The sequence below is a fragment of the Arcicella aquatica genome (genome assembly GCF_034928825.1).
Classification (GTDB): Bacteria; Bacteroidota; Bacteroidia; order Cytophagales; family Spirosomataceae; genus Arcicella; species Arcicella aquatica.
In genome coordinates this window covers 1-57,671 of the sequence record NZ_JAYFUL010000030.1, presented here as the reverse complement: position 1 = coordinate 57,671, position 57,671 = coordinate 1, and the positions used below count along the sequence as shown (strand labels likewise).

Sequence of the window (57,671 nt, the reverse complement as noted above, 5' to 3'; positions counted from 1 at the left end):
GTTTTTAAATTTGCCGTCACTAGAATGGCCGATGTTTCAGCTGAAATTATGGAACGTAATCACCTTACTGGTGAAGATGTAGCTTTCTTAGTACCCCATCAAGCTAACAAAAGAATTATTGATGCTACGGCGAACCGTATGGGAATAGGCCCTGACAAAGTGATGTTGACTATCCAAAAATATGGTAATACCACAGCCGCTACGATTCCTTTATGTTTGTGGGATTATGAATCTCAATTAAAAAAAGGAGATAATTTAATTCTAGCAGCATTTGGCGGAGGATTTACTTGGGGAAGTATCTATCTAAAATGGGCATATTAAGCCTAAATTGACAACAATATTCCTTGCAAAATTTCTAGTATTTATTTATTTCACTATTTATCAATAAAAGATTAATTTTGCGGATACTTTATTCATAGTAACAAAATTTATTTAAAATAATAATAGCGATATTGCTGAGATGATTACCTGTACTGATAATCATTATTTTAATATCAATTATAAAAAATGGCAAATACTGCAGACATCAAAAACGGTTTAGTAATTAAATTCAATAATGATTTATTTTCAATTATTGAATTCTTGCACGTGAAACCAGGTAAAGGACCTGCTTTTGTAAGAACAAAATTGAAATCATTGACTTCTGGAAAAGTTATTGATAATACCTTCAACTCAGGTGTAAATATCTACCCTGTTCGTGTTGAACGTAGAGTATTCCAATATCTTTATGCTGAAGAGTTTGGTTTTACTTTCATGGATAACATCACTTTCGAACAAATCACCCTTAATAAAGAAATGGTTGAAGCTGCCGACTTGATGAAAGAAGGCCAAGAAGTTGAGATTTTAATTAACGCCGAAACTGAATTGCCTATTTCTTGCGAAATGCCTCCATTTGTTGAGTTGACAGTAACTTATACTGAACCAGGCATCAAAGGAGATACAGCCAATGCTCCCAAAAAACCTGCTACAGTAGAAACTGGAGCAACCATTATAGTACCATTATTCATCCAAACAGACGAAAAAATTAAAGTCGATACTCGTACATACGAGTACGCTGAAAGAGTAAAGTAATCCCTATAACAGTCCTAACATGGAAAATAAAGAAATTCAGAAACTCCTTGATTTTATTGCACAATCAACCCTTGATGAAGTAAACATTGAAACTTCGGAGTTAAAATTATCTGTTAAACGTTATGGTGCAGCACCAGTGATTCAGCAAGTAGCAGCTCCACAAGTGGCCGTTGCTGCTCCAGCGGTGGCTCCTGCAACATCAGCGGCAGCTCCTTCGGCACCAGCTACTCCAGCGGCAGCTCCAGTAGTTCATGCTAATAGAGTTACTATCAAATCACCAATGATTGGAACGTTCTATCGTTCTGCTAGCCCAGATTCACCAGTTTTTGTTGAAATTGGTAAAGAAATTACAAAGGGTAAAACTGTTTGTATCATTGAAGCAATGAAATTATTCAACGAAATTGAATCTGAAATTTCAGGTAAAGTAGTTGAAATCTTGGTTGAAAATGCAACGCCTGTTGAATTTGACCAACCATTATTTGTTGTAGAACTGGCTTAATTTGAAGATAGAATAATTTGCTAAACCTTTAGTTATCAAATTATAAATTCTCAAGTTTTCAAATGCTCAAATTGAATCATGTTTAAAAAAATATTAATTGCCAACCGAGGTGAGATTGCTCTTCGCATCATCAGGACTTGTAAAGAAATGGGCATTAAAACGGTGGCTGTTTATTCAACTGCCGATCGTGAGAGCCTTCATGTAAAATTTGCTGATGAAGCCGTTTGTATAGGCCCACCACCAAGTCGTCAATCTTATTTAAATATTCCTGCTATTATTTCTGCTGCCGAAGTTACTGGTGCAGATGCGATACATCCAGGGTATGGATTTTTATCTGAAAATGCTGAGTTTTCAAGAATTTGTGCTGAATATGGTATCAAATTTATTGGGGCTACCGCCGATCAAATCAATTCGATGGGTGATAAAGCAACAGCTAAAGACACCATGAAAAAATCAGGGGTTCCTGTAATTCCTGGTTCTGATGGATTAATTGATACGGTAGAAGAAGCAAAAGCTTTAGCGAAAGACATCAAATACCCAGTTATCATCAAAGCAACTGCTGGTGGTGGTGGTCGTGGTATGAGAATCATCCGCAAAGAAGAAGAATTTGATAAGTTGTGGACAGATGCTAAAACTGAATCAGCAGCAGCATTTGGAAACGATGGTCTTTACATGGAGAAATATGTAGAAGAGCCACGCCACATCGAAATTCAAATTGTTGGAGACCAATTCGGTACAGTTTGTCACTTATCAGAACGTGACTGCTCTATCCAACGTCGTCACCAAAAATTGTGTGAAGAAACTCCTTCACCTGCCCTTTCGCCCGAGCTAAGAGCTAAAATGGGTGAAGCTGCCATAAAAGGTGCTTCGGCTATCGGTTACGAAGGAGCTGGTACAATCGAATTTTTACTTGACAAACACGGAGATTTCTATTTCATGGAAATGAATACGCGTATCCAAGTAGAACACCCGATTACTGAAGAAGTTACTGATTTTGACTTAATTAAAGAACAAATAAAAGTAGCTGCGGGCGAACCTATTTCAGGGCAAAACTATTTCCCTAAATTGTTTGCTCTAGAATGCCGTATTAATGCTGAAGACCCTAAAAACGGCTTCCGTCCGTCTCCAGGGAAAATCACGAACCTTCACCTTCCAGGTGGTCGTGGTGTGAGAATCGACAGCCACGTGTATTCTGGCTATACTATTCCACCAAACTACGATTCAATGATTGCGAAAGTAATCGTATCGGGACAAACCCGTGAAGAAGTTTTACTTCGTATGAAACGTGCTTTGCAAGAATTTGTGATTGAAGGAATTAAAACTACTATTCCATTCCATATTAAATTAATGGATGACGAACGTTTTAAATCTGGAAACTTTACTACTGCCTTCATGGATGGTTTCGACCTTACAACGCTGTAGTGTTAAAGGAATATAAATAAAAAGATGACCTCAGTTTTGATTAATTGGGGTCATCTTTTTTTTGTACCCCATTAAACCCCACCTATCACAAAATAATTGTGTTTGTAAACACCAACTAAGATATTTGAATCGTTTAAAATATATTACAAACAAAACCCACCTAAACGTATGAATCGAAAGCTATTTACTTTTTTATCTATCACCCTCTTTATCACCTCTGCCTTTACTTTTATGGAAGATGGAGACGATTTTATTGAAAAATTAGTCGCCAAATTCGATAAATTCCATCATGAAAACCCACAAGAAAAAGTTTATTTACAGCTCGATAAACCTTATTATCTAGCAGGTGAAACTATTTGGTTCAAAGGCTATTTGTTTGATGCTACTTATCATAGAATAGATTCTGTCAGCAGAGTACTATACGTTGATTTAATAGATGAATCAAAAGGTAAAATTATTGCACAACGCACTTTAAAATCTGATGGTTCAACCTTTGGTGATATTCTCATTCCTGATTCTTTAGCAGAAGGGAGTTATCAAATCAGGGCTTATACCAATTATATGAGAAATTTCTCAGAAGAGTTTTTTTTCAGACAAGAAATAAAAATTTGGGAAGGTGCTTCAAAAAATAAACTCACCGAAACCGCAGGAAACAAATTACAAGAAGTTGCTGATTTGCAATTTTTTCCAGAAGGTGGAAATTTAGTAGTGGGTCTTCAAACGAGAGTAGGTTTCAAAGCTGTAAATATTGCAGGTAAAGGAGTGGAACACGAAGGGTTTGTATTGAGTAGTACTAAAGATACCGCTGCTGCCTTCAATTCTGAACATTTAGGAATGGGTTATTTCAACTTTACGCCAGAAAATTTAGAAACCTATACAGCATACGTCAAACAAAAAGATGGTACATTAAAGTCTTTTGTTTTACCTACCGCCTATCAGCAAGGCTATACAATGGCGATTGATAATGTATCGAACAAAGAAAAGATAAAAGTTTTCATTTCTAATAGTACACCCATTCCTGCCGATAAAGCCAAGGATATTGTCATTATTGCACAACAAAGAGGACAAATTTGTTTTGTAGCAAAGGGTTCAGAAAAACTAAAATCTTTTGGCGTAAGTATTCCTAAAGATAAAATTCCTGACGATGGTATCATACAAATTACGATGTTTGATTCAAAAGGCGAACCAAGATGCGAACGTCTCGTTTTTGTACAGCAAGACAAACAGATAAATTTAAAAGTTAGCACTGATAAGGCTGTCTATAAAAACAGAGAAAAAGTAACGCTGAATCTGGAAGCAACAGATAAAGCAGGGAAACCCTTAAAAGGTGATTTTTCTGTGGCCGTAACTGATGCTGGGCAAGTAATTCCTGATGCTTTTCAAGGTAATTTATTAACTTATTTATTATTGACTTCAGATATTGCTGAGAAAAAAACAGGCGAATACTATGCAAGTTTAAAAGGTAATATAGAGCAACCTGCCTATTATTTTGAATCTAATAATGAAAATGCGGCTAGACATTTAGATATATTAATGCTAACGCAGGGCTGGAGACGATTTGTTTGGAAAGATATTATTGACAATAAAAAACCTAGCTTTCAGCATATTTTAGAAACAGGATTGAGTATAACAGGAAAAGCATTACGCCCAAATGGTAAACCTGCGAATAATGTAAGCCTGACATTGATGTTGAAAACGCAAAATGAAAATCCTCAGATTTTAATGAGTAGTGCAGATTCTTTAGGAAACTATGCTTTTTATGGCATTGATTTTAATGATAGCACCCAAGTTTTTATACAAGGCATGAAAGATAAAGGAAGTAAGAACCTTCAGGTATCTATTGACCCACAACAAAGTGCGCCCAAAGTACAGATTATAAGAACCCCTTTTAATCCTATAGAATTTGATGCCAAAGAACTTGCTGATTTCTTGAAAAAAGCGAAGGATGCTATTGAACTAGAGAAAAAATTAAAGCTTAACAAAGTTCAGATGCTGGATGAGGTAGTGGTGAGAGCTAAAAAAGAGACCCCTCCAGATTCTCGTAAAATTTATGGTAGGGCTAGTAATACGATAAAAGTGGATAATATTTTATGTGCTGGTGCTACCAACGTATTACAAATGCTACAAGGTAGAGTACCAGGGGTACAAATTTCGCCTGATGGAAGTGGTGGCTATAAAGTAATCATCAGAGGGATAGGTACCATTAACGGAAGCACTGACCCACTGGTTGTATTAGATGGTATGGCAACATCCGTTGATATTCTTACGGGTATAAATCCTTGTGACGTTGATGAAATTGATATATTAAAAGGGGCAGATGCCGCTATTTTTGGTTCACGAGCTAGTAATGGCGTAATTTCAATTTTGACTAAAAGAGGTGGAGCAAACTACGATTATTCAAAAGACCCTGCCTTGGGCGTTGCTCTTCAAAAGCGTTTTGGATATCATGTAGCTCGCGAATTTTATGCTCCTAAATATGATGTGGATAAACCAGAAAATGTTCGTCCTGATTTTCGCTCTACACTCCATTGGGCTCCTAATGTTCAAACAGATTCAACGGGGAAAGCTACCTTAACCTACTGGAACACAGATGCAAAAACAAGTATCAACATTGTAGTAGAGGGAACAGCATTTAGTGGAGGCATTGGTATCGCTAAAAATACTTATCAAGTAAAATAAGGATTAGCTTAAAAAATAAAAAAGCTACTTAACGTATTTCGTTGAGTAGCTTTTTTTATGATTCTCCTTTTCTGAAAGTTAGTCTTTGCCTACCTTTGCAAAAATTATTGATTATGCTTAGAATCATTATCCTAACGATTGTCTTGGGTTTGGTATTTTATTTTTCTCCACAAATAGGACTTTCCCAATATCTTCATTCTTATAAATGGATAATATTGGCTTTCTTTTTTGCGGTTTCTTACCTGAATCATCTGTTGGCACAAATGGGGTTTGCTAACAATCGCGAGCACTTTGTGCAATTCTATTTAGGTGGTATTGTAACAAGGTTAATACTAAGTCTGATTTTCGTTGGCGTAATTGCTTATATGGGTACAAAAGACATCTATATCTTTATTACCAATTTTTTTGTACTCTATTTATGTTACACAGGGTTTGAAATTTACGGATTGTATCGTAACTTGCGACACTTTTAGAGGTGAATCAATTAGTTTTATTTATAAAGTATTGATTATCACCAACCAAGAGTAAAGATTATTATTAAGAATATTCAAAAAACAACCATATACTTCCAAGAAGCCGTGATGAAGAAAGTGTATTTTTCAAATATTTTAGCTTTTTTATTTTTGTTCTCATCAGTAACTTTTGCTCAGCATGAGCATAGTGCTGATACAACAGCTACGCCTACTACTGAAACTAGCACAGAAGCCGTAGAAGGCAAGCATGAAGAAAGCCATGGCGAAGCGAAATTCGAGCCAGGTAAACTTATCCTTGAGCACATCGGTGACGAACACGAATGGCACTTTGCTACTATTGGACATTCGCACGTTTCGCTTCCTTTGCCATGTATCGTTTTTACTAAAGATGGCTTGAAAGTATTCTCTTCAAGTAAGTTCAAAAACGAACACCATGAAGCTGTTTCCTATGAGGGACTAAAATTAGAACATCACCATATTGTTGCTGAAGATGGTTCTGCGGTTTATGATTTTTCAATCACTAAAAACGTAGCTTCTTTGTTATTAAGCGCTGTGCTGTTATTGACTATTTTCTTCTCAGTTGCAAAAGGATACAAAGAGCGTGAAGGAAAAGCTCCGAAAGGATTACAGTCGTTATTAGAACCAATCATCATTTTTGTTCGTGACGAAATCGCAAAAAATAACATTGGCGAAAAACATTACAGACGCTTTACGCCATACTTACTAACATTGTTTTTCTTTATCTGGATTAATAACCTTTTAGGATTATTACCAGGTGGCGCTAACTTAACAGGTAATATCGCAGTAACGTTAGTTTTAGCAGTAATTGCTTTCTTTGTAACTAACCTTAACGGAAGAAGTACTTATTGGGGACACATCTTTGCTATGCCGGGCGTACCGAAATGGTTATTAATTTTATTAACACCCGTAGAAGTTATCGGTTTGTTCATGAAACCTTTCTCTTTAATGGTTCGTCTTTTTGCTAACATCAGTGCGGGACACATCATTTTATTGAGCTTAATTTCATTAATTTTTATCTTTGAAAGTATCGCAATTAGCCCAATCATCGTTGGTTTCTCTATTTTCATGAACCTTATCGAATTATTGGTAGCTTTATTACAAGCATATATCTTCACCATGTTGACATCAACTTACATTGGTTCAGCCGTTGAAGAGCACCATCATTAATATTTATTCAAAACGTTTTTCAAATTAATTTAACAAATAAACAATTACAATTATGTCACTTTTGTCAATCTTAGGAGAAGTTTCTTTAGGTTTAGGTCTTGCTGGTTTAGGTGCTGGTGTTGCAGCTATCGGTGCTGGTTTAGGTATTGGTCGTATCGGTGGTTCTGCAATGGAAGCTATCGCTCGTCAACCTGAAGCTTCTGGAAAAATCCAAGGTGCTATGTTGATCGTTGCAGCATTCGTTGAAGCCGTAGCTCTTTTCGCAGCGGTAATCTGTTTGTTGGTAACGTTGAAGTAATTCAAAACCAACTGATTAGCGTTCATATCTGAAAAAATTAGTTTTTTGGTAATTGAATCCTATTCAAAAGCAACATTTGAAAATCAGCAAGAAAAGCATTAGGCTATTGCTGATTTTCATCTTAAAAAATATCAAATGTGTACTATACATTCTCTAAGTCAGAAAGTTAGTTTACGTTTTTAGAAAGCATTCATAGAAATTTTCACATACAAAATCACAGACAACGATGGATTTAATTACCCCTGGTCTTGGTCTAATAGTTTGGCAATTAGTAATTTTTGGTCTTTTGTATTTCTTGTTATCAAAATTTGCTTGGAAACCAATCATAGCATCTTTACAAGAAAGAGAACAATCAATTGAAGATGCTCTTTCTTTAGCAGCAAAAACTCGTCAAGAAATGGCGGAATTGAAAGCTGGTAACGAAAAACTAATCGCAGAAGCACGTGCTGAGCGTGACAGAGTTTTAAAAGAAGCAAAAGATGCTAGCGAAGCAATGATTGTACAAGCAAGAGCTGAAGCTCAGAAAGCTGGTGCAGAAGAAATCGAGAAAGCTCGTGCTGCCTTCAACCAAGAGAAAGTAAGTGCTGTGGCTTCATTAAGAAAAGAGGCTGCTACTTTATCACTTGAAATTGCAGAAAAAGTATTACGTACTCAGTTAGCTGACCGTGGTGCTCAAGAAGCTTTGGTAAATACTTTGTTAGCTGATGCTAAATTAAACTAATATCGATTAGCTGATATTACGATTTGAATAAAGAATGAGGATACTTATTATCTAAATTCAACATCAAAAATCCAAAATTAAAATGTCCCAGCAAACCGTTGCATTCAGATATGCCAAATCGTTACTTGGTTTGGCGATAGAAAAAAACGTTGAAGCTCAGGTATATGAAGACATGAAACTCTTCAACCAAGTCTGCGACGAAAACCATCAGTTTTACTTACTGTTGAAAAACCCTATCGTATCTCACTATCATAAATTGACGATACTTAGAAAAATTTTCAAAGGCAAAGTAGATGATTCAACGATGTCTATTTTTGAAATCATTACTCAAAAAAATCGTGAATCAGTATTAAAACTAATTGCTGAAGATTACCTTGTTCAATATGAATTATACAAAGGTATTCAGAAGGCTTATGTTACTACAGCTACTCCACTAACAGCTGCACAAAAAGCTGAATTTCAGCAAATTGTTGCTACTACAACTGGAAAAGATGTAGAAATCATTGAGAAAATTGAAGAAGATTTAATTGGTGGATATATCCTTCAAGTAAACGATCGTCAGATTGATACTTCTGTAAAAGCAAAACTTAATGAATTGAAAATGAGATTTAGTAATAACTAATCGTCATTGATAAATATATTAACTAATAACCCGTTAGAACTTATTCTTGCGGGTTTTTTGTTTAAAAAAATATATCATATTCCTCATGAACATTTTAGACGAGCTCAACCAAGTATCTATTCTACAAATAGCAGAAGATTTGGGACTTGACGTTAAGCGACAGCGGATGATTTGCCCATTTCATGAAGACGATACGCCATCGCTGGTGCTATATCCACATACCAATAGCTTTTATTGTTTTGGTTGTGCCAAAACTGGTAACAGCATTAGTTTATATTCAGAAATCAAAAAGATGGATATAAAAGCTACCATTCAGGAAATGGCAGTAGAATATATCCCAGGTTTTGAAAAGCATCCGACGTACACTAAGAAAAAGTTACCCACTAGTAATTTGTTTGATGTAGCAGCCATCAGACGAGTACAAGAAAAAGAAAAGCCAACCGAAGAAATACATTCTCAGATTTATGAAGCCTTTCGTAATTTTTGTTTGCAACAAAAATCAAACGAATTATCTCAATCGGCCCTTGCATATTTAAAACAGCGTGGCTTTACTGATAAGACCATTAAAGATTTTAACTTGTTTGTCATTAAAGATTATACCGAAGTAACTTGGTATTTAAAACAACATTTCGCAACCCTCGACTTACAAGAATCAGGGCTATATAATACCAAAAACAACCTCATTTTTTACGCTCATTCATTAATCATCCCTTATTATCGCGAAGGTCGAATTGTTTATTTACAAGGCCGTGTGATTAATAAACCTATCGATGGTACAAATCGCTATTGTTTCTTGAATAACAAGCCTTTAACACTATTTAATGCCGATGTTTTAAAGAAGACTAGAACTGGAGAAACCGTATATGTTACCGAAGGGGCTTTCGACTGTATGCGTTTAGTTCAGGAAGGTAAAACGGCGGTTAGTTTAGGAACAGCCAATATCTTCAAAAAAGAATGGGCTAAATTATTTAAAAGAGTCAATGTGGTTTTTTATTTAGATAACGACAAGGCTGGACATAAAGCAGCGGAGGAACTAGAGAAGATTTTTACACATTTTAATATCTCTTGTACCCGCAAGAACCTTCCAGATGAATATAAAGATGTAAACGATTACTATACTGGGAAATTAGGGAGTAATGAACAGTTAGGAATGTTTTAGGGTTGACAGGTAGAATCTATGAGTCCTATTTATTAAAAAGCCTTAATTCTTCCAGCTTTTTGTTAAGCTCAAATATCATTGTTTTACTACCTATCTTTCTTTCTAATATTTGTCCAGTTGGCGAGGCTAAAATAATACTAGGAAAAGTATTTACTCTTAATTTTTTCACAAACCCATTATCTTGATAATTTTCTGATTTATTTAACCAAGACATATCATACTTTTTTATGATTTTGTTAACACCCAAAGAATCACTATCAGAAGCAATACTCAGTAATTGAATTTTAGTTTTGTCTAATTTTTCATATATTTTTTTTAATTCTGGTAAATTTTCGATACATGGAGCACACCATGTACCCCAAAAATCTATGAGTAGATATTTATCTTTTTCAATATTATCAAAATACAAGCTATTAGTAATATAGTTCCCAACTTGAATACCAATAATGTGTTTAGACTTTATAGTACTCCTCATGTACAGTGTGTCGCCAGCTAACGATATTTTAGATATATAAAAGTTTACATTTCCAAGTCTTAGTGAATCGTAAGCCTTAAATGAAATTAGATTTACATTAGGTTTTAATGTTTGCTTATAGTCTTCCTTTTTAAAGAAAAATAGAGATGTCTTGCTCTCATTAAATTCAGCAGATATTGAAGTGTTAGAGCTAACAACTACATACTCCTCCCCATTTACTTTAAAGCTACCTTTATTAAAATAAAAATGTTCAATCATTAAGTACAAATCATCCTCAATAGGGTTTCCATAAGTTGCTCCTGTCTTAAAAGGATTTAGTTTTACGATGGTTTTAATCCATTGAGTTTTCTGTCCATTATCAAATTCATATTTCACCGCAATTACAGGTAGTTGTTTCAGTATTTTTTCATCTTTAATATCTTTGCTTTTAAGGCTAAAATCTCCTTCAATGTAATATGGAGTATCATCCCTAAAATCACTATTCCTATTAATATCTGCAATTATTACACGCTTATTCTTATTAATTTCTCCAATAAAAAAATCTACATAATAAGCAGTTTTGCGTGGTTTAGATACAATTAAAGGCAGTATTTTATATATTTTCAATTTTCCTTCAAACTCTTCTTCTGACACTCCACCCTTTAGATATTCTTCATACAATTGTTTTTCTTTTTGAAAATAGGCTCTTTTTACAATTGACTTGCTTATGTTCATATCAGGAAATCTATATAAAGAATCAGGGCGTAGGTTTAAAAAGGTAGTTGAATTATAAAATGGGCCAACACCTATTTGTTTTTGTAAGAAAATTTTTTTTACGGTTTGGCTATGGATATATTGAGTAATTAAAAAAAAGAAAAATGGAGTTAATAAAAAGGCTTTGTGGTTTAACATTGCTCGATGTAGTTTAAATTTAAAAAATCACAGTTTTTTATTATAGCAATTTAACACCTATATTTATCCAAAACAAACGAGCTCCAGATACATTTTAAATAGTCTGGAGCTCGTTTATATATTTATATCACCAAAAATTAACTACACGTCAATCTTCGCATATTTCGCATTTTTCTCAATAAACTCACGACGTGGTGGTACTTCATCACCCATCAACATCGAGAATAAATGGTCGGCTTCAACAGCCGATTCTATCGTTACTTGTTTCAAAGTACGTGTATCTGGATTCATCGTAGTTTCCCATAATTGTTCAGCATTCATCTCTCCAAGACCTTTGTAACGTTGTACTCCTACTGAATCTTCTTTACCATTACCCGCAATGCGTTTGATAGCCTGCTCTCGTTGTGTTTCTGTCCAGCAATATTCCATTTGCTGTCCTTTCTTCACTTGGTACAATGGTGGTTGTGCGATATAGATATAGCCTTTATCAAGTAAATCTTTCATATAACGGAAGAAGAAAGTCAAAATCAAGGTTCTGATGTGAGAACCATCGACATCGGCATCCGTCATGATGATTACTTTATGGTAACGTAACTTTTCAGTATTCAAGGCTCTTTCGTCGCCATCTCTACCAAAACTTACACCCAAAGCCGTAATCATATTTTTGATTTCTTCACTTTCGTAAATCTTATATTCTTGGGCTTTTTCTACGTTCAAGATTTTACCTCTCAATGGTAAAATAGCTTGAAATGCACGGTTACGACCTTGTTTAGCTGTACCCCCTGCTGAGTCCCCTTCTACTAAATACAATTCACAAATGTGTGGGTCATTGTCAGAACAGTCAGCTAGTTTACCTGGCAAAGAGTTTCCGCCTAATACTGTTTTACGCTGAACCATCTCACGAGCCTTACGAGCCGCGTGACGAGCCTGAGCTGCCAATACAACTTTAGCAACAATCTGGCGAGCTTCTTTCGGGTGTTCTTCTAACCACGACTCTAGCATATCAGACATAGCCGCCGAAACTGCTCCTGATACCTCACCATTCCCTAATTTGGTTTTGGTTTGTCCTTCAAACTGAGGTTCTGCTACTTTTACAGAGATAACGGCAGTTAAACCCTCACGGAAGTCATCACCAACAATATCAATTTTCAGTTTATCCAAAGCACCCGATTTGTCAGCATAGTTTTTCAACGTACGTGTTAAAGCACCACGAAAACCTGCAACGTGCGTACCACCTTCAATGGTATTGATGTTGTTTACATACGACACTACGTTTTCAGTATATGAAGTATTATACATCATCGCTACTTGCACAGGAACACCATTTTTGTCACCCTCCATGTAGATAGGTGCTTCAATGATTTTATCACGACTTGCATCCAAATACAATACAAATTCACTTAAACCACCTTCTGAGAAGAATAAATCGCCTTTAGGAGTACCATTTTCATCTAAATCACGGAGGTCGGTCAAACTAATTTGAATACCTGCATTCAAGAACGACAATTCACGCAAACGACCTGCTACTGTTTCGTATTTATATTCAGTTACTGTGAAAATACTAGCATCAGGCTTGAATGTAACGGTTGTACCTGTACGGTCTGTTTCACCTACTTCTTTTACAGGGTATTGCGGAACACCAATTTTATATTCTTGTTGGAAGATTTTTCCGTCACGATTTACGGTTACTTTTAAATCTGTTGAAAGAGCATTCACACATGAAACCCCCACACCGTGTAAACCACCAGATACTTTATAAGTGTCTTTATCAAATTTACCACCTGCGTGAAGAACCGTCATTACAACCTCTAAAGCAGATTTTTTCTCTTTAGTGTGCATTCCTGTAGGAATACCACGACCATTATCTTCAACAGTGATAGAATTATCAGTGTTGATGGTTACTTTAATCGAATCGCAATGACCTGCTAAGGCTTCATCTATCGAGTTATCAACAACTTCCCAAATTAAGTGGTGGAGACCTTTAAATCCAGTGTCACCAATGTACATGGATGGACGTTTTCTTACTGCCTCAAGGCCTTCAAGCACCTGAATGTTATCGGCATCATAATTAGCTCTACTGTTTTCTTCTAGTTCCTGATATTCTGACATATTTTATTTGATTTTGGTAGGTTGATTTTGAATGTCTTCAATATTTTATATACTAAACGTCAAAACCCTCACTTCCATTTTCATTTATATTTTTGAAGCTTTTTGTAATGTGATGTTTAATCTGCCCAATTTGCTTTATTTCCAATTAAAAAGTAAAAATACAAAAAACCTATCAAATCATCTAACGTTTGTTGATTTTTGCGTAGAATTTGGGCTAAAAAACAGGCTTTTTTACAGAATTGATGAAATGAAATTTTAGTATAGATTTTATAAAGCAAAATAATGTAAAAAACCTCGCCCAAAAGATGAGCGAGGTCTTATAAAAATTATATTAAAGCGCTGGTTTTTAGTGCTTAAAGTGTCTAACACCTGTCATCACCATAGCCAAGTCATTAGCATCGCAATAAGCTACAGAATCTTTGTCTTTAATTGATCCTCCTGGCTGAACGACCGCAGTAATACCTGCTTTATGAGCAATCTCAACACAGTCTGGGAACGGGAAGAATGCATCAGAAGCCATTACTGAACCTTGTAAGTCAAAACCAAACTCAGCAGCTTTATCGATGGCTTGTTTTAAAGCATCTACTCTTGAAGTTTGTCCAACACCAGAAGCCAATAGCTGTCCTTCTTTTGCTAAAATAATGGTATTTGACTTAGTATGCTTACAGATTTTCAACGCAAATTCCAAGGCACGTAATTCTGAGTCAGTCGGTGCTTTAGTTGTTACAGTTTTGAAATCAGCAACGGTTTCTGTCGCTAAATCTTTATCTTGTTCCAATACACCATTCAATAATGTTTTGAACATCATTGTTGAATTTTGTACAGGTTTACGTTTTAACAAAATACGGTTTTTCTTAGACTTCAATATTACCAAAGCTTCCTCAGTAAAATCTGGAGCAATCAAAATCTCGAAAAATAATGAATTCATCTCTTCAGCAGATGCTTTATCTACTGTTCCATTAGTAGCTAATACTCCACCAAATGCAGAGATAGTATCACAAGAAAAAGCATTCAAATATGCTTGATGAACAGTTTCAGCAGATGCTACACCACAAGCATTCGTATGTTTGATGATAACAAAAGATGTCTCTTTGAATTCATCTAACAAAGTAATACAAGCATCTACGTCAACAAGGTTATTGTATGATAATTCTTTACCATGCAATTTATCAAACAAGGCATCTATATCACCATAAAAAGTAGCTGATTGATGTGGGTTTTCACCATAACGAAGCGTACTTTGTGGTAAAGATTTGAAATCATAAATATCATTAGTATTACCATTAAAATAAGCATGAATGGCAGTATCGTAATGAGAAGATGTACCGAAAGCCAACATCGCAAAACGTTTACGATCTAATAAATCTGTACTACAGTTTTTGGCTTGTAAAATCGAAAGTACTTCTGCGTATTGAGTACGAGACGAAACAATCAACACATCATTGAAGTTTTTAGCCGCACCACGAATTAGTGAAATACCACCGATATCAATCTTTTCGATAATATCATCTTCAGAGGCACCACTTGCAACTGTTTCTTCAAAAGGGTATAAATCAACAATCACTAAATCGATTGAAGGAATTTCGTATTGTGCCGCTGTAGCTACGTCACCTTCATGGTCACGACGGTAAAGAATACCACCGAAAACTTTTGGGTGAAGGGTTTTTACTCTTCCTCCAAAAATAGAAGGATAACTTGTTAGGTCTTCTACTGCTGTCACAGGAATACCTAATTCTTCAATAAAAGTTTGCGTACCACCTGTCGAGTATAATTTTACTCCATTTTGATGAAGTAATTCGACAATCGGAGCGAGTCCGTCTTTGTAATAAACCGAAATAAGAGCTGATTGTATTTTTTTGGAAGACATGATTTTGGGATTCTGAGCAACAGGAACTTACCCATTAACTCAAAGATTGTTCAAACGAAGGTACAAAATTAATATATTTTGTATTTTTCATAGTATTTTCCTTGAATTTTATCAGAATACAATGATTATTTTTAGATTATTTTCTTGCTAATAGCATAAAAACATTCCTTACACCAACTTTGTAAAATAAATTACCTATATATCTTAAACATAAAAACCTAAATAATGCCAACAATGCACCAGAAACACATTGCCCATAAAGGAAGTTTATTGATTTTCTTTTTGTTAATAAGCTTTAATATAATCTTGGGACAAAGCTCATCTAGTAATGATACTCCTCCAAAATTACAAATGAAGGACAGAAAGAATATTTGGAGTAAGTTACGAATACCAACCTTCAATCCTGATACTATTTGTACTATTTCTGTTTTCTCTTTTAAAGTAACAGCACAAGGAACTATTGATACCGTTTTTGTAAAAGGAGCTTGCCCAGAAAAAGTAAAAGACGCTGTGGTCAATCATATAAAATCGACAAGTGGGTATTGGGCTCCTAGAATGGTAGCTGGAAAGCCTGTTGAAAGTAAGCTATTTATTTTACCTTATCTGTTAGAAGGAACTTTTGGTGTAAATGAAGTGGGTCGGAAATTATTAGAGCGTGTTTCACACGAATTTGTAGATTTCATGGAGTTACTTTTTGATAATCAGAAAGTTGATTATGGTAGAAATCGTACGAAAGGTGGTAAATTATTTATTGAAACAGAAACCAGTTATTTATTACCATATGGAGTTAGCTTTACACGGAGGTAAAGTAACTCATAAAATAAAAGTTAGAGTAACAAACTCTAACTTTTATTTCTAGGTATTTTACAAATAAACAGGTAAATCAATTGCAATATCGGTTGTACAAATAGATGTCAAATCAACTATTTCATGCAATTTCTCTCTACTAATTGGTTCCACTGTTCCTACTAATTTTCCTGTATAATGCAATGTGATTTTTTCCGCACTTTTTCTGGTCTCAACAATCAATGGGTGAATTGAACCATCTAACGCTTTACTAATATCTTCGGCAAATTCTTTAAACATCAAATTGGTTGGTAACAAGTATAGTTCTTCGCTAAGGTGGTTTTCACCTGTTACAAAAACTGGTACTGGATAATATTCTGTTGAAGCCGACAAGGTAGCATATACTTTTCTGGCTTTTACAAAACTTTCTTCTTGATCTTCTGCCGAGAATCCACCGAAAATAATCGCTACTTTTTGTCTATCCTCCATCTCTTCAAGGCGCTTAGCTATCGCAATATCGAGCTTTGTTAACAATTGCTGAAACTTAAATGTATTTTTCCCTGTACGCATTCTTTCGCGAATAGACTGGCGAATAAAATAGGTAATAGAATCGGTTACGTTCAAACCAATTTCAGCCATTTGCTTAAAGATAATAGACGTTGGCGACATCCCCGGAATGGTATTTGGGTCATGCAAAATAACTTTCCCTTCAGGCGTAACAAAACCATCTATACGCGTACAAACGCCAAATTTTAGCGAATCAAATGCTTTTTTCACATCTGCTTGTACTTGTTGGTTATTCTCTAAAGATGTTCTAATCGGGATTTTCTTGCGAGTAGCCGACGATTGATATTTGGCTTTAAAGTCAAATACCTCCACATTGGCTAGGATTTCAGTCGGTGGTAAAGCTACAGACTCACAGGCTGGATTTTGAATTACTCCACAGCTAAACTCCTGCCCTTTTACAAAACCTTCAATCAAAACGGCATCTTCCGAATTCATCGAAATCAAGCCTACATTTTCCTGTGAGTTTTCAAAATGTGAAGTAATTTTTTCTAAGAGCTCAGCAGGGTGATATACAACTTCCCCATTCATCGAAACGGGCAATCCGATTCCTTCGTCTAAATTCGCCATCGTCTGAACGAATGCTGTATGTTCCACACTATTCCATTCATCTAAAGAAACTTCTCTGATAAACAAACATTGTTTAACGGCTTTCACAAAATCCTCAACCGAATCTTTTTTCACAAAAGCTACTCCGATTGATGAACCCTGATGTGGAGCTTTAACTACAAATGGTAAACCTACTGATGCCTTTACTTCTTCAAACAATGCTATAGCATCTTTGCTTTCAAAATATTCACGGCTGATACTTGTCGTTTTTTTATCTAGTCCGACAGACAAGCGGATTAAATCATTCTGGGCAATTTTATCAATTCCTATTGATGAACCCATCAAACTTGGCCCTGAATAAGGAATACCATACCACTCTAATAATCCTTGGATACTTCCGTCTTCACAAGCAGGCCCATGCATGGCGATAAAAACAAAATCAAATTTCTTTGAAAACTGTTCTGGACTAATTCGTTCACCTACTTTTGAAATTATTTCGTTCAATTCTTCATCCGATAATTGCCCTAAAGATTCAACATAAATACTGTAATCTCCTTGATATGATTTTGGTGGATAGAAATCCCGAATCGAAGCAGAATAGACTAAATCAGGATTTAGTAAAATAAAATTCCCCAAACCATCCACAAATACAGGAATTGGTTCAAACAACGTTTTATCAATATTTTCCATTGCGGTTTTACCTCCAGCAAAACTGATTTCACGCTCACGGGCAGGACCGCCAAAGAAGATGCCTATTTTCATAAAGGGAATTAATTTTTGATGTTGATATGGATGAAAACGATATAGTAGTTGGTCAAGCGGTTTCTTCTAAAACTAAAAGTTGATAACCGAATTGCGATAGCTTCTACTACAAGCAAAGGTAAGAAAAAACCCTTGTAGCATTACATGCTACAAGGGTTTTTGATTTATCAAGAATTTATATTGAATCACATATTTATGGCTTCCACCTTAGTGATTTCGGGTACTTCACGCAAAATTGTTTCTTCAATACCTCCGCGAAATGTCATGGCAGACATCGAACAAGAACTACAGGCACCTATTAATTCAAGACGAAGCGTATGACCATCAACAATTTCAAGGACACGTACATTTCCTCCATCTGCTTCCAGATACGGACGGATTTTATCTAAGGCTTTTTCTATTTTTTCCTGTAAAGGAGATTCGACTGTTGTTTCCATAAAATATATCACACAAATTAAGAATACTTCATTTGCGTTTTAATGGTAATAATTATCTCAAATATACAAGAAAAACTACACTTTTACTTGTACTGGAGTAGTCTTTTCTTTTGTTGCATTTCTGATAGCCACTTGCTGAGCCAACAATTCTGCTGATTGCTTAAAAGCAGTGGCAATAATGCTGTCATTCATCACTGCTGGTTTACCTGCATCACCTGCTTCTCTGATACTTTGTACCAAAGGAATTTCTCCTAACAATGCTGTTTCGTATTTAATCGCTAGGTTCTTACCGCCGTCTTTTCCGAAAATATAATATTTATTATCTGGTAATTCTTCTGGAGTAAAATAGGCCATATTTTCTATAACACCCAATACTGGCACATTAATTTGTGGCTGACGGAAAAACATCAATCCTTTAGTAGCATCAGCCAATGCTACCTTCTGTGGCGTTGTTACGATTACCGCACCTGTTACTGGTACAAGTTGCACCAATGAAAGGTGAATATCAGAAGTACCTGGAGGAAGGTCAATTAATAAATAATCTAACTCGCCCCAATGAGTATCACTAAAAAACTGACGCAAGGCTTGTGTAGCCATGGGTCCACGCCAAGGTACTGGATTATCCTGAGGAGCCAAAAAGCCCATCGAAATCATTTTGATGCCATATTGCATAATTGGCTGAATCATGTTTTTACCATTAATCTGACTCACCAAAGGTTGCATATCTTCTGCACCAAACATTACGGGAATAGAAGGTCCAGAGATATCAGCATCAATAATACCAACTTTAGCTCCTGAAAGTTTAAGCGCCATCGCCAAGTTGGCTGTTACTGTAGATTTTCCCACTCCTCCTTTTCCAGAAGCAATCGCAATAATATTTTTGACGTTAGGCAACAATGCTGTTCCCATTCTTGAAGAAGTAACATCGGCCGTCATATCAATTACTACACTTAGATTTTCATCTACATGCTCATGGATAGCTTCAACGCATTCTCTACGAATTCTTTCTTTTAATGGGCAGGCAGGAGTTGTTAATACTACTGTAAAACGAACTTCACCAATACCTAATTCAATGTCTTTAATCATATTGAGCGTAACCAAATCTTTCTTTAAATCTGGTTCTTGTACTGTTGATAACGCCCTAATGATGTCTTCTTTTTTTATTTTTAAATCGCCCATTCTTATGTGTTAAAGGTTACGCTTTTTCAAAAAATCAATCCATTTAACTTTTGAAAATCCTTTGTTAAATCATGTAAACACTTCTAATAAAACTGAACGACAAAGATACATGAGAAGTTCGGAATTGGGAGATGTGAAATTAAAAAAGGTGAGTTCATTATAAAATAGTTGACTGTATATCCCTCCACATTTTACAATTAAGCTACTTTATATGACAGGTTATCTATTCATCAAAACTATCACTCTAATGAATGTTATACTCTAAAAAGATTTTTTGAAATACCATTTTCAAACTGACATAAAGCTGATTCAGCATTAGAATATACCCATTCATGCAAAAATAGCCCAATCAAAGCCTATTCCTAGGTAAATTTGAAATGAAAAGGAGAGCAATTGAATGAGAAAAACAAGTAGCCATATTATTTTTTGGATAGCTTATGCTTTCTACTTTTTTTTATCTGGATTTATTACCATACCTCAAAAATTTGCTCAGTCACACAACATGATACAAAATGTTGTTATCTCAGTCTCAGAAATAATTATTTGCTTTTACTTACTGATTCACCGTATTCTTCCCTATACCCTACCAACAAAAAGATATAGGATACTGTTTTTTTTATTAATTACATTAGCTACATTATCTTCTTTGGGGAATGCTTTTTTTGTTTATCTTTATAGTCACTTCATCACTAATAACACATTTAGTTTTTATAAATCCTGTACAGTTGGGTTAAATAACTTTTACTTATCAATACATTTTGCCTTAGCTTATTGGTTTGCTACGAATTTTGTTCAGAATGTAAGAGAACAAAGCAAAGCTGAATTACAAAAAAGTATCCTTGAAAAATCTATTTTAGAAGCCGAGCTTTCATCACTTAAGAATCAAATCAATCCTCATTTTTTTTATAATTCTTTGAACTTTCTGTATGCTCAAGCACTACCAGTGTCAAGAAGGCTCTCAGATTCGGTGATGTTGTTATCTGAAATGATGCGCTATATCATCAAAGAAAACGATGCTGAGGGCAAAGTGCCCTTAGAACAAGAAGTAAAATATATACAAAACTATTTTGCCATTCAGCAAATGCAGTTTGGCGAAAACCTTCAGCTAGAGATAGACATCATTGGAAATATTAATTATAGGCGCATTCATCCATTAACACTAAGTCCATTTATAGAAAATGCTATAAAAAATGGTGATTTAAGTAGTGCTGAACAGCCAATAAAAGTGCTAATTGAAACACAGGAAAATGATTTATTTTTAACCATCATCTATTTAAGGAAAAAAGGAATAGAGGAAAGTGAAGTATATGATGATTTGATAGAAATACGAAGGAAACTTTACATTGTGTATTTTAATAATCATGTCGTCAAATTTGAACATTCTGAAAATATTCATAAAATCTTCCTGAAATTAAGTTTATGAATTCCATTAAAATAAAGTACCACTACTACTATTGGATATTAGATTTTTTGTTTCATAGCATTATACATTATTCAAATTTCGACACAAAAATCAACCTAGTTAGTTTCGGGATTATTCTTTATAATATTCTGCTTAAAATGGCAACTTTTTACCTGTCATTAAAGGTAATTTTTCCTTTTTTGTTAGACAAGAAAAAACCTGTACTGCTAAGTATCATCATTTTTTTATCCATTTTTTCAATTGCAAACCTAGGTGTATGGATTGACAAAACATTAATGCCTATCACTGAAGAAAACATTCAGGCAACTCCCTTTTGGAGCATTAATGTGATGGTGAGGTCTTGGTATTTAATGATTATGATTCCTACGGCATTTGTATATTGGTATGCTGAAAAAACTATTATTCAAGAAAAAAAACAGCAAGAAATAGCTAAACAAACAAGTGAACTCGAAAAAATTATCGTGAGGTCAGAACTTTCGAGTATCAAGAATCAAATAAATCCAGCATTTCTATTCAATACTTTAAACTTTTTCTATTTCCAAGCAAAGACCCATTCCAGTAACTTGTCAAGGGCGATAACCTTACTTTCTGAGATGATGAGCTACACCCTCCATGATAATTACCAAGTAGAAAAAGTACCTTTGGCGTCTGAACTAAAGCATATTCAAAACTATATCGAGATTCAACAACTACGTTATGATAATAGGTTACAAGTAATTTTAACCGTTCTTGGCGATATTTCAGATAAACAAATCATGCCTTTAATTCTGATTACTTTCGTTGAAAATGCATTTAAGCATGGAGAGTTGAATACCCCGCTGAAGCCTCTAAAAATTACAGTAAATGTTGAAAAAGATGAATTGCAGTTTATGATTCATAATTATAAACGTCAAGGACCAATAGAAATTCAATCAGGAAAAATAGGACTTGAAAATACTAAAAAAAGGCTTCAATTAGGCTATGCTGGATGTCATCAATTAGCTATCATCGATGACCCTTATTTTTATCAAGTAAATCTTTTTATTGAGATGTAACCAAAGGCTATTGCCACCCTATAAAACACAAAAGGCACATCATAGAGATGAGCCTTTCATTTCATTGATTAGATGAAAACTAGGTGAATATAATAGGCAGACCATCTACTAGAATGACGTTTACGCATAGAACTTATAAGTTCAAATTTTATTCTTATCATTTGATTGTAAAAATTATTTACACCAACCCCTCTTAAAAAATGACGAACTACTTCTTTTCAAGGGTAAACTCAATTATCAGCGTTTAACAGTTTTTTATACTCATTATCAAACACTACAATGTAGATTACAATCTGTAATTTTGCGTTGAAAAATGTATTAATTGGCTTAAATAGCTTTAAAAACCCAACACAATACTTTGTAAAAAAAACTCAATAATATATAGTAGAAATAATTTTCACAGAATGTTTTCACGTTGCCTTATGCCCTGTGAAAACTTAAAATAATTATCCAAAAATTGAATAAACATCCAACGGAATTCATCCTTTATTAACTTCAAAGATGAATTTTTACACCCTTGAATGAGCACCACTATGAGTATAAATTGTTTAATAATTGATGATGAGCAAGCTGCAATTGATATTCTAACAAGTTATATCAAAAACATTCCTTCTTTAAATCTTGTGGCAACGAGTATTGACCCACTAGAAGCGCTTGATATTGTCAATACTCAGAAAATAGATTTAGTTTTCATTGATATTCAAATGCCTGAGCTTTCAGGAATTAGTTTTATAAAACTTGTAAAAGGCAAATGCAAGTTTATTCTTACTACTGCTTACAGACAATACGCCATCGAAGGTTTTGACAATAATGCTATTGATTATCTGATAAAACCCATCGCCTTTGAACGTTTTTTACAGGCTTTACAAAAAGTTCAGATTCCACAGTCGTCGGGCAGTCAGCCTCAGGAAAACACAAGCAACTCTCTTAATCCAGACAACTTTATTTTTGTAAAAACTGACAACCGAATCCAACGAATAAATCTTTCAGAAATACTTTTTATTGAAGGCTTGGGAAATTATGTTACGATTCATACAGAAAAAGGAAAGTTTGTAACCCTGCTGAACGTTAAAGACCTTGAAGAATCTCTGCCTTCTGAAAGCTTTGCACGCGTACATCGTTCTTATATTATTTCCTTAAGTAAAATAGAATTTATAGAAGGAAACCAGATTTATCTAGACAAAGACCTCAATATTCCTCTGGGCGATACTTACAAAAATCAGGTATGGGCCATCCTTGATGGTAAAATTATTACAGGGAAAAGACCTCCTTTTTAAGATTGAAAAAGAAAAGAGTCAGAATTAAAATACAAGTTGTAACAATCTTTCCGACCTTTGCTAAAATTTTTCAACGACTTTAATCATTTTATGAGACCAGACCAACGACCATTTATCGTAGGCATCACCGGAGGCAGCGCTTCGGGTAAAACATTATTTCTCAATCAATTACTTCATTCTTTTTCAAAAGATGAAATTTGCTTGATTTCACAAGATAATTATTACAAAAACAGACACGAGCAAGTTATCGATAAACATGGCTATATCAATTTTGATGAACCCGAATCATTAGATTTACATCAATATGCGCTTGATGTGGAAACGATTCGTTCTGGTCAGGATTTCCAACGGAAAGAATACACCTTTAATAATCCTGACATCATTCCTGAAATAATTACTTTTCATCCAAAGCCAATCATCGTAGTGGAAGGTTTATTTGTTTTTTACTTTAAGGAAATTGCCGATTTGCTAGATTTAAAAATCTTTGTGGATGCAAAAAGTAAAATCAGGCTAGATAGAAGAATCAGACGTGATGCGGCTGAAAGAGGATATGGCGAAAAAGAGGAAGTAATGTACCGTTGGGATAATCATGTTGAGCCCGCTTTCAAAAAATATGTAAAGCCCTATCGTAAAACATCTGATATTGTTATTCCAAACAATACTCATTTTGAAAAAGGTCTTGAAATTTTAGTGGGGTATTTAAGAAGTAAAATATAGACCCTTCTAAAGAGGCAAAATGGCTAGTGTTGTAAAAAGCATTAGCCATTTTTTTATAACTGACTGTCTTAGGCTCTCCTAAGACCTAAAATACAGAAGAGCGTCTCACTCGAAATTAGTCATGCATTTTTCAGGCTTCGATGACATATTTTGTCATTCTCAAATCTTAGAACGAGCGTAACGCTCTTTGCCATTTTGGGTCGTAGGAAATACCCTACGGACAGTTGGCGAAAAAGACTTTGAAATAACTAAGGAAGCATCCACGTCGCCCTAGTTGCAAAATCTTGCTGAACTTGGCTTCGCCATTTCCAAACAGATTCAGTTCCAGCAGGGTCATCAAACCAATGGTTCTTGGTCGAGTCAATTTGTATAAATTTTCCACCCCAACTATCTTGATTGGGCTTTTCAGGATTATTGATGCCTTTGATGGCACTTACTAAATACAAGAATGATGGTGAGTCACCTTCCCATACACCAGGTGTTTCTGGGTAAAAGCCACTTTCTGGATATATTGCACCAAGTAATCCATGTCCCTTACGGATATGTTTATTAATCCAATTTAAGTCTGATAGCTTTATATCAGCTCCTTGTGCATTATTAAACATACCCATATAATTTCGACTCGACATAATGATAAATAATGCTGGAAATGTATCAAGCAACCACTGCCCAGACCCATCTTGAAGTCCAATCATGTAGATACGTATTTTTTTTATAATTTTCCTTAAATCTGAAGCGTTCTTAGTCTGTTTTATAGTCCACAACGCTTGAGATAAATCTGAAGAGCCCCCCCAAATACAGAACCAAATCGGGGTATCGTCATCTTTTTCTAATAACTTTATTAATTGCTCTGAAGCTTCGCTTTCTCTACCTTTTCCAATTACTTCTGACGCTGGACGTCCATACGTTCCAGAAAGACCTTGCCATGTTACAGCACGTAATTGTTTGGCTGTTGGATAGCGACTATCCTTTTTATGAAGATTGTTGTAAACATAATCATATAGATATAGCATATCGAAAATATGTTGTTTGTTAGCAACATTGGCAAAAGTTGCCGACGTAGCAACAATACCTTCTACCTTAAATTCATTTGCATATAGTAAAAACCTAACCATCGATTGTAGATCATCTGAATCACTTCGCTTTTCAGGCACGCCAAACCCCATTCCTCCTGGAATTACATCTACAGGAGGAAAATCTGACATGATAACTACTCTTGGTTGGGAAAAGCCATCCCAAATCCCTACTATGACTAAAAGCAATGTTATGTATATTTTCATGATTGTAATGTTATTTGATAGGTCCTAAAATAATTCTTCTATAGCTTGTTAAATTGGGCACACCGTTATCAATTACCTCACAAATGATGTGAATATTGGTCCCAATAGCATTGGAAGGTACATTTATGCTAGCTTTTGCATTATTAGCATCAGTAATTTCAAGGTTACCATTATAAGTACTTGCTTCTGATAAAAACCACCACTTATAACTAAGTTGATTATTGTCTAAATCTTTTGATTTTGAAGCATCAAGCGTTAGCGTAGTTCCACTTTTGGGTTTTAATTTTATTATATCAGTTCCTTCATATTTATTAATAATGACGGTTGGATTACTATTCCCACGCCCATCTTTTGCCCAGTCCATTCTAGCCGCAAAGTCATTAAAAATGGCGGGATAGAAATATGAAGCATACTTCGAAGCAATTTCTTTAGCTTTTCCTTGATGATTTGTGTAAGAATAGGTTGTATCATCAGAACCAACTCCCCAATTAAAATACCCTCCCCAACCAACATAGCTAGGGTTGCTTGGAACATTTAGACCATTTGGAAGTAAGTACAGGAATGAAGGGGTATCGCCTTCTACACCATATTTATATTTAGGATATACTTTTCCCAGATTACCATGACCTTGAATATTTGTTTCATATTCTCCCCAATTTTTCTTCCCTGTACCATTTTGGTATAACCATGCACTTTCATCCCATAAGTAAATAAGGCTTTTCTCAAATTCTTTCCGTAACCATTGCTGAGCACTGATTTCAAAAGGAGTTCCTTTCTCATAAGACCTATCTTGGTCGGTAATCGCATAAGTTGGAATTTTTTTCAAGAAAGTTCGTAAGTCCTCTGTACTTCGTTCGTTTTTTACTTTCCAAATAGCTTGTGCCAAGGTATTACCACCGCCCCATAAACAAATCCATAAAGGTCGCTTGTCGTCTGAGTCAGCCTGCTTAATTATTAAATTGCTACCATCAGAATCATACCCTTGACCAATATTAGCTATGCCTCTTTTTTTACTCCCAAATACGGTACGCTCCCGTAGGTAGTTTGCACTTGGCCAATAACCAACTGCATGCTTATTTTCATTGGATAGGTGACCATTTTGATTTGAACGCTTCATCAAATTAGGTAAATCCTTTTCATAAGCATCAATCGCATTATGGATTAAGCTGAAAAAATCATCTCTTGTTTCATCTAAACTCCAACCTGTAGTATAAACGATACCTTCTATTTCGAACATATCTGCATAAGCAAATAATCTTACTAAGGATTCGCTGTCATCAGTTTCCCATGTTGAAACATCTGTCAGTACAATTATTCGAGGTTTTAATTGAGTTGATTGAGAATTGACTTGAGCGTTTGATAATTCAAAAAATATCATCCAAAAAAAGACGATAAAAAGCCATTTAATTTTCATGTTTTATATATTTAGATTTAATATCGTAAATTTAAATCTTGTCATTAGGTTAAAACAACCTATTTTACGAGATAAACATGATGAATACCGAGATTTTAAATAAATACAACGAAAGACGACAAGAATACAAACCTTATGGTTTGACTTGTGAGCTATGGACTCCAAATTTGATGTCTAAACCTGATAGGCATAATGAAATAGAATTAAATTACTTTGTAGATGGAAATATGACCTATCTATTCAACGATAGAAAAATAGTGATTCCAGAAAAAAAAATTGCTGTATTCTGGGGGCTGACACCCCACCAAATCATTGATTGTAATAGCACATTGCCCTATTATGTATGTACAATCCCTTTCTCCCAATTTCTATCATGGAATCTTCCCTCTTCTTTCGTTGATAAGATTTTAAGAGGAGAAGTAATTGTAGAGTTAACTGAAATATATTCTGTTTTTGATGAGTTTATGTTCAAAAATTGGAATATTGGAATCAATCAAGCTTCTAATATGGAACTTATACTGTTAGAGGTTCATGCAAGGTTGTTGAGATTAGCGCTTGAAACTTCATATAATCATGAATTCACATCAATCCAAAGGTATGATTTTAGTGTAACAGAACAGATAGTAGTTTATATTAGCCAGAATTACTTACAACCAATTAGTATTGCTGATATAGGAGCTGCAGTTGGGCTACATCCTGATTATGCAAATTCGATTTTTAAGAAAACCTTTGGTTACACATTACATGAATCTATTATTCAAGAGCGGATTTCACATGCTCAAAGAAAATTAGCAATATCCGACCAAAGTATTACTGAGATAGCTTTTGAGTGTGGGTTTAATTCAATTAGCCGTTTCAACGCAACATTTAAGAAAATAAATGGCTGTACACCGCGAGAATACCGAAAAACCAATACTCGTCTGGTTTCCCAAAAATAGCTTTGTGCAAAAGGCAAATAATTTTGATATATTATTTGCTAGAAATAGGATAAAGATTGTAAAAAAGACGATAAAATATGAGTTTTTCACTCGAATATTATTAAATGAGGAATCATTGTAATTGATGAGATAAACGATAAATCACAGAAAAATATGGTACGCTTTACTATTTGAAATATTATGATAAACACTCACCAATTCCGCAAAAAAGAAAGAAATTTGCTACTTAGAAGAAGGAATGTTTTTACTTTTACTGGTCTTATGCTCTCCTAAGACCTAAAATGCAGAAGAGCGTACCACTCGAAATTAAATATACAATTTTAAGGATTCCATGAAATATTTTATCATTCTCAAATCTTAGAACGAGTGTGACGCTCTTTGCCATTTTGAGTCGTAGGAAAACCTACGACTAGTCGATAACCACCAGAGGAAATTCTCCAGCTTGATGCCTCTTTGCCATTTCTACATAATGTAAAGCACTTAAAGGTAGTTTTTGTGCTTGTTCAGGAGAAATTTGTTTAACCACTTTTGCAGGAATTCCCACTACCAAAGAATAATCTGGTATTTCCATTCCCTCTGGTACCAATGCATTTGCCCCAATGATACAATATTTACCAATCTTAGCCTTATTTAATACGGTAGCTCGCATCCCTATGAGGGAAAAATCGCCAATTGTTGCCCCGTGAACGATAGCTCCGTGTCCTATTGTCACATCGTTTCCAATAATTGTTGGGTCGCCTAAGTCAGCATGCAACACCGCAGTATCTTGAATATTTGAGCGGTCTCCGATATAAATTGCTTCTACATCTGCCCTAATGACAGCACCGTACCACACTGAAACATCTTTGCCAAAAGTAACCTGCCCCATTACAGAAGTATTGGCAGCAAAAAATGGTTTATTTTCCATAAAATTTCGATTAAAGTCGTTAAAACAAAGTTAAGCAAATCGTAAGCAATGAGTATAAGCAGAAACAAAATCTATTTAATAAAGGATAAAACTATAGTTTTTGCGTGCTATATTTAGCCTCTTTTTTACAAACATTATCCTAAAAAAATGTCCAATTTACAAATTATGAAGAAAGCTTGGCTTATTTCAGCATTGTGTTTTCCGATGCTTGCAACTGCTCAGCAAAGTGTTTCCTTAGACGATATGTCTTATTGGAAATCATCTGACAAAACGAACTGGCAAATTGCTGGAGATGTCACAGCAGACATATTAAAACCTGAAACGATGGTCTTAGCACCGGGGAAAGGCGTACTCGCTAATTTACCTAATGCACAAAATCGTTCTAATTTACAATCAGTAGCAGAATTTGCAGATGTAGATGTATCATTCGATTTTATGATGGCTGTACATTCTAATTCAGGATTCTACTTGATGGGAAGATACGAGGTACAATTATTAGATAGCTGGGGTGTGAAAAACCCATCAACAGGCGACTGTGGAGGTATCTATAAGCGTCGTCGTTATGAAAATGGTAAAGAAGTGCTTTATGATGGACACGCTCCTCGCTTAAATGCTTGCCTTGCTCCGGGACTTTGGCAACATATCGATATTTCTTTCCAAGCCCCTCGTTTTGATGCTGCTGGAAAAAAAATTGCTAATGCTAAAGTAATTTCAATTAAACTTAATGGCATTGCTATCCAAGAAAATGTAGAACTGACAGGTCCAACTGGCGGTCCAATATCTGAAACTGAAGCGCCAACTGGTCCATTCATGATTCAAGGAGACCACGGTCCAGTAGCTTTCCGTAATTTAAAAGTTTCTAATTTTGGCGGAAAGCCAGCAGAGCTTTCAAATATTTCCTATAAAGTATTTTACGGAAATTTCAGAGAGCCTAAAGATTTTTTGAGTAAAAAACCAGATGTTACAGGTACACTAGACAAGCTTACTTGGGAAGTAGGTACTAAGACTAACGATTTTGCGCAGATTTTCAATGCTACTTTAAAAGTTCCTGAGGCTGGAAAACATCAATTTACTTTCCAAGCTGGTGGTAAATATTATGTAAATGTAAACGGGAAAGAGTTGCTTGACGACGCATGGACGACTTCTCGTGATAAACGTAGTGCTTCAATGGATTTACCTGCTGGTAATGTCCCTGTTGAAATTACAGTTTATAAAACAGATGGTTGGGTTTCTCCGATTCTAGGAATGGAAGTACAAGGGCCAAACTTCCGTGCTGTTCCTTTTCATTCTTTAGGATCAGTGTTAGCGGGTACTCCATCAGACCCTATCTTATTGGATGCTACAGAATCAACTTTGTTGCGTTCTTTTTCAGATATCAACAGAAATACGCCTTATGCTAAACGTATCGTTCATGCCATCAATGTAGGTAACCCTGCCAAATTGCATTATACGTACGATTTAGATAATGGTGCTATCGCACAAATCTGGAAAGGTGATTTCTTGAATACTTCGCCCATGTGGGATGACCGTGGTGATGGCTCATCACGACCAAGAGGACCAATCTTGAGTTTAGGTGATATTCCTCTTATTGTTTCGGGAGATTCAAAAGCAAGTGATGCACTAGGCACAAATGCAGGTTTCCGTACGTTGGGTTATGACCTAGATGCTGACAATCTACCAACTTTCCGTTATCAAATTTATGGTACAGAAGTAGAAGACCAAATCAGAGTAATCGACGGGAAATACCTTACGCGTTCGCTAACGCTTAAAAATCCAGAAGCAAACAATGCTTTAATGTGTCGTTTGGCTGTAGGAAAAAGTATCACAAAATTGACGGATGATACGTATGAGGTAAATGGCAAAAGCTATTACATCAAAGCATCAAATGCTACTATCGAAAAATCTGGTAATGATACAATATTGTTAGTACCAGTAAAAGACAAAGTACAATATTCTGTAATGTGGTAAAATCCCTCAACCTAATGAGGTTTTAAATCTGAAAAATAAAATGAATATCAAAAATATAACACAGTCGTTCAGCCATTCCCTTACCAAAATAGGTTTAGCTTTGGCAATGACTACTGGAGCTTTCGCGCAGGAGGGTCCAACTGAAAATGATTATTATAAAATTGCCAAACTTCCTATTCCAGAAGGAATCGTCTTAGAAGTAGGTGGTTTAGTTACTTTACCAAATGGCGATTTAGCAGCCTCTACTCGTCGTGGAGATGTATATATTATCGAAAACCCGAATTCTAGCTCGCCAGTATTTCGCAAGTTTGCCAGTGGTTTGCACGAGATTCTAGGGCTTGCTTACAAAAACGGAAATCTTTATTGCGCACAAAGAGGTGAGTTAACTAAACTGGTTGATAAAAATGGCGATGGTAAAGCAGACCGTTATGAAACTGTTTACTCATGGCCAATCTCTGGACATTATCATGAATACTCTTTTGGCCCTAAAATTGGCCCAGATGGTTCATTTTATGTAACAGGAAACGTTGGTTTTGGAAATTCTGACTGGTGGGCAGGGAAATCGTTTGTACCTTGGAGAGGCTGGACAATGAAGATTACGGAAGATGGAAAAATGACTCCTTATGCAGCGGGTATGCGTTCTCCTTGCGGAATAGGGATGATTGACGGTCAATTCTTCTACGGAGATAACCAAGGCGACTGGATGGGTTCTGGTTTTATTTCACAAGTTGAAGAAGGAGACTTTATGGGTCACCCAGCTTCATTGGCTTGGGCTGCTCGTCCAGAATCACCAGTAAAAATGCGTGCTGAAATGATTTATGCTAAGGTTGACCCAAGAGATAATCCGAAAGTTAAACCTGAATATGTGAAGAATGAGCCTATGACTACGATTTACGAAATGGGCAAAACCACGTATCCAAACATGGGCATTAAATCGCCAGCAGTTTGGTTACCTCACGGTGTATTGGGCGTTTCTACGTCGGAAATTATCCAAGATGAAACACAAGGAGGATTTGGACCATTTGCAGGGCAGGTTTTTGTGGGCGATGAAGGGATGTCTAAAATTGCTCGCGTATTTTTAGAAAAAGTAAATGGTAAATTTCAAGGTGCTTCATTTGATTTCAGAAGTGGTTTCCGTTCAGGTGTATTAAGAATGGCTTGGGGAACAGATAAGGCCATGTTCGTAGGTGGAACAAACCGTGGTTGGGGTTCTACAGGGAAAGAAGCTTTTGGTTTAGAAAGATTGGTATTCTCTGGAAAAATGCCTTTCGAAATGAAAGCTGTGAGAGCGATGCCAGACGGTTTCGAGATTGAATTCACTTTGCCAGTTGACAAGAAAACGGCTGAGAATGTAAACAATTATGATGTTTCTAGCTATACATACAAATACCACCCTGTGTATGGTAGCCCAATTGTTGACAGAAAAGATAATGCTGTAAGAGGAGCAAAAGCGAGTGAAGATGGTTTGAAAGTAAGAATAGTAGTTGATAATTTACGTGAAGGTTATATTCATGACATTAAGCCAGAAGGCGTACTTTCAGCAACTTCACATTTGAATTTATTACACGGGTCGGCATACTATACATTGAACAGCATTCCACAAGGTGCAAAAGCTAATATTACGTTGGTAACACCAAAAACACGTGAACAACGCGAGCGTATCGATGCAGGGGCTAAAGTAAATACGCCAGACAACCAAATGAAAGAAGCGATGCCAACGGCTGCTGGCGAAAAAGCTAAAGCAAAAATGACATCAAGCGTAATTTCAGATGCAGAGGCGATGAAATTATTGAGCAAAAGTACTTGTTTGGCTTGCCATAAAGTGAATGAGCGTGCTGTAGGACCTTCGTATCAAGAGATTGCAAAACGTAAATACACAGTAGCACAAATTGAAGCATTGATTTATGAACCAAAGCCATCAAACTGGCCAGAGTTTGCAACACCAATGCCACCGATGGCTCACTTACCAAAAGGTGATGTTAAGAAAATAGCTACTTGGATTAGTGCAATGGGTAAGAAATAAGCATTATTTTTTGAATTGGAAAAAGTCAAGGGAGTCTATAAATTGTTTTTAGACTCCCTTGACTTTTTGTTAATTATTAGATTTAATCAACTATGATGACACGGACAAAGGCAAAAAAGGGATATTAGTATTCTGTCTGCATATAACATCTGTTGATTAAAAATATAATGTCTAATTTTGTACGTCATGCAAAGTTAATTATTAAAGTACCACTAATCTTAACAGTTTTGAGTTCGACTAAGATGGGCAAATAGAAGTACAAAGCTGATTTAAGTATTAAATTTCAATAAAATCACTACCGTTAAATTTTTCACATCAGCCTGCCAGACGCAAAACCCATATTAGCTCCATTTTTTATTCTTCGTTTGTGTCAAGTTTCCAATTTTTATCCGCTCTTAGTTTTTCCCAATCCCAATATGTTTCGTAAAACTTATCGTGTAACCAGTCGTTAACTGGCTCAGAGTTTTCATTAGGTTCTTCATCAACTATTTTAAGTCCTGTCCAATTTTCGCTGTCATTTTTGGGAAATCCAGTTCCGTCAAATAAATTGAACATATTAAAAACAATACCTGCTGAATTGTCGGCAATGACTTTTCTTAAAGCATTTTTTAGATGTTTATTATTGTCAAGTTTCTTGAGTTCCTCAATTTCTTGTTCGATCAATCCACAGTTTGGTGGGTACGTCAAAAAATCGAAATCTTTTTTATCAAGAATATTAGTAACCAAGGTATTTGCATATTCTTCTATATCTTGATGTATATCAAGCAATAAAGTATTTGCGTTATTATTTGATAGCTTCATTATTTTACTATTTTATCAGTTAAAGGTTTGGCAACTTCCAAATAATTCTAAAATTTTCTATGCATTATCTTTGTCGTTGATTAGTCTATAATCAAATTGGTCTATAAGTCCATAAATAAAAATCGTTCGTTAACAGTCATTCCATTAGGTGTTTGAAATTTGCTAATTGTTTAAATTTTTGCAGTAATTTCATCTTATTACAAGATTTCCAGAACTCCAATTTACTCATTCCCGAAAGAACTCAAAAACATCACATTCTCTAATTACAAAAAACTTATTAAACGGCAAATTTCTTGGTATAATACAAATGTCCTGTTGTAAGAATCTTGAAAAGGCTTATTTTTGAATTAAATTTATCTTTTCCTAAAACAAAAAATCTTCACATTATTCCCTTTATCAACAGTTTCATTTAGTACAAAACCACATTTTTCTACCAATTCAATTAACGCACTTTCTAAAAACAATGGTTTTAAACAGCCTTCATGTATTTCACCTGAATAGGTAGCTAATTGTTCCTCAATAAAAAGCAATCCTTCTGATTTTAATATTTCATAGCCATCTTTAATCATTTCATGAGGAAATAAAAACTCGTGAAAGCTATTAATAATCAATACTTTGTCGAAGGTATTTTTAGGGAGCAAGCTTGAATGTTCTGTGCCAATGACAGAGATAAATTTCCCATTAATCGGCTTTTTCATCATTTTTTCATAGAACAGAATTCCTTCGTTTATTTCCTGCTCATTGCATAAATCTGCATCAATATCTTGCAGATAAAACGTTAAATTATCCACTTGTGAGGCAAAGTAGATTTCCCACACACCTCCACTAGCCCCAATAGAAGCAATGGTTTCTCCACTTTTAAATTGGTATGTTTTTAAAGATTTTTCCATAAAAAAGCCCTTTGCGATGAAAGGGCTATCCATATTAATACGATATTTTATTGGCTACTTTATTTAACATCAAAACTTCCTCCTCCTATCTTATATCCTTCACAATATACTTCTATTGTATAATGTCCAACTCGGTATTTAGCCATACCGCCTCGGGCATACACAAGCTCGACTCCTTGCCCATTATTCTGATACAAAATATCTTTCTTAACAGTATAACTGGTTTGTTTACCTGCCAACTCAAAATTTCCAGAACCTGCATTGCTGTCGTATAAAACGGCTCCATCAGGGTCTAACACTCTTACATAAATAGATTTAACATCTTGTTTAGCAATCAGATTAGGTTGTAATTGAAACACTATCTTGATTCTATCAACCTTCGATACTCTATAAACACCGCTATCTCTTTCTTTATTTTTTCTTGAAATAGCAATCACTTTTACCGATTGAGCCTGTAGGGCAGATGCTAAACTTACTTTTGCCGTGAGGGCTTGGTTTCTTTTGGTATAAGCTTCTAGCGAATCACTCAGTCCTTGCTTTTCTATTCTCAAAGTAATGTTCTCTGTAAATAACAAGGCATTTTCACCAGATAGACTCCTATTCTTTTCTGCTAGTTTGCTATTCTCCTTTTTGAATTTACCGATTTCAGTGTCCTTCTTGGCTAATAAACTTACATAATCCTTAATCTTACTTTCAAAGTGGGCAACCGATACATTATTTGCTTTCCGTAATAGCATTCTATCATTTTCCAATTGCTTTTTTGTAGCTTCCAAATCTTCTACCTTCCCTCCTAGTGATTTTATTTGAGCAATTTTGGCATCTAACTGAAAACCTATAGAATCTAATCGAATACTTGTCGCAGATAATTCTTTTGCTTTTTGATGTATAATTACGTCCTGATTCTTCTTAAAATTGTTAGCATCAAACAACAAATAGGCAAGAATCCCCACTATAATAGCTAAAAAACCCGTCACCGCTTTCCAAATGCTACTACCTTTTGTTGTCTCTTCCATAAATAATTTAAATTTTGGCAAGCACTAGTCTATGGCTAACCTTATAATTTGATTGAGTTTCCGAATTTAATAATTCCGACTGGTTTAGAGAAATTTTTAACTGGAAAGTTCTCAGTCAAAAAGCCTTTAATTATACCATTTAAGCTACTTTGGCTGCTAAAACATGTATGAATATCATATATTTATCTATGCTTTTTATCCTGATTTACCGAATCAAAGCTTAAAAATTTAGCATCTAATTACATTGTCCTAAGCAAAATTTATGCCCACTTTTTACAAAAATATGTATTCTATCTTAGAAACTACTGCTCACTCCCTAAACATTTCACTAATCTATATACAAAGATTAGTCACTTACTAAAAACATTGTTTTATATAAATTCCAACTCAAAGTATAAATAAAGAAGTTTTTAAAATAACTTTGTTTATTCATGACATTTAAAATTTACATTAACTTATAAAATGCGGGCGGCAAGCCGTTTTCATCATTATGCCCCAATACGACTTTCTAGTTATCGGCTCAGGCATCGCAGGGCTTTCATATACAGCTAAAATTGCTGCCTATTTTGAGGAAAAAGGAAAAGATATTAAGATTGCTATCCTCACTAAAACCATAGAAGAAGAAAGCAATACAAAATATGCACAGGGAGGTATCGCTACTGTTTGGAAAGATGATGATTCTTTTGAGAAGCATATCAATGATACGATGATTGCGGGCGATTTTATGTCGAATAAAAGGGCTGTCGAAATTGTGGTAACTGAGGCTCCTGAACGCTTAAAAGAGCTAATTTCTTATGGGACAAATTTTGACAAGAAAAACGATGGCTCTTATGATTTAGTAAAAGAAGGCGGACATTCTGACCAACGAATTTTACATCATAAAGACTCTACTGGTAACGAAATTGAAAGAGCTTTATTAGAAAAAGTAAAATCGTTTAAAAGCGTTGATTTCTTTACACATTATTTTGCAATCGACCTTATTACACAACACCATTTAGGTGAAAAAGTTACTAAGGATACTCCTGACAAAAAATGCTTTGGTGCTTATATATTTAATACTATTACTGGTCAAACAGAGACTTTCTTAGCGAAGACTACATTATTAGCTACAGGCGGCATCGGACAGGTTTATCAAAGTACGACCAATCCGACTATCGCAACGGGTGATGGCATTGCAATGGCATATCGTGCCAAAGGCCTTGTTGAAGGCATGGAGTTTATCCAATTTCACCCTACCTCATTGTATCAACCAGGCAAAAAACCTTCATTTTTAATTTCGGAAGCAGTACGTGGTCATGGTGGTATTTTAAAGAATATTGACGAAACTACTTTTATGGAAAAGTATGATGACCGTTTGTCATTAGCGCCACGTGATATTGTAGCCCGAGCGATTGACTCTGAAATGAAAAAAAATGGTGTTGACCATGTATATCTGGATACTCGTCACCTTGAAAAAGAGGATTTCAAGCACCATTTCCCCATGATTTATGATTACTGTAAAGATAACCTTGGCTTAGACATTACTGGAAATGATATGATTCCCGTAGTACCTGCACAACATTATTTGTGCGGAGGTATTAAAGTAAATGAGCATTCACAGACGAACATTAATTTTCTTTTTGCTGCGGGAGAATGTTCTTCTACAGGACTGCATGGCGCTAACCGATTGGCTTCAAATTCGTTACTCGAAGCCATTGTATATGCACATCGTGCTTTCTTGAAATCAATCGAAACCTTTGAACAAAATGTACTTCCAACGAATATTCCTGATTGGAATGATGAAGGGACAACTCATCCAGAAGAATTAGTATTGGTAACGGAAATGGCACGCGAACTGGAATCAATTATGAGTAACTACGTGGGTATTGTAAGAACAGACCGACGTTTGAAAAGAGCCTATGACCGTCTGGAGCTAATTTATATTGAACACGAAGAACTTTACAGGCAATCAAAAATATCTGTACAAATCAATGAATTGAGAAATATGATTAATGTAGCTTATTTAGTGATTAAAGATGCCAGAGCCAGAAAAGAAAATAGAGGTTTGCATTACAATCTTGATAATATTAAGTAAATGAATAAAAACGATTGATTAAATTCTTTCTATTAGCTGGTGATTTAAGTCCTACTGATTACCCACAAGCATATAAATAACTAACAATCAATATCTTATCTCTAGTGAGGGACTTAAGTCCCTCGCTAGAGATAAGGGCTTCAACGCTTAGTTTTAAAGACTATTTATGTACATTTAAGCTAATTTAATCAATAATAACATTTCCATTTCAACTTTTTAAAAGATGTGGGTAATCAGTAGGACTTAAGTCGCCAGCTAGTAGAAACATGACATAAAAAACCCTGACGCTTTATCAAACGTCAGGGTTTTTTATGAAATCTTATCAATATTATTACAGCAATAACCCTGCTAAAGTAGCTGATAAATAACTAGCCAATGTACCACAAATCAATGCTTTAAAACCTAATTTGGCTAAGTCTGTACGACGTTCAGGAGCTAGCTCGCCAATACCACCAATCTGAATTGCTACCGAACTAAAGTTAGCAAAACCACATAATGCAAAACTTGTAATAGCAAGGGTCTTAGCATCAAGAGTTGATTTAATTTTAACTAAATCTAGGTAAGCTACAAATTCATTTACCACCATCTTAGTACCCATCAAAGCACCTGCTACTTGTGTATCTTTACTTGGTACACCCATTGCCCATGCAAAAACAGAGAATACATTTCCTAGGATAAAGTTCATGCTCAAGTTAGGCATTCCAAAAACATAAAAGCCAATGTGCCACAAAATTGAATCTATCAAAGCAATTAAGGCAATAAAACCAATCAACATTGCAATTACATTAAAACCTACTTTAAGTCCTTCAGAAGCACCCGAAGCAATAGCATCTACTAAATTTGAATGTACTTTCTTGATTTCTAGCTGAACAAAACCCTGTGTTTCTGATTTTTCAGTTTCTGGATACACAATTTTAGAAATTACCAAAGCCCCCGGAGCGGCCATGATACTTGCTGCTAACAGGTACGAAGCTGGTACGCCTAATTTAATATAAGTAGCCATTACACCACCAGCAATACAAGCAAAGCTACCCGTCATCGAAGCTAATAATTCAGATTTGGTCATGCCTTTTAAATAAGGTTTAATCATAATCTGCGCCTCTACCTGACCCACAAACGCAGATGCTGCATTTGAAAGGGCTTCTGCTCCACTTACTCCCATTAGCCAGTGCATCCCTTTTGCCAATACAGCAATCACTCTTTGCATAATTCCAAGATGGTAAAGAATATTCACCAAAACGGCTACAAATACAATTGTTGGAATTACTTTAAAAAAGAAGACAAAATCATGCCCCGGTCCAAATGCTTTTGTCATCAATTCTGGTTGAACCAAAGAGCTAAAAACGAACTCTGCTCCTTTATCAGCTTTTTCTAAGAGCTGATTTACCATCTCTCCTAACTTTGTAAAGAGCTTTTTCCCAATATCAGTTCGTAAAATAAAAACGGCCAACCCAAACTGTAAAGCTAAACCAACCCCAACTGTTCGGTAATTAATTGCTTTTCTATTATTTGACATCAAATAGGCTATTCCTAAAATTAATACTATTCCAATAAGTCCTGTGAAACGTTCCATGTACAAAGGGTTAATACCAAATCTTTAAAGTGGTTGTTGAATGAAAGGTTAAAGATAAGAGAAAAAAGATGAAAGGCGATAAATGCTGAAAACTAAAACAACCTCATGGCTATTTTTTGTATTTTAACAAGATTCACCTCCTCTCTTTTTTCATAAAACTATATTTCCATTCGTTTTCTTAGTTCGGTAATATGGGCGGTATGATGCCTCCCATGCCATGAATACATACCTGTAACTGTACGAAGACTATTGGCGTGCATTGTGGCAGGATGAATAAATGTTCTTTCAAATTGTTCTGCTGTCAGCGATTCTAGCATCATAATCCATCGCTTATGTAGTACTTCTAGGAGCGTCAAAGACCATTCTATAGACCCATTTTTCCCATCTTCTAATTCTGCCCAAAATTGTTCTTCGTAAGGTCTGATAGTAGGAGCCTCTTCGGTCAGGGCTAATTTAAAACGACAATAGGCATTCATGTGTGAATCTGCCACATGATTAATCACCTGACGGATGGTCCAGCCTTCTGGGCGATATGGCAATGCTAGCTGTTCTTCGGTCAGTCCTTCAACTGATTTTTTAAGTAAGGTAGGTAGTTCAGAGATATCATCAATCCAAGATTTCAATAAATCATCTGTAATTTCATCGGGCTTACTAAATATTCCAATCGGATAACGCAATTGTTCTAAGGATAGATTTTCCATAAATATTGTTTTTGTTTATGTATTCGAAATACAATATAATCGAAAATTCGATTGGTTAAATAAACAATATATATCTTCTTGATAATTAAGTAGTTTACACTAACACATCTCATCATGAATAAATGGATATTTATACCATCAATCAAAAAAATAAGAATTATCATTTTATTAAATGATCTTCACCCCTCTTAGAAACATTATATTTATTATAAAATTTTAAATAATAAATTATTTTTTTAACGCTGTATTTGAAAAATTCATGGAATTATGTTTGGTATTTTAAATAAATTCATTATAATCGTACTTAGAAATAAATAAAAAGCGAAATAAAAAATGGCTATTTAGCATTTCTATAAAACTCTTTGAATTTTACATTAAGTATAATTTCTCATACATAAAACCAACAAACTAAAAGAATACCATTTCCCGACTTCCAAAAGTCAAAATAACTAATTCCTTTATTTAATAGAGTACTTTCCAAAAACAACACTTCAACTTATACAATTTTATTAAATCACAATTCCCCACTTTCCTTTACAAAGTGGTGTGGCTGTTCCTATTGATTTAAAAATCTTAACTACCAATTTACCATTGCCTTTGATGTCAAAATCTCTGGCCTGATATCCTATTTCCATTATTGAATCACGATTGCATTATTAGATTACCAACCATATAACAACTAATATTTATGAACAAAACTTTACTCTTCTTATGGGGAATACTGTTGGTTTCGTCCACGGTCTTTTCTCAAAAACAAAGTGTGACAGGTACGGTCACTTCTTCTGAAGATGGAGCTCCAATGCCCGGAGTAACCGTATTAATCAAAGGAACTACAAGCGGTACAAATACAAGTAGTGAAGGTAAATTTAGCATAGCGTGTCAATCTAAAGATGTATTGGTTTTTACTTTCGTAGGGATGGCACCTTATGAAGTACCCGTGGGTTCGCAGACATCCATTTCTGTAAAAATGAAACCTGATATTATGCAACTCAGCGAAGTAGTTGTTACAGCACTAGGTGTTCAGCGAGACAAAAAAGCACTAGGTTTCTCACAGCAACAACTTAAAGGTGAGAGTGTTACAGAAGCAAGGTCTTCAAACGTAGCTAATGGGCTTTCTGGTAAAATAGCAGGGTTCAGGGTAAATACTAGCTCAGGGCCAGGGGCTGCTGCTACTATCCAGATTCGTGGTTCTTCATCCGTTTCTGGTAACAACCAACCTTTGGTGGTTATTGATGGCGTACCTATTCAACAATCTTTCGACAAACAATTTGGTTCTGGATTATCAGAAGTAAATCCTGATAACATCAAAGATATTGCGGTATTAAAAGGACCAAATGCGGCAGCACTTTATGGTTCTAGAGCGGCCAATGGGGTTATTTTGATTACTACCAAAAACGGTGCTGGGATGAAAGGCATCGGGGTTGAGGTAAACTCGAATTTCGTAGCAGAAAGACCCTTTATTTCACCCAATTTTCAAAATACTTATGGCGGTGGTAATGGTTACCGTACTTGGTATAATGATGGTTGGAGTGGTTCTATCACAGACCCTACAGAGATTGCTCAATACAGAGCCGCCTATGGTCCAAATGCTCCATTAAGTGGTACAGAAGGTACTGATGAAAGCTGGGGTGCGCCAATGGATGGTCGTTTAGTGCGTCAATGGTGGACAGGCAAAGATGTTGCACCACTTACACCGCAACCTAATAATTACCAAGAATTCTGGCAAACTGGTACGGCTTTTACAAACAATGTGGCTGTTTCAGGGGGGAACGAAAAGGGTAATTTTCGCTTATCATTAGGTCATCTTGACCAAAAAGGAATTATGTATTTCAATGATTTTCACCGTAATAACTTCAAATTCAACTCTGGGTACAACTTTACAAACAAATTTAACGTAACACTATCTGCCGAATATGTTAAGTCTTGGGCTGATAACCGTAGTTATGCTTCTGGGCAGGAATTTATCTGGTCGCATAGACACGTTTCGTGGGACCAACTACGTGACTGGCAGTCGTACACTGGTACACATATTCAGCGTGCCGTTGCAGGAAAACTACCTGATAGCGACCCACCAAACTGGCAACATACTTTCTTTACTAACCCATATTATACACAAGAAAAACTGCCTTATTCTAATGACAAAGATCGCCTAGTGGGTAACATTGCCTTCAACTACAAAATATTGCCTTCGTTGAGTGTAATGCTAAGAACGGGAACCGATGTTTGGTCTGATACACGTATCAATATTGTCAATTTTGAAAGAGTAAGAAATGGGAACCGTACCCCTGGTCGTTTCTCAGAGGAAGTACTTCGTAGACAAGAAACCAACACAGATGCGATATTAACGTATAACACAAACGTTAATAAAGATTTCTCTATTAATGCACAAGTCGGAGGAATTGTAAGAACAAACTATTATAAAAGGAATTATTTGTATGTAGGTGAATTAGTAATTGATGGATTGTATAATGCTGGTAATGCCGTGCCAAGCCAAAACACCATTGCTTCTACTATTACCAAAAGTGAAGTGCAAAGTGCCTTTGGTTCTGTTAATTTAGGGTTCAAGAATGCCATTTTCTTAGATTTAACCGCTCGTAACGATTGGTCATCTACGCTTCCTGCCAACAATAGGTCATACTTTTACCCGTCAGCTTCATTGAGTGCAGTGTTTACAGACTTAATAGAAGGAATAAAAGGCGATGTACTTTCATTCGGTAAGGCTCGTTTCAGTTTAGCACAGGTAGGTAACGATGCAGACCCTTATCAGCTTTCTCAAACCTATCGTGCTGGTACTTCATGGAACGGAGCGACGCCTGAATTTGCAGAAAACACTACTATTTCTAACTCAACCCTTAAGCCCGAAATTACTACTGGACTTGAAGCTGGTTTAGACCTCCGCTTATTCAAAGGGAAATTAAATTTAGACCTTACTTATTATGAACAAAAAACCAAGAACCAAATTCTTGGTGTAGAAATCTCAAAAGCTTCGGGCTACAATACTCGTATTTTGAATGCTGGTCAAATCACCAATTCAGGTATTGAAATTACCCTTTCGGGTACTCCATTGAAACTCTTGAATGGTTTTGGTTGGGATGTAAGCTTCAATTTCGCTCGTAACAGAAACAAAGTGGTTGAATTAGCAGAAGGATTGACTACCTATATTTTGAATGAGCGTCGCGGTTTAACGTCAGAAGCTAGGGTTGGACAGCCTTACGGAACATTATATGGCTATGGTTTTGAGAGAGCTCCAGACGGACAATTACTGATGGTTAATGGTTTGCCACAGCTTTCAACAACGCAAAAAATATTAGGTAATATTCAGCCTGATTGGATAGGTGGTTTCACTAACACATTTTCTTATAAAAACTTCTCATTAGCTACGCTGATTGATGTACGTATGGGGGGTGATATTTTCGATGAAGGAACGGCTAATGCACGTTGGACGGGTCAGTATGCAGAAACAGCCATTGGTCGTGAAGAAGGCGTAATTGGCAAGGGCGTTATGGTAGTATCTACTAATCCAGATGGAACAAAGGTATATGCACCCAACGACATCATCGTGAGTGCCAACCAATACTATGGCTACAACAACCCACGTCGTTATCATGAAGCCGCTATTTTTGACGGTAGCTATGTAAAACTTCGTGAGGTATCATTCGGCTATAAGCTCCCTACAGCCCTTGTTAAAAAGCTTGGCTTTCAATCAGCAAAAATTTCAGCAGTTGGTCGTAACGTCTTGATGATATTCAAAAATCATCCGCACCAAGACCCAGAAATTGATGCCAACGGTGGTAACAAGCAAGGCTTTGGTTACGGAGAATTACCTTCAACAAGAAGTTTAGGCGCTAACTTATCTTTTAGCTTCTAGGCATAACCTGACGATAAACTTTAATCATTCTGAGGATTGTATTTAACCTAACTTACAATGCTTGGATTCATTTAAAAAGATTATTAAAACATGAGAAAATATAGCAAAATATACCTTCTGGCTGCCTGCATTATTTTAGGGTCAGGGTCTTGCACGAGTACTTTCGACAAAATGAATGTTGACCCCAACAACCCGTCGTCGATTACCCCACAGTTTCTTTTACCAACAGGTATTGAAAGCTCCATCGACCGCTACTGGGGACATAGAACCCGTTTTGAAAGAATAAACTTGGATGGTGCAGCACTTTGGGTACAACATCTTACAAGAAATATTTATTCAAACGAAGGCGACAACTATGGTATTTCGCAAGCATTGCCATTAAACAACTGGAAAGGCTTTTTTAATGATGCGCAATCAAACTTCAATAGAATCATGGTTATTTCCGGAGAAAAAGGAACTGCTCCGAACGCCAACTATGAAGGGGTTGCTTTGGTAATGCGTACTTGGACATTCTCTATCATCACTGATATGTGGGGCGCTATTCCTTATAGCGAGGCATTAAAAGGTACAGCAACAGACCCTGTATATACGCCTGCTTACGATTCTATGGAAAAAGTGTATGCAGGAATGCTTGAAGATTTGAAAGTTGCCAATGAAAAATTGAATGTAGCTGGTCCAGCCGTTTCTGGGGATATTCTTTATAGTGGGAATATTTTAAAATGGAAAAAATTTGCTAACTCTTTACGTTTGCGTTTAGCCAACCGTCAGGCAGCTAAAAAATCTGCTGAGTCAAGAGCAATCATGCGTGAGATTTTATCAGATGCTACTAAATATCCAATCTTCACAAGCAACGATGATAATGCTTCTTTAAAATGTACTACCATTTTACCAAGTAATAACGAATGGAATCAGGTACTTATCCAAGATGGTAGAACCGACTGGAATTTAAGTAAAACGCTAGTTGATAAAATGAATGGTGTAAGTGATGCTAGAATTAAAGTATTCGGTAACCCTAATAAATCAGGTAAATATGAAGGTCATGCCAATGGCTTGCCAGATGCTATCGCTACAACTTATCTTGAAAGTAGTTCAACCATCGGAACATTTTTTACGGCTGCGGCTTCGCCCGAAGTAATCATGACCTATTCTGAATTGCAATTTATTTTGGCGGAGGCTAGCATTGACGGTGATATTACAGGAGATGCTCAATCGTATTTTGAAAAAGGTATTACGGCGTCGTTTTCACAATTTGGCATCACAGGTGCTAGCGATTTAATTACAAAGTTGGGAACAGCAACACGGGAAAAAATATTGGATCAAAAGTGGATTTCATTATTCGGACAAGGTATTGAAGCTTGGACGGAGTATCGCAGAACGGGGTATCCTGTTATGCCATCGCCAGACCCTAGAGCTGTTTTTGAAAATAATGCAATCATTCCAACAAGATTACCTTATCCTGGTTCTGAATATTCGTTGAATGCAAAAAATGTGGCAGAAGGTGAAAAATTAAACGGCGGACCAAATGATATGAAAACTAAACTTTGGTGGGCAGAAAAATAAGGCAAAATCAGTAGTTGAATTAAACATTAAATTAGAACAATCATGAAACACATAGATAAATTACCCCCAATTATTCTAATAGCTCTTTTTGCATTGTTAACGATGGTATCATGTAAAAACGTAGACGACCCTTTTGTACCAAGAGTAGTATCTCCTGTTTTAGTAGCTATTGATGGAACTGCCCCTGGAGATTTTGCTACCGAGCCAACCATTAGTTATACAAAAACTGGAAATGTGGTTTTATCAGCAAGAATCCTTGAATTAGACAAGACCAATCTTTTAGATTATAAAAAAGGAATTGACTCGCTTCCTGTAGCCAATACTAAAATCACCATCACTTTACGTAATACTGGCGCTGTAGTGGCCGAGCTAACAACAGATGCCAAAGGTAAAATAAGTGTTGAGAAAACTTGGCTAGCCTTAGGACTTTCTGCACCAGTATCTGGGAACAGCATTCCTCTCAATTGGAGTGGTAGTTACAAAGGTCAGTCCTTCACACGCCTATCAAGAGCATCCGTTAAATAACAAAACGTACCAAGAAAGTCTATAGACTGAAGTCATGAATATTATTTTTGTACAACATTTTTCATATAAATGAGTGTTTCCCTCTATTTAAATAAAAACTTATTTTATGTACTTTTGCAAAGTAATTTAAATAATTAGTAATTTTATCACCGAAAAAAGAAGTGTTTTTAAATATATTATCATTTATCAATACATTTTTAAACGAAAAAATTACACAAATCAATTTTGATTTTAAAAACTTTAAATTACCTTTAAATAAAAATAGTACAACAATCATACTTCATCAACTTATATAAATCAATTTCCGAATTCTACGGGGTTAATCACCCCGTAGGAGTTCAGATAATTTTCTTGTAGCGTTTTAATTGAGTATTGTAATAAGCTTTATTAACTTCATCATTAAATCAATTCATTCACTCTTAAACGTTGTGTGAAATGTCATCGAATCTGAATCGCCGTAACTGGCTTAAAAAAAGTCTTTTTGCAACCGCTGGTTTAAGTACAGCCAGTGCATTCATCCAAAAAGCTGCTGCTAACCCTGTAGTTAGACAAGAACTACAATATAGCCTTCTCCCTGAGTTTTTACTAGAACAAGAATATTCTAATATACCTGTACCTGCCAAAACGCTTGTTAGATTAAGTGCTAACGAAAACCCTTGGGGGCCATCAGAAAAAACTAGACAAGCATTAATAGGTGCCATCGGTGATTCAAACCGATATGCTTTCAAACTTCGTGGTGATTTAATCAAAGCGATTGCCGAAAAAGAAGGTGTTCCTGAAAATTATATTTTATTAGGTGCTGGTTCTTCAGAGTTACTTACCGCTTCTTTAGTTGCTTATGGGCAAAAAGGAAAGATTCTGGTTGGTGACCCATGCTATATTTCTGGCAATGAAGAAAGAGTACCAATGGAAAAAGTACCCTTGACCAAAGATTATCAATACGATTTAGATGCTACTGCTGCCAGAATTAATGGTTCTCAAAGCTTAGTGTATGTTACCAATCCTAATAACCCAATTGGTGCTGTATTACCGGGTGAATCATTTAGTGCTTTCATTGATAAGGTTTCAGATAAAATCACTGTTCTTTCAGACGAAGCTTACATCGATTATGCCAAAGACCCTAAAACAGCATCAATGATTCCAGCTGTAAAAGCAGGTAAAAATGTTTTAGTGTTGCGTACGATGTCTAAGCTATATGCTTTTGCAGGGTTACGTTGTGGTTATGCGATTGCTAAACCAGAGATTCTGAAAATGATTCAACCATACTGCTCTGGTGGTTTTGATATGTCTGTTCCTTCTTTTGCCGCAGCCATTGCAGCATTTAAAGATACAGAATTTCAACAATTGACTTTAAAGAATACTGAAGAGTCAAAACAATACTTGTATTCATTCTTAACCAAAGCTGGATATACATACATACCGTCATCTGCCAATTTCGTGATTTTCCCACTAAAAATGAAAGGCTCTGATATGCTTGCCAAAATGGCAGCAGAAGGTGTCATGCTTAGAAAATGGGAATTTGATCGTCAACATTGGTGCAGAGTTTCAATCGGAACTATGGACGAAATGAAGGCATTTGCCGACGCCTTTACCAAGGTTATTTCTTAGTGCTGTAATTCCTTGTGAAATCGCATTAAATATCCCTTTCACAAGGAGTTACTAATTTGCGACAGATGACAAGAAGAGATTTTATCGAAAAAACTGGCTCTGCCAGTTACCTAACCATGCTCGGCTTCGGCTTAATACCTGAAGCCAATGCAAAACCACTTAATTTACAGCGAAATAAGGCTAATAAAAAGATTGTTATTTTAGGTGCTGGTTTAGCTGGAATGTCAAGTGCTTATGAATTAATAAAATTAGGATATGATGTCACCATTTTAGAAGCAAGAAGTCGCCCGGGGGGAAGAGTTTGGACAGTAAGAGGGGAAACGACAGAAACTGAGATTGGAGGCACTACACAGGTTTGCAAGTTCGATAAAGGTCTCTATTATAATGGTGGAGCGGCCAGAATTCCACATAATCATACGCTTTCTTTACACTATTGCCGTGAATTTAATATCCCCTTGGAGATATTCATGAACGTAAATGAAGGAGCTTATTATTATTCAGAAGGAACTGGTAAATTATCAAACAAACCCATTAAAATAAGGGAAATTCATGCTGACGTGCGTGGATATACTTATGAATTGTTATCAAAGTCAATTGATAAAAAAGCACTCGACGAAGAAGTAACCAAAGAAGACCTTGAAAAATTAAGTGCATACTTAAAAGAAGAGGGCGATTTGGATATTATGAAGAAGTATAAAGGTTCTGAACGGCATGGATATAAACGTCAAGGTGGATACGGAGAACAAACTCCTGAGTTAGCCTCACCACATTTATTACATGATATCATTGAATCGGGGCTTTTTCATCCTGCTTTTTCAAATATTGGTGAATATACTTTCAATCAACAACCCGTAATGTTACAACCTGTTGGTGGAATGGATGCTTTACCTTATGCTTTTGCCAAAAGATTAGAAGGTAAAATTCAATTTCAGGCTGAGGTGCAAGAAATAAGAAAAACCTCGCCTGGTGTTAAAATTATTTACAAAGACAAAACAGGTACTGTTAAAGAGATTTTAGGTGATTATTGTATTTGTACCATCCCTTTGCCTGTTTTAAAAAGTATTACCTCTGATTTATCATCGGATATTCGTAGAGCCACTGATTTTGTGCCTTATATGAATACTGGTAAAATCGGATTACAATTTAAAAGAAGATTCTGGGAGGAAGACGATAACATATTCGGAGGGATTTCTAAAACCAATATGGATATCACACAAATTTTTTATCCTTCATATAATTTTATGGGTAAAAAAGGAGTGTTAAAAGGTTATTACAACTTTCACGATAGGGCGTTAAGAATGGGCAACCTAAGCTTAGCCGATAGAGAGAAAGCAGCATTAGAACAAGGTGGAAAAATTCATCCACAGTATAAAACTGAATTTGAAAACTCATTTTCATTAGCTTGGCAAAAAATTAATTATTCAAAAGGTGGTTGGGCAGAATACAGCGAATCAGCTAGAAAACGCTTCTACCCCTCTTTAATTAAGCCAGATGATGAAATTTATTTAGCAGGTGAACATACCTCTCACCTTACAGCTTGGATGGCTGGTGCTTTGGAGTCGGCAAATTCGGTAGTAACACAAATTCATAAACGAGTTAACGGAGCTTAGGCTTTGTCTCGTAAAACTAGCTTTCAGCATGAAGAAAATTATATATTTTATAACCTTACTTTGTTTATCAATTAACGTTTTCGCACAAGAAGGCGAAAAAATGGGTATTAAACTAAGCGAATTTGAAGCAGTAAAGAAAATCGCTATCAAAAACTTGGACAAGGATACTTATGTAAAGGATGGTAATTTTATCTTAGATAACAGTACGTCTCCGTATGTTTTTAAGTTCTCGGATGGTTTAGAAAGAAGAATTTACTTGTACAAAGTATTAGAAGTAGCTGGCATGAAAGAAATTGCCAATTTAATGATTTTTACAACGCCTAAAGACGGAAAGAAAATCAGTTTAGTAGTTCCTAATCCATTAGCAGAAAAAGAAACGTGGGGTAAATATATTGATGATTTGAAAGATGGAGAAAAATCAGTTTCAGGCTTTTCATCATGTGTTGCGTTTGTTTTAGCCAAAGAGTTCTCGGGCGTTGCTGGAGAAAAAGGCAAAGAAGAAGACAAATATGAATACTGCTTTCCTTCGGAAGCAAAAGTAACGATGGCTAATGGAGAAATAAAAAACATTAGCGAAGTAAAAGCTGGCGATTTTGTAACATCTTATAATGCAAACAAAAAGATAGCAGAGCCTACGATTGTTGAAAAAGTGGATATTCACGAGAACAACGAATTTGACATTGTAAAGGTATTGTTAGTAGATCCAAGTGAGATGATTACGGCATCTGTTTCAGTAAAGTATCGATTGAAGGAACTTGAAGCGACAGGCAATCACCCTATTTTTACTGAAAATGGCAAAACAACTATTGCTGATTTAAAGGTGGGTCAAAGTGTATTTGTTTACGAAAATGAAACTAGAAAGTTCAAGAAGTTTAACGTATTTATTACCAAAGCTGGAACTAGAAAAGTAAACAAAGTTTATAATTTAATTACAGAGAAAAATAGTTATCTGGTAAACTCAGTAGTAGTTTTAAAGAAATAAAAATATTTAATTTTTTGAGATTGTTTTTGGATATTTCCGTAAATCCTTTCTCCTTTGGGGAAGGGATTTATTTTTTTTATAACACCCTCAGAATAAAATACTTACAAAAGTATCAGTGAAAATTATAGAATTATTAAAGCTAAAACTTGTGATTAAAATTCAATTAGTTAAAAAAAAAAGTAAATAAAGTTATATTTTTAATATTTTTTCTACTACATTTGTAAAGGCTTAAACGCCAATATCCAAAAACAATCTTAAAAATTAATGAAACGCATAGTTGTTACAACATTCATTGTTGGACTTCTTGCTACTTCATGCACTCGGGAAGTAATACAAGTGAAAGCCAACAACGACTTTCATGAAATAAATACCGAAAATCGTTCTTTTGCGATAGTTCAAGAAGTGAGTCGCCCACAGGAATCAAAGTCATCGTTAAACGAAATGGTGATTAAGGAAGAGATAGAGAAGCAGATGGCAATACGAGGCTATACAGAGAGCGATAACGCAGATGTTTTAGTTTCTTATGCTATTTATGATAAAAATCTCAGCATGCAAGATGTTAAAAAAGTATATGCAAATACTTCTTTACAGCACGAAACACTTGATGTATATCGAAAAAGTTTGAACAATGGCACATTAATCATTACGATGATTGATAAAAATTCAAATAAAGTTTTTTGGATGGGCTATGCTTCTAAAATTTTGAAATCAAACAAATCTTTAGCTAATAGAGATTTAAAAAATATTACCAGAGCAATTTTTGATAATTATAGAGTAACCGCCAATAATTATTTGGCAAAAAACAATTAACTATCCTCTTATACAATACCATTTAACAATGAAGCTCTGAAAACCTCGATATAATCGAGGTTTTTTATTTTTTAAGCACATTTATTTATAATTTTTATGGTACATAAACCAATAAATTAAAGGGATAAAAGACATTGAAATAAATAGCCCTAAACACATACCACCGATTACTGAAATAGCCAAAGGTTTTTGTAGTTCGGCACCAAGGCCTGACGAGAACAATACGGGTAATAACCCAAGAATAGTGGTCAGGAAGGTCATTAATTGAGACTTTAATCTACGCTTTCCAGAAAGTTTGATTGATTCTATTAGTGACATTGAATCCTTAGTCCGATTCATGGTATCAATTTTCAAGATAGAATCATTATCTAGAATTCCAATCAAAACTATCATCCCTATTGCCGACATAATATTGATGCTATTGGAAAACAAAAAAAGAAAAAGCATTGCTCCAGTTAATCCAAAAGCAATCGTTAACATTACGATAAGTGGCTGGGCTAATGATTCAAATTGAGCTGTTAAAATAAAATAAAGTAATGCTATAGCTACTAAAATAATAACTCCCAATTCTTTTATAAAATCAAGGTTTCTAAAATACTCTCCTGTAAAATTCACATTCAAATCTGGATTTCTCATAATGAGACTTTGAATTTCACGTTGAGCATTTGGGACGTTTTCACTACTCAAATCAAAATTAAAGGGTATATAATCTCCATTTTTACCTGAAAAGAAAGATTTATAATCTTTTTGGTTCGAAACGCTAATTAGCGCTTTAATAGGCAATACTTGTCCTTTATTACTCAACACAGTAGCACTTTGTATTAATGCATCTATTTCTTGTGAATTACCTCCTAATAAAATTGGAATATATTTTTGTTCTGCCTTTAGACTACCAACATTATTCTCATTAAAAATGGTCTTTAAAACTTCTACAATTCGCTCATAGTCAACATCATAATATAAAATTTTTTCTGTTAGAATTTGAATATAAACCCTACTTTGTTGAGCAGGTAATGATGAACTAAAGCCATGTTGTGAAAGTTGAAAATATACTTGCTTAATCGTTTGAATATCTGGCACTTCGGCTTTATTATTACTTGTAACACGAGCTTGCAAGGGCGCTTCAGAAGTATTAAACAAGGCTTCAAAAACATTTTTAGCAGCACTAAAAGATGTGATAGCATTTGGATATTTATTTTTAGTGATATCCGCTATTCTATTCTTGATTTGTTCATAATCTTTTTGGCTTTTCAGCTTAATACTTAATAAGGATTCATTAAAATTTTGCTGTAATTCACGATTTAACAAAAATTGTTGCTGACCTACGAAAGCACTAATTAATAAACTATTTGACGACTCAGATTTAATTTGATTAATAATATCATTGATTCTATTATTATTTTCTTCTATCGTTATAGGCTCATTCCAATCAATCTTTGTTTCCAATTCTGTCCTACTAATTATTGGCATCCCTCTTTTATCAAGCCTTTTGAAAATAGGAAAGGTAATCACTATTAATAATATAAAGAATATGAGCATCAATGCTTTTTGCCTAAATACTAAATTAAGCAAGCTATCATAAGCTCTTTCTGAAAATCTCATTAATAAAGTGACTTTCTTTGGAACAAACCCTTTTAGACGTTCTTCCTTTAAGTAAAACAAACGATATAAAACAGGTATTAGGGTATAAGAACATAGTAGAGAAATGCCCAATGAAAGCGAAACGGCAATAGCTTGGTCAAAGAACAATGCACCTGCTATCCCACTAATAAAAATGAGCGGTAAAAACACGGCAGAATTCGTAAGAATGGAAGTAAACAAAGGCATAATTACCTCTTGGGTACCTTCTATACAAGCCTCGTCTAAAGGATGTCCTTCTTCTCGGTATTGCTCAATATTTTCGATGACAATAATGGCAGAGTCAATGATTTCACCGATGCCCAACACCAAACCTGCCAACGAGACAATGTTTATCGAGATGTTAAATAAATAAAAGCACAGAAAAGTAACGACCAACGACACTGGTATGACAATCCCTATTAAAATAGGCGTTTTTAGGTCATTCATAAAAAAGAAAATCATCATAAAGGTGCATAATCCTCCAAATAAAATGTTACCAATCAAATTGTTGATGGATAAATCTAATAATTCTGTTTGGTCTTGACTTATGGCAAAATCTAATTGTGGATAATCTTTTTTAAAATACTCAATTTGGGCATTTAATTCTTTTTTGAGTTTCAGTAATTGTGTATCCGATTGTTTGATGATCGAAAAACATACCGCTCTTTTACCATTAAAGGTGTAAAGCCCTCTCAATTTTTGCTCTTGAATTTTAACTTTTGCTAGTTCTTTTAGCTGTACAACCCGTTCTCCACCTTTTTGAATATCTCCAATCTTGAAATATATATTCTCAATATCTGATTGTGTTTTAAGTGTTGAGGCAAAACGAATACTATATTGATACTGACCATCCTTCACTAATAGATTTCCTAAATCAATATTGTTCTTTTGTAATATTTGGGATAAAAATTGCTCTGTGATACCTAAGCTTTGCAATTTAGAACGGTCTGGAATAATGATTACTTCTGGTTTGGATAAGCCCGTCATGTCAACCAACGCCACTTCCTTCATTTGTTCAATCCTTCTTCTAATTGCATTCTCGCAAAATTCAGAAAGTTGTAAGCCAAATTCATCATTTTGGCCTTTAGCACTAATATTTAAGTTAAAAACAGGAATGTCAGCAGCACCAGCTTTAATTACTTTAGGGCGTTCTATTTCACGAGGAAATTGCCCCATAATGCCATCTATTTTCTCATGTGTCTCTATATAAGCCAGATTGATATTCGTACCAAAATCAAAGCGGAGTTTAATAATTGCTAAACCGTCTTGCGTTTCAGCCTCAAGGTCTGAAAGGTGATTTACTTGTTGAAGTTGATTACGAAGTGGTTTTACAATCGTCTTTTGTAATTCACGAGCAGAGGCATTAGGGTAACTTACCTGAACCGTAATTTCAGGAATAGCGATTTCGGGAAGTAAAGAAACTGGAATTTGATTAAAGGTAACCAAGCCCAAAGCCATCAAAGCAAGGGTTGTAATCAATACGGCTATTGGGCGATGGAGAAGGAAACGAACCATTTTTGTGATTTTTATTAGGAGTTTTTAACTAAAAAGGAGATTTCTCATCACTTCTCCACAATTACTTTAGCATCATGTCCTAAATTAAGGTTACCTTCCACAATCACTTTTTGTCCAGCTTTTAATCCTTCTGAAATAGCTATTTCTTCACTGTTTTCATGAGCAACTGTTATATAGTTCCATTTAGCAAAGCCATTATCATAAGTAAAAACTACCTTTTTACCAGAACGCTCTACCACAGCTTCTTTCGGGACAACAATTTGATTCTGAAGTTTTTTTTCGATGATTACTTGGGCATTCATGCCCTCTAATAAATATTGGTCAGGATTTTGAATCCTAACTTTTATCAAAACCAATCCTTGCTCGCTTACAACAGGGTTTATTTCAAATACTTTACCTATATAGTTTTTTTCAGAATAGGCTAAAGACTTTACTTTAGCGATTTGCCCCAAAGTAATTACGCCTAACTCAGATTCTAGTACTGAGACCTCAACCACCAGAGCATCACGGCTTAAAATAGTACAGAAAGGTTCTGTTACGGGTGTTGGATTATAAGCTTTGGTTTTTAGGTTTGCAATAACCCCAGCGTAGGGTGCTTTCAGATAAGTATTTTCTAATTTCAATTCTGCATCACGTACACTTGTCAAGGCTTTTGTATAGCCGCTTTTGGCTTTGATATTTTCCATGATACGTCTTGATACCGAACTGGTATCACGGTCTTTACCCCCATACTCCAACAGTAATTTATTTAGTTCCACCCGTACATCTTGCAAGTTATCTTGGGCTTGTTGTAGGGCTATACGCTGTTGTTCATTATCCAAAACGGCCAATACTTGTCCTGATTTTACAACAGAACTGTTTGATACCATTATCTTTTCAATAACCCCAGTCGTTTTGAAATTGATTTTGGCTTGGGTAAGTGCAGAAACTTTGCCTGTAGCCAATATTTGTAAGGGAAAAGATTTAAGTTTACTTTCTGCCAATTTTACAGAGACAACATTTTCAGTGGTTTGAGAAACTTTAGCCTTCCCTTCTTCCTCTTTTTGCTCTTCGCTGTTAGTGGGTTGACAGGCAGTTATAAAGACTATTGAAAACAGGTAAATTGTTATGTTAGATTTAGTCATTAACTTCTATTGAAATCTTTAAAATAATGGATACCTAAAAAATTACACAATCTATTTTTTATTAATTTTAAGTTTACACCTATAAAAGATAGTTGCATCAGGCGTTTCTGTGATAGCAGGATTGGTACTAAGAATCATGTTACTTCCTCCAATAATGTTGGTCACACCAACAGCCCCATAAGGAAGAGGAACATCATTACATACTTTATTATCATCTATTAGTATAAGTGCATAGTATTTCATGTATTTTTTCCATAATTCGGGTATTTCTGACTCTGAATTAGTCTTATTATATTCATCTTCTGGTATTCCTGTTCTATAGGTAACTATGGAAATATCTCTATTTGTACTAAAGTAAACATAAGAACTATTTACATCCATGTGCTTAGAAGATGTACTATTTTTTGAAAAGTTATATTTGATAGGTAATTTAAAATTTTCGGGCTCTAAATCTATGACCTTAATCTTTTTTAAGGAAACATCATATTTATATAACTTACTATCTGGGTCATGTAATGTATAGAAACATTTATTAAATTGGTTAAAAACAAATAATGTATTTATATCGCCATAGTGATAATCAAAATCCATGAAAATACTTTCTGGTTCAAAACCAAGAGCATTTATATATTTATGTTTGTCGAGGCTATAGAACGTTAGAGATTTATAATTCTGATAACTTTCTTTAGAATGAATATTTGATAATTGATAATCATTTAGTGAGTTTTTTAGTTGTAGTGCAAGTACAATACCTGTGTCTGTCTTTATCGAAGCAATACTTGGATTGAAAGTATTGGAACCTAATGTTTTCAAACTTGTCTTTTCAATGATTGCCTTACCTTTTAAAGCTTTTCCATTTAAATCATAAAAAAAGAAGCCGCGGTTACTATTTATTAGGATAGCTGTATCACCAATGTATGATAGATTAAAAATAAAGCCTATTTCACTACCTCCTTCTCCTGAAACTTTTATCTTATTTTTTATATTTCCATTCGAATCTGTTTGCACGATGGTATCCATTCTGATAGCACTGGTAAAAAGCATGTCACCGTTTGTTTTATTTACATCAATAAGTTCGATTCCTCTGCCTAAATGTTTAATTTTTAAGGTATCTATTATTTCAAAAGAATAATCATCCTTGAAGGTAGCTACGTTTTTATCTTTGGAGTTACAAGAGGTTAATAAAACAGATAGTATTAAAGCATATAGGCTATTTAATTGATACTTATGGAATCCATATTTATTCATTTAGTTTTTTTCTTATTTTTATCAATTAGGTTTTTAATACGCATACAAACTCAATGATATTACGCATTTTGTCATGAAACATTGCATGACAACAAACTTACGTTTAATACTATACCGAACTGGTGTCGAGCATTTCAAATCTAGTAATTAAAGGTATTGACTTTGGGTAACTCAAATTGTATTTTAATTACTAAAAAGTCAATACCGTTAATTAGACATGATTGGACTTAATTGGACATTTTCCAAGCCGTATTAATTTTTTTGAAGAGAAAATGGGGTTTTAGTACTCTCCGATGGGTTTTATTGATGAATTCTTTTGAATCATACTATTTAGTTTTTCAGTCAAAGCTCTGAATGTTTAACCAATTTGTTGGCGAGTAATGGGAATCAATTGAACTATTTATTTAGCGTTAGTGGTATAAAGGTTAGTCTATTTTCATTATCCATACTTTTAGCTAAGTACAGTCCTTTCTCGGAAATAAAAAAACAGCTAGAAGAGAATTTCTTTTTGGGTAAATGTACCTCCCCTATATTTTCAAAATTGTCATTCATAACGATTATTGAAAAAATTGGAGGATTTTCAATCAAGGACATTACGTTTACACCTTTTTCTGGTTCTAATTTTGGTCGATAAAATCGGTAATATACTTTCCTATATTTATCATATACAATTCCTAAATAAACACCATACTTAAAACAATAATCTTCAAAACTCACAGCGTCTTTTTTAAACGAGGGGGTGGCTATATCATCAATACTCTTTGCATTGGTGTGAACCGTATATTGTTTACTTCCATTCTTAAATTCATAAACTTTTGAATCGTAGAGAAAAGAATAAATCACCTTTTGCCCATTCCAAGTTCTTGAAAAATCTAAGGGAACATAGCCAAATTCCCAAATCTCTTTTGGGTAATTAAATGATAGGAACTCAACCTTTTTACTTTTAACGTTGATTGATAACTCTAATGGTGCTTTTGTTAAATCTTCAATACTCATTGATGTCCATTCTCTCATAATACCTTGTGGGATATATAGATTTCCTTTATCTAAGACAATAGGATTGAAATTGATAGACCCTCCAAATGCAGTGTACTCTCCAGTTGAAGTTTTGGTATAATCCAAATTACTGTAACCTTTTCCCGTTGAATTTGCCAAATAAAGTTGACCAATCGTCATGGGAGTAATCAGTATAGAATCTTTAGAAATAGGATAGAAACCGATTAAGTCTCCCACTTTTTCAGGGCCTTCTTTTGGAAAGGTATTTTTTTTAACCTCATCACCTGTTTCTAAGTCATAGCTGAATTGGTTTGTTAAGTTATACCCATTCACGTCTTACATTTATTAATTTTGTGTTATGAAAATACATACCAACGCAAGCTTAACACCTAAGCAAAGACAAATGATTAAAGATTTATAT

The 57,671-nt window shown here is 35.1% G+C and carries 46 protein-coding genes (1 of these 46 running past the window's edge); 27 read left to right on the top strand and 19 right to left on the bottom strand.

Features of this window, described 5'->3' with window-relative positions:
- The 11 genes from VB264_RS16625 to VB264_RS16575 form a co-directional block, all read left to right on the top strand.
- Positions 1–321, top strand: the end of a protein-coding gene (locus VB264_RS16625; protein ID WP_323251030.1) for a beta-ketoacyl-ACP synthase III. It extends 669 nt beyond the left edge of the window; the window shows 321 of its 990 coding nt (coding positions 670–990); its start codon lies beyond the left edge, outside the window; it ends in the stop codon at positions 319–321.
- Positions 322–507: 186 nt separating this feature from the next.
- Entirely contained in the window at positions 508–1,071 is a 564-nt protein-coding gene (efp, locus tag VB264_RS16620; RefSeq protein ID WP_323251028.1) for an elongation factor P, read from the top strand.
- A 19-nt stretch (positions 1,072–1,090) separates the two neighbouring features.
- A complete protein-coding gene (gene accB, locus VB264_RS16615; RefSeq protein ID WP_323251027.1) occupies positions 1,091–1,570 on the top strand; it encodes an acetyl-CoA carboxylase biotin carboxyl carrier protein in 480 nt (159 codons plus the stop codon).
- Between the two features lie 78 nt (positions 1,571–1,648).
- Entirely contained in the window at positions 1,649–2,992 is a 1,344-nt protein-coding gene (gene accC, locus VB264_RS16610) for an acetyl-CoA carboxylase biotin carboxylase subunit (RefSeq protein WP_323251025.1), read from the top strand.
- 168 nt (positions 2,993–3,160) lie between these two features.
- Entirely contained in the window at positions 3,161–5,671 is a 2,511-nt protein-coding gene (locus tag VB264_RS16605; RefSeq protein ID WP_323251023.1) for a TonB-dependent receptor plug domain-containing protein, read from the top strand.
- A gap of 113 nt (positions 5,672–5,784) precedes the next feature.
- Positions 5,785–6,144: a hypothetical protein gene (locus VB264_RS16600; RefSeq protein ID WP_323251021.1), complete on the top strand. Its 360-nt coding sequence runs from the start codon at positions 5,785–5,787 to the stop codon at positions 6,142–6,144.
- A gap of 108 nt (positions 6,145–6,252) precedes the next feature.
- Complete coding sequence (atpB, locus tag VB264_RS16595; RefSeq protein WP_323251019.1) at positions 6,253–7,332, top strand: F0F1 ATP synthase subunit A; 1,080 nt, start codon at positions 6,253–6,255, stop codon at positions 7,330–7,332.
- 52 nt (positions 7,333–7,384) lie between these two features.
- A complete protein-coding gene (atpE, locus tag VB264_RS16590; RefSeq protein WP_184129022.1) occupies positions 7,385–7,630 on the top strand; it encodes an ATP synthase F0 subunit C in 246 nt (81 codons plus the stop codon).
- A 226-nt stretch (positions 7,631–7,856) separates the two neighbouring features.
- Complete coding sequence (gene atpF / locus VB264_RS16585; RefSeq protein ID WP_323251017.1) at positions 7,857–8,351, top strand: F0F1 ATP synthase subunit B; 495 nt, start codon at positions 7,857–7,859, stop codon at positions 8,349–8,351.
- A gap of 82 nt (positions 8,352–8,433) precedes the next feature.
- Positions 8,434–8,973, top strand: a complete 540-nt coding sequence (gene atpH, locus VB264_RS16580) for an ATP synthase F1 subunit delta (protein WP_323251015.1) — start codon at positions 8,434–8,436, stop codon at positions 8,971–8,973.
- Positions 8,974–9,058: 85 nt separating this feature from the next.
- Positions 9,059–10,132, top strand: a complete 1,074-nt coding sequence (locus VB264_RS16575) for a CHC2 zinc finger domain-containing protein (RefSeq protein ID WP_323251013.1) — start codon at positions 9,059–9,061, stop codon at positions 10,130–10,132.
- Between the two features lie 25 nt (positions 10,133–10,157).
- On the opposite strand, the gene VB264_RS16570 is transcribed toward VB264_RS16575, so the two are convergent.
- From VB264_RS16570 to purH, 3 genes are all read right to left on the bottom strand, one after another.
- The gene (locus VB264_RS16570) at positions 10,158–11,498 is read right to left on the bottom strand and encodes a TlpA family protein disulfide reductase (RefSeq protein WP_323251011.1); all 1,341 of its coding nucleotides are present in this window, start codon (positions 11,496–11,498) and stop codon (positions 10,158–10,160) included.
- Between the two features lie 141 nt (positions 11,499–11,639).
- Positions 11,640–13,607: a DNA topoisomerase (ATP-hydrolyzing) subunit B gene (gyrB, locus tag VB264_RS16565; RefSeq protein ID WP_323251009.1), complete on the bottom strand. Its 1,968-nt coding sequence runs from the start codon at positions 13,605–13,607 to the stop codon at positions 11,640–11,642.
- 346 nt (positions 13,608–13,953) lie between these two features.
- Positions 13,954–15,474 (bottom strand): bifunctional phosphoribosylaminoimidazolecarboxamide formyltransferase/IMP cyclohydrolase, encoded by a 1,521-nt coding sequence (purH, locus tag VB264_RS16560; RefSeq protein WP_323251007.1) that lies wholly within the window; start codon positions 15,472–15,474, stop codon positions 13,954–13,956.
- Between the two features lie 225 nt (positions 15,475–15,699).
- Between purH and VB264_RS16555 the strand changes: the two genes are divergently transcribed.
- Positions 15,700–16,281, top strand: coding sequence for a hypothetical protein (locus tag VB264_RS16555; RefSeq protein ID WP_323251005.1), 582 nt, complete (start codon positions 15,700–15,702; stop codon positions 16,279–16,281).
- 57 nt (positions 16,282–16,338) lie between these two features.
- Here VB264_RS16555 and VB264_RS16550 read toward each other — a convergent pair whose 3' ends face one another.
- The 3 genes from VB264_RS16550 to VB264_RS16540 form a co-directional block, all read right to left on the bottom strand.
- On the bottom strand, positions 16,339–18,135 hold the full coding sequence (locus VB264_RS16550; RefSeq protein ID WP_323251003.1) for a D-alanine--D-alanine ligase: 1,797 nt from the start codon (positions 18,133–18,135) through the stop codon (positions 16,339–16,341).
- A 185-nt stretch (positions 18,136–18,320) separates the two neighbouring features.
- On the bottom strand, positions 18,321–18,572 hold the full coding sequence (locus VB264_RS16545) for a NifU family protein (protein WP_309912759.1): 252 nt from the start codon (positions 18,570–18,572) through the stop codon (positions 18,321–18,323).
- Between the two features lie 75 nt (positions 18,573–18,647).
- Positions 18,648–19,751: an Mrp/NBP35 family ATP-binding protein gene (locus VB264_RS16540; protein WP_323251000.1), complete on the bottom strand. Its 1,104-nt coding sequence runs from the start codon at positions 19,749–19,751 to the stop codon at positions 18,648–18,650.
- Between the two features lie 502 nt (positions 19,752–20,253).
- Here VB264_RS16540 and VB264_RS16535 point away from each other — a divergent pair.
- The 4 genes from VB264_RS16535 (at position 20,254) to VB264_RS16520 (ending at position 24,202) form a co-directional block, all read left to right on the top strand.
- Complete coding sequence (locus VB264_RS16535) at positions 20,254–21,174, top strand: sensor histidine kinase (protein WP_323250998.1); 921 nt, start codon at positions 20,254–20,256, stop codon at positions 21,172–21,174.
- A 137-nt stretch (positions 21,175–21,311) separates the two neighbouring features.
- On the top strand, positions 21,312–22,208 hold the full coding sequence (locus VB264_RS16530) for a sensor histidine kinase (protein ID WP_323250997.1): 897 nt from the start codon (positions 21,312–21,314) through the stop codon (positions 22,206–22,208).
- Between the two features lie 533 nt (positions 22,209–22,741).
- Positions 22,742–23,485: a LytR/AlgR family response regulator transcription factor gene (locus VB264_RS16525; RefSeq protein ID WP_323250995.1), complete on the top strand. Its 744-nt coding sequence runs from the start codon at positions 22,742–22,744 to the stop codon at positions 23,483–23,485.
- A 90-nt stretch (positions 23,486–23,575) separates the two neighbouring features.
- Positions 23,576–24,202 (top strand): uridine kinase family protein, encoded by a 627-nt coding sequence (locus VB264_RS16520; RefSeq protein ID WP_323250993.1) that lies wholly within the window; start codon positions 23,576–23,578, stop codon positions 24,200–24,202.
- 248 nt (positions 24,203–24,450) lie between these two features.
- Here VB264_RS16520 and VB264_RS16515 read toward each other — a convergent pair whose 3' ends face one another.
- Both VB264_RS16515 and VB264_RS16510 read right to left on the bottom strand, forming a co-directional pair.
- Positions 24,451–25,482 (bottom strand): DUF1593 domain-containing protein, encoded by a 1,032-nt coding sequence (locus VB264_RS16515; RefSeq protein WP_323250991.1) that lies wholly within the window; start codon positions 25,480–25,482, stop codon positions 24,451–24,453.
- Between the two features lie 10 nt (positions 25,483–25,492).
- Positions 25,493–26,896 (bottom strand): DUF1593 domain-containing protein, encoded by a 1,404-nt coding sequence (locus VB264_RS16510; protein ID WP_323250989.1) that lies wholly within the window; start codon positions 26,894–26,896, stop codon positions 25,493–25,495.
- A gap of 77 nt (positions 26,897–26,973) precedes the next feature.
- Between VB264_RS16510 and VB264_RS16505 the strand changes: the two genes are divergently transcribed.
- Complete coding sequence (locus VB264_RS16505; RefSeq protein ID WP_323250987.1) at positions 26,974–27,834, top strand: helix-turn-helix domain-containing protein; 861 nt, start codon at positions 26,974–26,976, stop codon at positions 27,832–27,834.
- Between the two features lie 409 nt (positions 27,835–28,243).
- Here VB264_RS16505 and VB264_RS16500 read toward each other — a convergent pair whose 3' ends face one another.
- A complete protein-coding gene (locus VB264_RS16500) occupies positions 28,244–28,741 on the bottom strand; it encodes a gamma carbonic anhydrase family protein (RefSeq protein ID WP_323250985.1) in 498 nt (165 codons plus the stop codon).
- A 147-nt stretch (positions 28,742–28,888) separates the two neighbouring features.
- On the opposite strand from VB264_RS16500, the gene VB264_RS16495 reads away from it, so the two are divergent.
- Together VB264_RS16495 and VB264_RS16490 are read left to right on the top strand one after the other, a co-directional pair.
- Positions 28,889–30,709: a family 16 glycoside hydrolase gene (locus VB264_RS16495; RefSeq protein WP_323250983.1), complete on the top strand. Its 1,821-nt coding sequence runs from the start codon at positions 28,889–28,891 to the stop codon at positions 30,707–30,709.
- A gap of 40 nt (positions 30,710–30,749) precedes the next feature.
- Positions 30,750–32,732 (top strand): hypothetical protein, encoded by a 1,983-nt coding sequence (locus tag VB264_RS16490; protein WP_323250981.1) that lies wholly within the window; start codon positions 30,750–30,752, stop codon positions 32,730–32,732.
- A 354-nt stretch (positions 32,733–33,086) separates the two neighbouring features.
- Here the strand turns inward: VB264_RS16490 and VB264_RS16485 are convergent, their stop codons facing one another.
- The 3 genes from VB264_RS16485 to VB264_RS16475 form a co-directional block, all read right to left on the bottom strand.
- Positions 33,087–33,533, bottom strand: coding sequence for a hypothetical protein (locus VB264_RS16485; protein WP_323250978.1), 447 nt, complete (start codon positions 33,531–33,533; stop codon positions 33,087–33,089).
- A 353-nt stretch (positions 33,534–33,886) separates the two neighbouring features.
- Positions 33,887–34,423, bottom strand: a complete 537-nt coding sequence (locus VB264_RS16480) for a class I SAM-dependent methyltransferase (RefSeq protein WP_323250976.1) — start codon at positions 34,421–34,423, stop codon at positions 33,887–33,889.
- Positions 34,424–34,482: 59 nt separating this feature from the next.
- Entirely contained in the window at positions 34,483–35,436 is a 954-nt protein-coding gene (locus VB264_RS16475; protein ID WP_323250974.1) for a hypothetical protein, read from the bottom strand.
- A gap of 490 nt (positions 35,437–35,926) precedes the next feature.
- Between VB264_RS16475 and nadB the strand changes: the two genes are divergently transcribed.
- The gene (gene nadB / locus VB264_RS16470; RefSeq protein ID WP_323250972.1) at positions 35,927–37,510 is read left to right on the top strand and encodes an L-aspartate oxidase; all 1,584 of its coding nucleotides are present in this window, start codon (positions 35,927–35,929) and stop codon (positions 37,508–37,510) included.
- Between the two features lie 331 nt (positions 37,511–37,841).
- On the opposite strand, the gene VB264_RS16465 is transcribed toward nadB, so the two are convergent.
- The 3 genes from VB264_RS16465 to VB264_RS16455 all read right to left on the bottom strand — a co-directional run bounded on the left by VB264_RS16465 (position 37,842) and on the right by VB264_RS16455 (position 40,419).
- Positions 37,842–39,083 (bottom strand): NupC/NupG family nucleoside CNT transporter, encoded by a 1,242-nt coding sequence (locus VB264_RS16465; protein WP_323250969.1) that lies wholly within the window; start codon positions 39,081–39,083, stop codon positions 37,842–37,844.
- A 158-nt stretch (positions 39,084–39,241) separates the two neighbouring features.
- Positions 39,242–39,784 (bottom strand): YfiT family bacillithiol transferase, encoded by a 543-nt coding sequence (locus VB264_RS16460; RefSeq protein WP_323250967.1) that lies wholly within the window; start codon positions 39,782–39,784, stop codon positions 39,242–39,244.
- 509 nt (positions 39,785–40,293) lie between these two features.
- Entirely contained in the window at positions 40,294–40,419 is a 126-nt protein-coding gene (locus VB264_RS16455; protein WP_323250965.1) for a hypothetical protein, read from the bottom strand.
- Positions 40,420–40,472: 53 nt separating this feature from the next.
- On the opposite strand from VB264_RS16455, the gene VB264_RS16450 reads away from it, so the two are divergent.
- From VB264_RS16450 to VB264_RS16420, 7 genes are all read left to right on the top strand, one after another.
- Positions 40,473–43,652 carry a SusC/RagA family TonB-linked outer membrane protein gene (locus VB264_RS16450; protein ID WP_323250963.1) on the top strand — a complete coding sequence of 1,060 codons (3,180 nt, stop codon included), beginning with the start codon at positions 40,473–40,475 and terminating at the stop codon, positions 43,650–43,652.
- A gap of 90 nt (positions 43,653–43,742) precedes the next feature.
- Positions 43,743–45,212: a SusD/RagB family nutrient-binding outer membrane lipoprotein gene (locus VB264_RS16445; protein WP_323250961.1), complete on the top strand. Its 1,470-nt coding sequence runs from the start codon at positions 43,743–43,745 to the stop codon at positions 45,210–45,212.
- 42 nt (positions 45,213–45,254) lie between these two features.
- Positions 45,255–45,737, top strand: a complete 483-nt coding sequence (locus VB264_RS16440) for a hypothetical protein (protein ID WP_309912799.1) — start codon at positions 45,255–45,257, stop codon at positions 45,735–45,737.
- A 435-nt stretch (positions 45,738–46,172) separates the two neighbouring features.
- Positions 46,173–47,345 carry a pyridoxal phosphate-dependent aminotransferase gene (locus tag VB264_RS16435; RefSeq protein ID WP_323250959.1) on the top strand — a complete coding sequence of 391 codons (1,173 nt, stop codon included), beginning with the start codon at positions 46,173–46,175 and terminating at the stop codon, positions 47,343–47,345.
- Between the two features lie 65 nt (positions 47,346–47,410).
- On the top strand, positions 47,411–48,955 hold the full coding sequence (locus tag VB264_RS16430) for a flavin monoamine oxidase family protein (protein ID WP_323250957.1): 1,545 nt from the start codon (positions 47,411–47,413) through the stop codon (positions 48,953–48,955).
- A 28-nt stretch (positions 48,956–48,983) separates the two neighbouring features.
- On the top strand, positions 48,984–49,937 hold the full coding sequence (locus VB264_RS16425; protein WP_323250955.1) for a Hint domain-containing protein: 954 nt from the start codon (positions 48,984–48,986) through the stop codon (positions 49,935–49,937).
- A gap of 264 nt (positions 49,938–50,201) precedes the next feature.
- Positions 50,202–50,747 carry a DUF4136 domain-containing protein gene (locus tag VB264_RS16420; protein WP_323250953.1) on the top strand — a complete coding sequence of 182 codons (546 nt, stop codon included), beginning with the start codon at positions 50,202–50,204 and terminating at the stop codon, positions 50,745–50,747.
- 81 nt (positions 50,748–50,828) lie between these two features.
- Here the strand turns inward: VB264_RS16420 and VB264_RS16415 are convergent, their stop codons facing one another.
- The 4 genes from VB264_RS16415 to VB264_RS16400 form a co-directional block, all read right to left on the bottom strand.
- The gene (locus tag VB264_RS16415; RefSeq protein WP_323250951.1) at positions 50,829–53,882 is read right to left on the bottom strand and encodes an efflux RND transporter permease subunit; all 3,054 of its coding nucleotides are present in this window, start codon (positions 53,880–53,882) and stop codon (positions 50,829–50,831) included.
- A 47-nt stretch (positions 53,883–53,929) separates the two neighbouring features.
- Positions 53,930–55,006, bottom strand: a complete 1,077-nt coding sequence (locus VB264_RS16410; RefSeq protein WP_323250949.1) for an efflux RND transporter periplasmic adaptor subunit — start codon at positions 55,004–55,006, stop codon at positions 53,930–53,932.
- 51 nt (positions 55,007–55,057) lie between these two features.
- Entirely contained in the window at positions 55,058–56,254 is a 1,197-nt protein-coding gene (locus VB264_RS16405; protein WP_323250947.1) for a hypothetical protein, read from the bottom strand.
- A gap of 396 nt (positions 56,255–56,650) precedes the next feature.
- Entirely contained in the window at positions 56,651–57,583 is a 933-nt protein-coding gene (locus tag VB264_RS16400) for a DUF4221 family protein (RefSeq protein ID WP_323250945.1), read from the bottom strand.
- Positions 57,584–57,671: the final 88 nt, after the last annotated feature.

Bases quoted from the DNA above. Each gene is read 5' to 3' on its own strand.
- VB264_RS16480 (WP_323250976.1), bottom strand. From the start codon at position 34,423: ATGGAAAAATCTTTAAAAACATACCAATTTAAAAGTGGAGAAACCATT.
- VB264_RS16440 (WP_309912799.1), top strand. From the start codon at position 45,255: ATGAAACACATAGATAAATTACCCCCAATTATTCTAATAGCTCTTTTT.
- VB264_RS16490 (WP_323250981.1), top strand. From the start codon at position 30,750: ATGAATATCAAAAATATAACACAGTCGTTCAGCCATTCCCTTACCAAA.
- VB264_RS16415 (WP_323250951.1), bottom strand. From the start codon at position 53,882: ATGGTTCGTTTCCTTCTCCATCGCCCAATAGCCGTATTGATTACAACC.
- VB264_RS16445 (WP_323250961.1), top strand. From the start codon at position 43,743: ATGAGAAAATATAGCAAAATATACCTTCTGGCTGCCTGCATTATTTTA.
- accB (WP_323251027.1), top strand. From the start codon at position 1,091: ATGGAAAATAAAGAAATTCAGAAACTCCTTGATTTTATTGCACAATCA.
- VB264_RS16435 (WP_323250959.1), top strand. From the start codon at position 46,173: ATGTCATCGAATCTGAATCGCCGTAACTGGCTTAAAAAAAGTCTTTTT.
- atpH (WP_323251015.1), top strand. From the start codon at position 8,434: ATGTCCCAGCAAACCGTTGCATTCAGATATGCCAAATCGTTACTTGGT.
- VB264_RS16465 (WP_323250969.1), bottom strand. From the start codon at position 39,083: ATGGAACGTTTCACAGGACTTATTGGAATAGTATTAATTTTAGGAATA.
- VB264_RS16450 (WP_323250963.1), top strand. From the start codon at position 40,473: ATGAACAAAACTTTACTCTTCTTATGGGGAATACTGTTGGTTTCGTCC.
- VB264_RS16525 (WP_323250995.1), top strand. From the start codon at position 22,742: ATGAGTATAAATTGTTTAATAATTGATGATGAGCAAGCTGCAATTGAT.
- gyrB (WP_323251009.1), bottom strand. From the start codon at position 13,607: ATGTCAGAATATCAGGAACTAGAAGAAAACAGTAGAGCTAATTATGAT.
- VB264_RS16460 (WP_323250967.1), bottom strand. From the start codon at position 39,784: ATGGAAAATCTATCCTTAGAACAATTGCGTTATCCGATTGGAATATTT.
- VB264_RS16425 (WP_323250955.1), top strand. From the start codon at position 48,984: ATGAAGAAAATTATATATTTTATAACCTTACTTTGTTTATCAATTAAC.
- atpB (WP_323251019.1), top strand. From the start codon at position 6,253: ATGAAGAAAGTGTATTTTTCAAATATTTTAGCTTTTTTATTTTTGTTC.
- nadB (WP_323250972.1), top strand. From the start codon at position 35,927: ATGCCCCAATACGACTTTCTAGTTATCGGCTCAGGCATCGCAGGGCTT.
- VB264_RS16530 (WP_323250997.1), top strand. From the start codon at position 21,312: ATGGCAACTTTTTACCTGTCATTAAAGGTAATTTTTCCTTTTTTGTTA.
- atpE (WP_184129022.1), top strand. From the start codon at position 7,385: ATGTCACTTTTGTCAATCTTAGGAGAAGTTTCTTTAGGTTTAGGTCTT.
- efp (WP_323251028.1), top strand. From the start codon at position 508: ATGGCAAATACTGCAGACATCAAAAACGGTTTAGTAATTAAATTCAAT.
- VB264_RS16475 (WP_323250974.1), bottom strand. From the start codon at position 35,436: ATGGAAGAGACAACAAAAGGTAGTAGCATTTGGAAAGCGGTGACGGGT.
- VB264_RS16455 (WP_323250965.1), bottom strand. From the start codon at position 40,419: ATGGAAATAGGATATCAGGCCAGAGATTTTGACATCAAAGGCAATGGT.
- VB264_RS16500 (WP_323250985.1), bottom strand. From the start codon at position 28,741: ATGGAAAATAAACCATTTTTTGCTGCCAATACTTCTGTAATGGGGCAG.
- VB264_RS16495 (WP_323250983.1), top strand. From the start codon at position 28,889: ATGTCCAATTTACAAATTATGAAGAAAGCTTGGCTTATTTCAGCATTG.
- atpF (WP_323251017.1), top strand. From the start codon at position 7,857: ATGGATTTAATTACCCCTGGTCTTGGTCTAATAGTTTGGCAATTAGTA.
- VB264_RS16600 (WP_323251021.1), top strand. From the start codon at position 5,785: ATGCTTAGAATCATTATCCTAACGATTGTCTTGGGTTTGGTATTTTAT.
- accC (WP_323251025.1), top strand. From the start codon at position 1,649: ATGTTTAAAAAAATATTAATTGCCAACCGAGGTGAGATTGCTCTTCGC.
- VB264_RS16570 (WP_323251011.1), bottom strand. From the start codon at position 11,498: ATGTTAAACCACAAAGCCTTTTTATTAACTCCATTTTTCTTTTTTTTA.
- VB264_RS16510 (WP_323250989.1), bottom strand. From the start codon at position 26,896: ATGAAAATTAAATGGCTTTTTATCGTCTTTTTTTGGATGATATTTTTT.
- VB264_RS16485 (WP_323250978.1), bottom strand. From the start codon at position 33,533: ATGAAGCTATCAAATAATAACGCAAATACTTTATTGCTTGATATACAT.
- VB264_RS16515 (WP_323250991.1), bottom strand. From the start codon at position 25,482: ATGAAAATATACATAACATTGCTTTTAGTCATAGTAGGGATTTGGGAT.
- VB264_RS16550 (WP_323251003.1), bottom strand. From the start codon at position 18,135: ATGAAAATAGGCATCTTCTTTGGCGGTCCTGCCCGTGAGCGTGAAATC.
- VB264_RS16555 (WP_323251005.1), top strand. From the start codon at position 15,700: ATGCCAACAATGCACCAGAAACACATTGCCCATAAAGGAAGTTTATTG.
- VB264_RS16405 (WP_323250947.1), bottom strand. From the start codon at position 56,254: ATGAATAAATATGGATTCCATAAGTATCAATTAAATAGCCTATATGCT.
- VB264_RS16545 (WP_309912759.1), bottom strand. From the start codon at position 18,572: ATGGAAACAACAGTCGAATCTCCTTTACAGGAAAAAATAGAAAAAGCC.
- VB264_RS16410 (WP_323250949.1), bottom strand. From the start codon at position 55,006: ATGACTAAATCTAACATAACAATTTACCTGTTTTCAATAGTCTTTATA.
- VB264_RS16535 (WP_323250998.1), top strand. From the start codon at position 20,254: ATGATACAAAATGTTGTTATCTCAGTCTCAGAAATAATTATTTGCTTT.
- VB264_RS16575 (WP_323251013.1), top strand. From the start codon at position 9,059: ATGAACATTTTAGACGAGCTCAACCAAGTATCTATTCTACAAATAGCA.
- VB264_RS16505 (WP_323250987.1), top strand. From the start codon at position 26,974: ATGATGAATACCGAGATTTTAAATAAATACAACGAAAGACGACAAGAA.
- VB264_RS16540 (WP_323251000.1), bottom strand. From the start codon at position 19,751: ATGGGCGATTTAAAAATAAAAAAAGAAGACATCATTAGGGCGTTATCA.
- VB264_RS16420 (WP_323250953.1), top strand. From the start codon at position 50,202: ATGAAACGCATAGTTGTTACAACATTCATTGTTGGACTTCTTGCTACT.
- VB264_RS16430 (WP_323250957.1), top strand. From the start codon at position 47,411: ATGACAAGAAGAGATTTTATCGAAAAAACTGGCTCTGCCAGTTACCTA.
- VB264_RS16605 (WP_323251023.1), top strand. From the start codon at position 3,161: ATGAATCGAAAGCTATTTACTTTTTTATCTATCACCCTCTTTATCACC.
- VB264_RS16520 (WP_323250993.1), top strand. From the start codon at position 23,576: ATGAGACCAGACCAACGACCATTTATCGTAGGCATCACCGGAGGCAGC.
- purH (WP_323251007.1), bottom strand. From the start codon at position 15,474: ATGTCTTCCAAAAAAATACAATCAGCTCTTATTTCGGTTTATTACAAA.